We start from the raw sequence: 49761 nt of genomic DNA, 5'->3' as shown, positions 1-49761 counted from the left end.
CCGGATCCTGCGCTCCATGTCCGTCAACGGCTCCGCCCCGCGCTTCGCCTCCCGGATGAACAAAGCAGGCGTCCCCTACGGCGGCATCGCCATCACCGCCGGCGTCTCCCTCCTGGGCGTCCCGCTGAACTACCTCGTCCCCGCCGACGCGTTCGAAATCGTCCTCAACGTCGCCTCCGTCGGCATCATCATGACCTGGGCCACCATCGTCCTGTGCCAGATCCAACTCCACCGCTGGTCAAACAAAGGCTGGCTCAAACGCCCCTCCTTCCGCATGTTCGGCGCCCCCTACACCGGCTACCTCTCCCTCCTCTTCCTCCTCGGGGTCCTGATCATGGTCTTCATCGAATCGCCCCTGACCATGCTCGTCACCGCCATCGCCTCCATCCTCATGGTCTTCGGCTGGTACGCCTGCCGCAAACGCATCAACGACATCGCCGAAACCCGCGAAGGCTACACCGGCACCGCTCCCGTCATCGCCAACCGCACGCCCATCTCCTGAATCAACCGCATTCGTCTCCAGCCCGCCCTCAACAAAAGAAAGACCATGACACCTGAGCCCCAGTCCACCGTGACCACCTCCCCCACCCCGCCCGCCGCCGTCGTCCTCCATCAGGACGGCGCGCTGCAGGCGCGGCCCGACGTCCCCACGGCAACACTCAAATCCGCCGGCCACGTCATCGTCGATTCGCTCGCGGCCCACGGCGTGGAGCGCACATACGTGGTTCCGGGCGAAAGCTTCCTGGACGTCCTGGACGGCCTGCACCACTCGGATATCGAGACCGTCGTGTGCCGGCACGAGGGCGGTGCGGCCTACATGGCCGAGGCCGACGGCAAGATGAACCAGCGCCCCGGCGTCGCCATGGTGACCCGCGGACCGGGCGCGGCGAACGCCCATGTAGGGCTGCACACGGCGTGGCAGGACTCCACGCCCATGCTGCTCTTCGTAGGCCTCATCCCCTTCGCGCACCGGGACCGCGAGGCATTCCAGGAGTTCGATATCAAGGCCTGGTTCGATACCGGAGCCAAGCGCGTGATGGTCCTGGACCATGCCGAGCGGGCATCCGAAATCGTCGCCGAGGCGATGTTCGCTGCCATGAGCGGCCGGCCCGGTCCGGTGGTGGTTGGCCTGCCCGAGGACATCATCCGGCAACAGATTGACCCTGCCCTGCACCCCGCCATCCCGGTTGCCGCAGGCGGAATGAGCAGGACGGACGCCGCGGCGCTGGAAGCTGCACTGGCGGACTCGAAAAAACCGCTCTTCGTCACGGGCGGCAACGACTGGACGCAGGAAGCAGCCGACGAGCTCACTTCATGGCTGGAGCGGCACCACATCCCGGCAGCGGCGGAATGGCGCACCCAGGGAACAGTGTCATTCGATTCCCCCTCCTATGTGGGGCCCATCGGCTATGGCCGCCCCCGCCCCACCTATGACCTGCTGGAGGAAACGGACCTGCTCGTGTTCGTGGGCACGGTGCCCGGCGACGTTATCACGGACGGTTTTGTCTGCCGGCAGGACTGGAACAAGAAAAACTTCCTGGTCACCGTCGACCCGTCCCTTCGTGGCCGGTCCGGTCCAGTGTCACGGCAGATCCTGGCCAAGCCGGAAGCGTTTGTGCGTGAACTGGCGGACATCAGCCTCCCGGTGAAGGAGGAGTGGAAGGCCTGGACCCGCCGGATGCGCGCCGAGCAGGAGCAGTTCGCCGCGCTTCCCCCGGCGGCGCCTGCACCGGGCCAGGCACGGATGGACACGCTGATGGCGAACCTGGTGCCGCGGCTGCCCAAGGATGCGATGGTGACGTTCGGGGCGGGCGAGCACACCAACTGGGCCCACCGGTACTTCCCCACCCGCCGCTACGCGTCCATGATCAGCGCCCGCAACGGCTCCATGGGGTACTCCGTCCCGTCGGCCATCGCGGCATCCCTGGCTGAACCACGACGGCGGGTGGTTACCATCGCCGGGGACGGCGAGTTCCTGATGAACGGGCAGGAGCTGGCCACGGCGGCGCAGTACGGCGCCACTCCGCTGGTGATTGTGATGGACAACCAGGAATACGGCACCATCCGCACCCACCAGGAGCGGCACTACCCGGAACGGGTGTCCGGCACCCAGCTGAAGAACCCCGACTTTGGCCTCATGGCCCGGGCCTTCGGCGGTTTCGGCATCACGGTTACCGAGGACAAGGATGTTGCGACAGCGCTGGACGCGGCGCTGGCAGCCATCGACAGGGACGGCGTGTTCGCGCTCATCCACCTGGTGGTGGCGCAGCGGGTCAAGGCGTACTAGCCAGTCAAGGCGTACTAGCCAGTCAAGGCGTACTGGCCAGTCAAGGCGTACTGGCCAGTCAAGGCGATTGAGGAAACCGCACGCTGACGCGTGCCACAGGGAAAGCGGACGACGCCAGGAGGTCCCGGCGTCGTCCGCTGCCCTGCCGGCCGCCGGCTAAAGCCGGTCCGTCCTGTCGTCGCCGCCCTTGTGGCCTGCCCCGCGGAGGTTTTCCTGGACCTTGCCAAACAGGTCCTTGATGGTGGATTCGGCGTTTGTCATGACATCCACCTGCAGGTAGACGTCGTGCGTGAGGGGAAGATCGTACTCATCCTTCAGGTGCGTGCCGCCCGCCACCCCGTCCAGCGACAGGTAGACCATTGCCTCGGTCCGGGCGATCCCGGCGATCCTGCCGAAGACAACGGTGAACTCGTTCGGCTGAAAGCTGACGGTGTGGCCAATATGGGAACGGTCCAGCTCACCTGCGGGAACGGCCTTCTCTGACTGGCTTCCGGTGTAGTCCATGAACTTCTCCTTCAATCGCCTGGCACTTACGCAGGCAGTCTAGCGCCCCGCTCCTTTTGGCTGGCCCGGATGCGTGCTGGAGGCCTGCACAAACAGGCAGCGGAGGCCGTGGTCAGTCCTCCATTGAAGCAGCGGGCCCGGCACCTGTTTGATGGCAGGAAGCGGTGGTAAGGCCGCTGCCGTAAACCGAAGGAAAAAACTGTGACTTCAATGGCGAACCGCGTCACAAGCCCTGCCCGCTGGGACGATGTCGAAATTGGCGACAACGTCGAACTTCGACGGAATGATGCCCCCGTCTTCGCCGGGCTGGTGGATGCCCGCACGGAAGACGGCGACGTGGTGTGGGTTGTTGCCCTTGGCGGAGGACGCCGGCTGTTCCACATCGCCGACGGCTACCACCTGGCAGCGGCACCGGCGTGACGGAGAGCTGCCCGGAGGACTGCCACTACTGCCGAGGCCCGGAGACGGACTGAGGCTCTGATTGGCGGGGGCACTGACTGATGTGGATGCCGAATGACGCGGGTCCTGGCTGACTTGGGTGCCGCGGCCGGTCCTGCAAGACTGGCACCAGCCCAGCAGCCAACCGTCAGGAGACCCCCATGGCCCCGCACAGCAGCCCCGCCTTCGGCACCAACCGGTTCACGGATCTCCTGGGAATAGACGTTCCAGTGATCCTGGGCCCCTTTGGCGGTGCTTCCTCCGTCCAGCTCACCGCAGCAGTGAGCGACGGCGGCGGGCTGGGTTCCTACGGCCTGTACGGTTACGACGGCGAGGCGATCCAGCGGACCGCGGCGGACCTGCGCGCTGCCACGGCCAAACCCTTCGCGCTCAATCTATGGGTGCCCACCGGCAGTGAGGCCACGTCCGTGCCACAGGCTGACTTCGACCGCTACGTCGATGGCCTCAAACCTTACTTCGAGGAGCTCGGCATTCCGCTGCCGCAGATGCCGGCCCGGTACCTTGCCGACTACGGGGAGCAGGTGGAGGCCACGCTGGAAGCCCGGCCCGCCGTCGTCAGTTTTGTGTTCGGTGTCCCCGCTCCCGAGGTTGTGGAAGAAGCACACCGGCGCGGCATCAAGGTCCTCGGCACCGCCACCACCGTTGATGAGGCAGTCGCCCTTGAGGAAGGCGGCGTGGACGCCGTCGTCGCCAGCGGGATGGAGTCCGGAGGCCATCGCGTTTCCTTCCTGAAGCCTGCCGAAGAATCGCTGGTGGGAACCTTCGCCCTCATCCCCCAAGTGGCGGATGCCGTGGCAATTCCGGTTGTTGCGGCTGGTGGAATCGCCGACCGGCGCGGATATGCCGCCGCCCGTGCACTCGGCGCCGACGCCGTGCAGGTGGGCACGGCGTTCCTGGCAACTCGCGAATCGGCCGCCGTGCCCGCTTACCGCGCAGTACTCCGCAGCCCCGCCGCCGGCCACACTGTACTTACCCGTGCAATGAGCGGCAGGCTGGCCCGCGGCATCCCCAACCGTGTCATCACAGAACTGGCCGACTCCCCATTCGTCGCACCGTTCCCGGTCCAAAACTGGCTCACGGGCCGTTTCCGGCCCGAGGCCGCTGCGCAGGGAAAAACTGAGCTGATGTCCCTCTGGGCTGGCCAATCCGCACGCCTGATCCGGCATGACACTGCCGCGGACGTCCTGGCCGAACTGCTGGCCGCCGTCCCCGGCCAGTTATCCACGTAGACCCCATCCCGGCCGGTTTGTACGGCGAATCCCCGATAGTATCTGGTGGACCGAAAACATGGCCTGGACCGCAGTTCTGCCCCCGGCAGTTCCGCATCTGCCCGGAGAGGAGTAGCCGTGCCAACGCACCGCCCGCGGACTCCCTTCCACGTCTTCCGTTCCTCCGCGCTGGCAACCGGCATCCTCACTCTTGCGGCGGGGGCGCACCTTGCCGGGGGCGCCCAGCTGCCCGCCCCCGGGATCCTGCTGGCAGTCCTGGCACTGACCGCCCTCGTCAGCACCGCAGCCACACGGCTGCGGCTCGCCTTCCCCGCGATGGCAGCGCTCCTCGGTGCCGGCCAGCTTGTGCTGCACGAGATCTTCACCGCGTTCGGCCGCCCGGGTTTGGCGGCAGCACCGGGGTTTCCGCTGGACGGCCACCAGCACGCCGGGAGCCACGCAGCCTCAGCGCACGCAGCCTCAGCGGAACTGGCTGCCCTGGCCGCGCACCTGAACCCTGCAGACCCCGGCTCGGCGCCGCTGATGCTGGCAGCCCACGCAGTGGCAACCCTCGGCTGCGCGCTCCTGCTCGCCAGGGGTGAGGCGGCCCTCTGGGCCCTCGCCGCCTGGCTTCGTCCGCTGGCCGCCCTCCCCCAGGCCGTAACGCCGACCGCTGACAGCCCCGTTGCCGAAACTTTCCCGCCCGACGCCGCGCCCCGGCGTCCCTGGCGCAATCTCCGGCAGGACAACCGGCGCGGCCCGCCTTCCGCCGTCGTTCTCCCGTCCTAACCGCACCCGGACACCTGCCGGCCGCGGCCCCCATTTCCTGCACGCCCGGTTCCGGGCATGCATCCGAAAGGCAACCCCATGAACATCCGATCCCTTCGCCGTACCCAGATTCGCCGTTCCCTGAACCACCGTTTCCTGAATCACCGCTTCCTGATGCACCGTTCCTTGATGGACCGTTCCTTGATGCACCGTTCCCTGGCCGCTGCCGCTGCAACCGGCGGCGCCGCAGCCCTGCTGCTGGCAGCAGCGGGCGGGGCCGCGGCACACGTCGGCGTCACACCGGACAAGACCTCAGCCAACTCCTACGCCCTGTTGACCTTCGCGATTCCGCACGGCTGCGGGGAGTCCGGCACCACCAAGGTGGCCATCACCCTGCCATCGGAACTCAATGACGCCCAGCCCACGGTCAACCCCAACTGGACCGTCGAAAAAGTGACGGAGCAGCTTCCCGAGCCTCAAAAGCTCGCGGACGGCACCTCCGTCACCAAGCGGACCAGCCAGATCATCTACACCGCCAAGGCGCCCCTCCCCCACGAACTCCGGGACGCCCTGGTCCTGTCCGTCAAACTCCCCGAGTCAGCCGGGACAACCCTGCACTTCCCCACCCTCCAGACCTGCGAAGTGGGCCAGACGGACTGGTCGGAGATCGCGAAGGACGGCGCGGACCCGCACTCCCTCAAGGCCCCCGCCCCGACCATCACCATCACGGAGGCGGCTAACGCTGCCGGCCATGGCGAGGCCTCCGCCAGCCCGGCATCCCACTCCACCGAGCAGGCCGCGGCCGTCACGGACAGCGGAGCCGGGGCCCGCAGCTGGGCAGGACTCGCCGCCGGCATCGGCGGCCTGGCCCTGGGCGGGGCAGCCCTGCTGCGCAGCGGTGCCCGTAACAAGGCAACGGCCGGCGCCGCCGGAAAGTAAACCGCCCGCGCCGCGCAAGCCGGCACCACACTAATGGCCCGTTTGATGCCCGGATCATCACGATCCGGGCATCAAATGCCCGCCAGGCACACCGCATCGTTGACGCGGCCAGCGGCTGCCGCGAAGGTGGTGCCATGAGGTCTCAGAGAATTTTCCAGGGGATAGCCGTGTCGACGGCGGCAGCAGCTGCCGCCCTGATGCTTACAGCGTGCGGGCCCAGCAGCACGCCGCAGGCGCAAACCACCACGACGGCGCCGGGCACCGGCTCAGCCAGCCCGGAGGCACCGTCCGTGTCGCCGCCGTCGTCCGCAGCGCCGTCGTCCGCGCCGTCCAGCGCTGCACCGGCAACCTCCACCCCGGCGTCACCGGGCCTGTGCAAGGCGGCGGCACTGTCCGCCGCCACCGATGCATCAGGCGGGGGCGCTGCCGGCAGCGTCTACATGAAGCTCAACCTGACCAACACCGGCCCTGAATCCTGCATCCTCAAGGGCTTCCCCGGTGTATCCCTGGCCGCGGACAACGCCGGCGCTCCCATCGGTGCGCCTGCCACCCGCGACGAATCTGCCCCTGTTGTGGACGTCCTCCTGGCCCCGGGCCAGACGGGTTCCGCGGTGCTGCGCTATACCCAGGCCGGAAACTACACTGACTGCGCCATGGTGGACGCCGCGGGCTACCGGATCTACCCGCCGGAGGACACCGCGTCCCTGTTCCTGCCGCAGCCCACCAAGGCATGCAGCAACGCCGGCATCACGCTGCTGAGCATAGGCGCGTTCCAGCCGGCCTAGCGCCATTTCCTGTCCATACCCGCAAACGACTGCAGGCGGTCCGGCGTGTAGCCGGGCCGCCTGCAGTGCTATGTCCGCCCACCAGGCTGGCTGCCTGGTCCGATGGTCCTGGTTCTTGATTCCTCGTTGGATGATTCCTGGTGCGGCGCTTTTCTAGTGCGCCGTGGTGGTGCGGCCGGCACGTGCCGTGCCCCGGGACAGGGCGAGGCCCAGGCCCAGCATGCCGACACCCAGGATGAAGTGCAGCCAGTTGTCCGCCATGTTGACAGGGACGAAGTTGGCCGGGGTGTCCAGGCCGATCAGCAGGCCGTAAAGCCACAGCACCAGGTAGATGGCACCGCCAATGACCAGGTAGTTCCTGGACTGGGCGGCACTGCGGGCCATGGCGATACCGGCTGCGCCGAAGAGCAGGTGGACGATGTTGTGCAGCACGGACACCTGGAAGATGCCCAGCAGCAGGGCCCCGGATCCATGCCCCGCGAAGCTCATGGTCTCGTAGTTGGTGGTGATTCCGGGGATGAATCCCAGGATGCCTACCAGGAGGAAGACCCCTCCTACCGCGAGGGCTGCTTTTTGAATATTTGTCCGGCCTACGGTTCGACCGTCGGAACTCATGCTTGTCATGGTTTCTCCTGCTATTTGTCGAAAACGTTCACATCATGGCTGCCGGGCTGTGCCTGACCATAGACTTAAACCCCGACAAGGTAAGTATACTTATCAAGTGCGCCACGGATAGGTCAGGGTATATAACAGACCCATCACAAACTGGCCCCCCACCAGCGGATTTATTACCGGAGGCAGGTTGAGCTCATGACGTCGATTTGGTTGGACCGCATCGAAACGTTCACTTCTGATCCGTTTGAGCCCGACAGCAAGTACGACACCGTGGTGGCAGGGGCCGGGCTGACCGGCCTGGTCACCGCCTTGCTGTTGGCGCGCTCCGGACAGAAGGTACTGGTGATCGAGGCACGGTTCCCCGGAGCTGTGACCACCGGGAATACCACCGCCAAAGTGACCCTGCTGCAAGGCACCTTCCTGTCCCAGCTCGCCCGCCAGTACTCCGCCAAACAGGTCCAGGCGTATGTTGATGCGAACCGTGAAGGCCAGGCGTGGCTGCTGCGCTACCTGGACGAACACCAGGTGCCCTACCAGCGCCGGGACGCCTACACCTACGCCGCCACCCCGCAGGGCACCGAGAAACTGCGGGAGGAGGTCAGTGCCGGCACCACCGCCGGACTGGACATGGAGTACGTGCGCGACGCCGGCCTTCCCTTTGCCGTGCACGGCGCCGTCCGGCTCCCCGACCAGGCCCAGATCAACCCGATGCAGGTCCTGGACACACTGATGGCGGACATCCGGAGCCGCGGCGGCACCATCGTCAGCGGAGTGCGCCTGCGGGACGTCACCGGCGACATTCCCTCAGCCGTGAAGACGGACCGCGGCAGCGTGCGGGCGGACCGGGTGGTGCTCGCCACCGGCATCCCCGTCCTCGACCGGGGCCTGTACTTCGCCAAGCTGAAGCCGAGCCGTTCCTATGCCGCAGCACTTCAGCTGCAGGAAGGGCAGGAGCCGCCTCCGGGCATGTACATCTCCGTGGAGCAGCCCACCCACTCGCTCCGGGACTTCGAGCACAACGGCCGCAGGCTCCTGCTGGTGGGCGGCCACGGACACCACGTCGGACGTGCACAATCGGAAAAAGCCCATCTTGACGGGCTGCTCGACTGGTCCCGGCAGCATTACCCGGGTGCGGTCACCACGCATACGTGGTCCGCCCAGGATTACATGGCCACCAACCTGATGCCGTTCTTCGGCAAGCTCCCCCGGGGTAAAGGGCACGTCTATTTCGGCACGGGCTACAACAAATGGGGCATGACCAACGCCGTTGCGGCAGCGGTGGGAATTTCAGCGGATATCCTGGGCGGCCAAGTGCCGTGGGCGGATACCATCCATCACCGGGTCACGTCCCCCTCCGGTGCACTCTCCGCGGTAGCACTCAACGCCGGAGTTGCCGCCAAGCTTGCATCCGGCTGGGGGCAGCTGGCCGCGGAAGGGCTGAAAACCGAAGGTGCCAAGGCGCTGAAGAAGGGCAAGGAGCAACCTGCCCCGGCGGCGGCGCCGGTGGTGCCGGCCGAAGGTCAGGGCGAGGTTTACCGGGAGGGAACGCGGCCCGTAGCTGCCTCGACCGTGGACGGGACCACGTGCAAGCTGTCTGCTGTCTGCACCCACCTGGGCGGCATCGTGCACTGGAACGACAGTGAACTGACGTGGGACTGCCCCCTGCACGGTTCCCGGTTCAGCAGCGAGGGCAAGCTCCTGGAGGGCCCGGCCACCCGGGACCTCCCCCAGGCCGGAAAGGCTTGAGCGGGCGTTCCGGAGGCACCGGCATCCCTGTCGGTGCCTTGGGGCATGATGGAGGCATGAACCAGGAACAGCCTTCCGGCAGCGGCACGGACGCCGGTGCGGCCGCGCCCATGGGCCAGTTCAGCAGGCCCACCCGCGACTGGTTCCTGGGCGCCTTTTCCGAGCCCACCCCCGCGCAGGCAGGGGCATGGAACGCCATCTCCTCGGGCTCCCACGCGCTCGTGGTCGCCCCTACGGGTTCGGGCAAAACGCTTGCCGCTTTCCTCTGGGCCCTGGACCGGCTCCTCTCCTCTGCAGCAGCAAGCCCCGAACCCGAAGCTGCCGGTCCCGCGGTTTCTGCCGCCGGGTCAAAGGGAGCAGCAAAGGGCCGGCGCCCGCGGGCGCCCAAGCGGAAAACCCGGGTCCTCTACATTTCGCCGCTGAAGGCGCTGGGCGTGGACGTGGAACGGAACCTCCGCTCCCCGCTCATCGGCATCACGCAGACCGCCAAGCGGCTGGGACTGCCCGCGCCGTTGATCACCGTGGGAGTCCGGTCCGGGGACACCACCACGTCGGACCGGCGGGCGCTGCTCAGCAACCCGCCGGACATCCTGATCACCACGCCCGAGTCGCTGTTCCTGATGCTGACGTCCCGGGCCCGCGAGACCCTCACCGAGGTGGACACCATCATCGTTGACGAGGTCCACGCCGTGGCGGGAACCAAGCGCGGCGCGCATCTCGCCGTCTCCCTTGAACGGCTGGATGCCCTGCTGCCCAAACCCGCCCAGCGGATCGGGCTCTCCGCCACCGTGGAACCGCGGGAGCTCGTGGCCCAGTTCCTGGCGGGCACGGCGCCGGTGGAAATCGTTGCGCCGCCCGCGCAGAAGAACTGGGACCTCACGGTCTCGGTCCCTGTGGAGGACATGTCCGACCTCCAGGGCGCGGCCGGGGCCTTCGATTCGGGTCCTGCCTCCGGCCTCCAGCCCCAGGCGTCCATCTGGCCGCACGTGGAGGAGAAGATCGTTGACCTGGTGCTTGCCAACCAGTCAACCATCGTCTTCGCCAACTCCCGGCGGTTGTCCGAACGGCTGACTGCCCGCCTGAACGAGATCTACGCCGAACGCCAGCTGGTGGCCGTGGGCGGCGGCTGGGACGATCCCGGCGCGGAAGGGCTGGAAGCCAGCGATGCCTCCGCGCCTGGCGCCCCGCCGTCGGGCGTTCCAGCCTCCACCGCCACGCCGGCGCACATGATGGCCCAGGCGGGAAGCTCGGCGGGAGCGGATCCGGTGCTCGCCCGGGCCCACCACGGCTCGGTGTCCAAGGACCAGCGGGCGCTCATCGAGGATGACCTCAAATCCGGCCGGCTGCGGTGTGTGGTGGCCACGTCCTCGCTGGAACTCGGCATCGACATGGGCGCCGTGGACCTGGTGGTGCAGGTGGAATCCCCGCCGTCGGTGGCCAGCGGCCTGCAGCGGGTGGGCCGCGCCGGCCACCAGGTGGGGGAAGTTTCCCAGGGTGTGCTGTTCCCCAAGCACCGCGCGGACCTGGTCCACACCGCCATCACGGTGGAACGGATGCTCGGTGGCAAGATCGAGCGGCTCAGCATCCCCGCGAACCCGCTGGATATCCTGGCCCAGCAGACCGTCGCCGCCACCGCACTGGGCAGCATCGACGTCGAGGAATGGTTCAGTACGGTGCGCCGCTCGGCCCCCTTCGCGTCGCTCCCCCGCTCGGCGTTCGAGGCCACCCTTGATCTGCTGGCGGGCCGTTACCCGTCGGACGAATTCGCCGAGCTCCGCCCCCGGATCGTCTGGGACCGCAATGCCGGCACCATCGAAGGGCGGCCGGGTGCCCAGCGCCTGGCCGTCACGTCGGGCGGCACCATCCCGGACCGCGGACTGTTCGGTGTCTACATCATCGGGACCGAGGTTGAGGGCTCGGCGTCGCCGTCCGCCGACGGCAAGCCGGCCCCTGCCCCCAAGGGAGGCCGGCGCGTCGGCGAACTGGACGAGGAGATGGTCTACGAATCCCGGGTGGGGGACGTCTTTGCCCTGGGCGCCACCAGCTGGAAAATCGAGGACATCACGCACGACCGCGTGCTGGTGTCCCCCGCCTTCGGCCAGCCCGGGAAGCTGCCTTTCTGGAAGGGCGATTCTCTGGGCCGGCCCGTGGACCTGGGCCGCGCCCTCGGCGCGTTCGTCCGCGAACTCTCCGCGTCGGACGCCGGCCCTGCCACCGAGCGCTGCAAAGCGAGCGGCCTGGACGAGTTCGCTGCCAACAACCTGATCCAGTACCTGACGGAACAGAAGCAGGCCACCGAGGTGGTCCCCAGCGACACCACGCTGGTGGTGGAGCGGTTCCACGACGAGCTGGGCGACTGGCGCGTCATCCTGCACAGCCCGTTCGGCATGCCGGTGCACGCTCCCTGGGCCCTCGCCGTCGGCCAACGCCTGCACCAGCGGTACGGGCTGGACGGCTCGGCCATGGCGGCAGACGACGGCATCGTCCTGCGCGTTCCCATGATGGAGGACGAGCCGCCGGGCGCCGAGCTGTTCCTCTTTGATCCGGAGGAGCTGGAGCAGATTGTCACCGCGGAGGTAGGCGGCAGCGCACTCTTCGCCTCCCGGTTCCGGGAATGCGCCGCCCGGGCCCTGCTGCTCCCCCGCCAGACCCCGGGGAAGCGGCAGCCCCTCTGGCAGCAGCGGCAGCGCTCGGCGCAGTTGCTGGATGTGGCCCGGAAGTACCCCACGTTCCCCATCGTGCTGGAAACCGTCCGGGAATGCCTGCAGGATGTGTACGATCTCCCTGCGTTGAAGGACATCGCAGCCTCTGTGGAACGGCGGGAGCTGCGGATCGTGCAGACCACCACGTCGCAGCCGTCGCCGTTCGCCAAGTCCCTCCTGTTCGGTTACGTGGCCCAGTTCCTGTATGAGGGCGATTCCCCGCTGGCCGAGCGGCGGGCCGCGGCCCTGGCCCTGGATTCCACCCTCCTCAACGAACTCCTGGGACGCGTTGAACTGCGCGAACTCCTGGACGCCAAGGTCATCGAAGCCACCGAACGTGAGCTGCAGCGGCTGGTCCCGGACCGGCGGGCGCGGGGCCTCGAAGGCGTGGCCGACCTGCTGCGGCTGCTCGGTCCGCTGGCGCCGGAGGAGGCTGCAGCACGTCTCCAGGCGGAGGCAGACGCCGACGCGCCCGCCGACGCCGCGCTGGCCACTGCACACCTGCTCGCGCTGCAGCGCGCCAACCGCGCCATCAAGGTCAATATCGGCGGGGTGGAGCGCTTCGCTGCCGTCGAGGACGCCGCCCGGCTCCGGGATGCCCTCGGCGTCCCGCTGCCCATGGGTGTGCCGCTGGCCTTTATCGAGCCAGTAGCCGATCCACTGGGAGACCTCGTTTCCCGGTACGCCCGGACCCACGGGCCCTTCACCTCAGCTGAGGCGGCAGCGCGGCTGGGACTCGGCGTGGCGGTGGTGGGTACGGCCCTGAAACGGCTCGCCGCGGACGGCCGGGTGGTGGAGGGTGAGTTCCGCCCGCACGCAACGGAGCCGGAAGACACCTCCAACCCTGTTGAAGCGGAGGCCCCGGAAGATCCTGAAACGGCGCTGGATGTCGAAGCGGGGCCGGAAGAAAGTCTCCTGTCGCCGGCACCACAGGCCGTTCCCCACACTGCTGTCAGCGAATGGTGTGATGCCGAGGTGCTGCGCAAGCTCCGGCGCCGTTCGCTGGCTGCCCTGCGTGCCGAAGTTGAGCCGGTGGACGCCGCCGCCTACGGGCGTTTCCTGCCTGCCTGGCAGCACGTCAGGGTTCCCGGAACCGGCCGGGGGCAGCCGTCGCTGCGCGGCCTCGACGGCATCGTCACCGCCATCGACCAGCTCTCCGGGGTACCGGTGCCGGCGTCCGCCTGGGAACCGCTCATCCTGGCCAGCCGGGTGTCCAACTACCAGCCGGCCATGCTGGATGAGCTGATGGCTGCCGGGGAAGTTTTGTGGTCCGGCGCCGGGGCTTTGCCGGGAAACGACGGCTGGGTCAGCCTGCACCTGGCGGATTCGGCGGAACTGACCCTGAACCCGGCGCCGGAGTACGAGCCGGGTGATGCCGGGCAGCGCCTCCTGGACCATCTGCGGAACAACGGCGGCGGCTACTTTTTCCGCCAGCTGACGGACGTCGCCGGCGGCATGGACACCGTACTCAGCGACCAGGAGGTGGTGACGGCGCTGTGGGAGCTGGCGTGGGCCGGGCGCATCACCGGGGACACCTTCGCTCCCGTCCGGGCCCTCATTGCGGGCGGCCACACGGCGCACCGCCAGGTGGCCCGTGCACCACGGGCACGGGCACCGCGGCTGAGCAGGCTGGGCCGTTCACACGGCACCGGGCTCATGGGCTCTCCGGGCCTGGCCGGCGGCCGCTACGGCACCTCAGGTGCTGCCGCCACTCCGCCCATGGCCGCCGGCCGCTGGTCTGCGCTTCCTGAACCGGAACTGGACGCCACCATCCATGCCCGCGCCACCGCCGAACTCCTGCTGGACCGGTACGGGGTGGTCACCCGGGGTTCGGTCATGGCCGAGCAGATCCTGGGCGGCTTCGGCCTGATGTACAAGGTACTGGCCCGGCTTGAAGAAGCAGGGCGCTGCCGCCGCGGCTACTTCATCGAACACCTCGGGGCTGCCCAGTTCGCTGTTCCGGCCACGGTGGACCGGCTCCGCTCCTACGCGGAGGACACCCAGCTCGCCAAGCCCGATCCCGTCGCTCTGGCGCTTGCGGCCACCGACCCCGCCAATCCCTACGGCGCCGCCCTGCCCTGGCCAGCCCTGCAGGACGAGGCCGGAACCGGGCACCGCCCTGGACGCAAGGCCGGGGCCCTTGTTGTCCTGGTGGACGGGGCGCTGGTCCTTTATGTGGAACGCGGCGGGAAGACGCTTTTGGCTTTCAATGATGACGAAGGCGTCCTGGCCGCCGCGGGCGCGGCGCTGGTGGGCGTTGTGGCGCGGGGCGCGGTGGACAAGCTGATCATGGAGAAAGTGAACGGGCACGGCATTCTGGACACCCCCGTGGCGGCCGCCCTCAGCTTCGCCGGGGCCTACTCCACGCCGAAGGGATTGCGGATCCGTGCCTGAGGGTGATTCCGTCTGGCGTGCCGCCAACCAGCTGCACCAGGCCCTGGCCGGGCAGACCCTGCTGGCCTCCGATTTCCGCGTCCCACGGTTCGCCACCCTTAACCTGGCCGGTTGGACGGTGGCCGAGGTGGTGCCCCGCGGAAAACACCTCCTGATGCGGGTGGTAAGCCCTGATGACAAGAAGCTCACCATCCATTCGCACCTGAAGATGGAGGGAACCTGGCAGGTCTATCCACCCGGCGGCAGGTGGCGCAAACCCGGCTTCACCGCACGGTGCGTCCTGCGCACTAAAGCGGCGGACGCCGTCGGATTTTCCCTGGGCCTGCTGGAAGTTGTGGCCACCGACAAAGAAGACTCCGTTGTGGGGTTCCTCGGCCCGGACCTCCTGGGCCCGGACTGGGACCTGAATGAGGCCGAACGCCGGGTCCGCGCCGCGCCGGACGTTCCCGTGGGAGTGGCCCTCCTGGACCAGCGGAACCTTGCCGGAATCGGCAACATCTACCGGTGCGAGGCCTGCTTCCTCTCCGGTGTGCATCCCGCCACTCCTGTCTCCGGGGTCGAAGATGTGCGGACTATGATGACGGACGCCAAACAGTTGCTGGAGGTCAACCTCGGCCCCGGGCGCCGAGTCACCATCCTCAATGCCCGCGGGTTGCCGGTGGGCAGGATGGCGGGACGTCCCGGGTACTGGGTCTACCGGCGCGAGCACCAGCCGTGCCTGAAATGCGGGACGCCCATCCGCCGCGGCCTGCTGGGCAAACCCAACGGCGATGAAGAGCGCGACATCTACTTCTGCCCCCGGTGCCAGCCGGCTCCGGCGTAGGCCTGTCCTCGTACGCCGGTCCGCGGACGCCGGGTCCTGGGCTGGGGCGTTCTGCGGACACCGTTCAAAGGTTGGCGCTCGGTGAGCCGCCTTCAGTGGCCGGCGCTCAGCGGACGGGCCATCAGCGGACCGGCCATCAGCGGACCGGCGCGGGAGCCTCGCCGGCAGTCTCCGGCACGGCGGCGGGAACCATGAACAGCGGCAGCAGCAGCTGGACCAGTGGTCCGATGGCGAGCGCGTAGACCACCGTTCCCACACCCACCGAACCTCCCAGCAGCCAGCCGATGGCCAGGACCGTAATCTCGATGAGGGTGCGGGAAAGGCGGACCGACCACCCGGTACGGCGCGCGAGTCCGGTCATCAGGCCGTCGCGCGCTCCGGGGCCGAAACGGGCACCGATGTAGCAGGCTGAGGCCACGCCGTTCAGCAGGACGGCTCCCGCCAGCATCCCGATCTGGCCGCCCAGGTGGGACATGGCGGGGATCACGGCCAGGCCGATGTCCGCGAACACACCTACCAGAACGGCGTTGCACAGCGTGCCGAAACCGGGCCGTTGCCGCAGCGGGATCCACAGGAGCAGGACCAGGAAACTCACGATGATCACCACCAGCCCGATGCTCAGGCCGGTCCGGTTGGCCGTGCCTTGGTGGAAGACATCCCACGGATCCAGTCCCAGGCCGGCCCTGATGAACATGGCAAGGGAAATGCCGTACATAGCAAGGCCGGTGAAGAGCTGGATCAGTCTGCGGGTCATCATGCACATACCTTCCCATGCAACTGGCATTGAATTGCATAGCCAGTTTGAGATACTGGCCCTATGGCGCCTTCCGTTACCGCAGCATCACTGTCCCGCCTCCTCGGGACGTGGAACAACGGGACGGTTCCTGCCTACCGCAGTTTGGCGGACGTGGTGCGCCTCCTCATCCTGGATGGCAGACTGCCGCTGGACACGGCATTGCCCAGCGAGCGTGCGCTCTCTGAAGCCCTGGGCGTCAGCCGGACCACCGTGACCGCCGCTTATGCCAGCCTCCGCGACCAGGGTTTCCTGAGCAGCGGGCAGGGCAGCCGCGGCAGGACGCGCATCCCCCAACTCACCCCGTTCGGGCCGGCGCTTGTGGGCCCGCCACAGTCCAGCCCCCACCCGGCCCTGGCCGCTCCCGGGCTCGCTGCTCCGGACGGCCTGATCGACCTCGCGTACTCGGCCCTGCCGGCCAGCGGCGAGGTGGTGCACCGCGCATTCGCCGCGGCACTGACGGAACTTCCGGCGCTGCTGCCGGGCTTCGGGTACGACGCCATCGGACTGCTGCCCCTGCGCCAGGCGATCGCGGACCGGTATACGGCAGCAGGAGTACCGACCCACGCCGGCCAGATCATGGTTACCTCCGGCGCCCAACATGCGCTGACCATCGTTATCCGTACCCTGGCGGACCGGCAGGACCGGGTTCTCGTGGAGCACCCCAGCTACCCCAACGCGCTGGACGCCATCCGGGCAGCCAGGTGCCGCCCGGTTCCGGTGGCCTTCGCGCCAGGCGGCTGGGACCTGCCGGCCCTGGAATCAACCCTCTCCCGGCAACGCCCTAAAGTCGCCTACGTTGTGCCGGACTTCCACAATCCCACAGGCCTCGTCATGCCTGACTCCCAGCGCCGCAGGCTGGCCCGGGCCGCGTCCGCGGCCGGAACCGTCCTGGTGGTGGATGAGACCCTTCGTGAACTGAACCTCGACGGCGTCTCCACCACTCCGGTGGCAGGCTTCAGTTCCGCCGTTGTCACCATCGGCTCGCTCAGCAAATCGCACTGGGCCGGCCTCCGGACCGGCTGGATCCGGGCGTCCGAACCCATGATCCAGCGGTTCGCCGCTGCCCGCACCACCCTTGACCTGGGCGGTCCGGCCATGGAACAGCTTGCAGCCGCCCATTTGGTCCGGGCACTTGATGAGCCGCTGCCGGCCCGACTGCGGGCACTTCGCGACAACCGGGAAGCACTGCTTGAGCTGCTCGGGGAACACCTCCCGGAGTGGCAAACGATGCAGCCTGCCGGCGGCCTGTCCGTCTGGTGCCGGCTGCCCGAGCCATCCAGCACGGCCCTGGCCGTCATTGCCCCGGACTTCGGCATCCGGCTGGCGGCCGGACCGCGATTCGGAATCGGCGGCGCCTTCGAACGCAACCTGCGCGTGCCGTTCACGCTGCCGCCCGACCGGCTCGAGACTGCGGTACTGGCACTTCGCGCCGCGCAGGACAGGCTCGACGCCGCCCCCCAGCTCCGGCGGACCCTCAAGAAAGCACCGGCGGCTGCCATCGCCTGAGGAGTTTGCGCTCCCCTAGGAAGCCTGGCCCGCCCCGGCCGTTTTCGCACCGTTACCCCGCGCACGGGAATGTCCCAGACGCTGCTTTGCGGTATTGGTGCCGCGTCCGATGGGTATCTGCGCTGTGGCTTTCGCCAGCCCGAACAACGGCATTCCGCTGTACACGGTCTCGATTCCCGCCGCGGGCACCTGGTAGGTCTCGTGCCAGATGCCGACGTCCCCCGTTCCGGAAAGCTCCTTCATGAAGCGCCGCCATGGTTCAAGGTGGGGCGCCTCCCGGTCGGCCGCGAACTTTCGCAGGTGCTCGGGACTCTCCCAGTAGCTCACCAGCATGGTGGTGCGCCCGAACCACTGTTCGAAGCCCAGCATCCCGGATGCGGGATCGTTGGCAAGATGCCGGAGGATCCGCGGCATGGCGACGGCCACCTGTGCCACCTTGCCCACTTTCCACCACCGATTGGCCCGCATTCCAATCAGGAACACCGTTACGGACTCCCGCCCGGGATCTGCGGTGTAGCGGCCCGGAAATACCTGTTGCTCCATGAGAACTCCTCGATGAAAGGTCATAACATTGTTTCATAACAACGTTACGAAACAAGGTTATGAAACAATGGGATCCATGGCAAGACCTGTGGTGCACACCAGTTCCCTGCGTGAAGAGCTTTTGGCCGTCACGGCAGACCTTGTGGACCGCCAGGGGCCGGCACGGGTAACCCTCAGGGACGTTGCCGCAGCAGCCGGAACCTCCACGTCCGCGGTCTACTCGCTCTTCGGCGGAAAATCCCAGCTCCTCACCGCGGTGGTTGACAGCGGATTTCAGTCCTTCCATGAGTCGCAGGCCGCCGCAGCCCCGGGCGGCCTTCAGGGACTGGGCGTGGCCTACCGGACCTGGGCACTGGAACACCAGGCGCTGTACCGGCTGATGTTCGGCGGCGCACTGGCCGCGTACGTCGACTGCCAGCCCAGCCCGGAGGTCGCCGCCGAGGCCATGGTGCCCCTGATCAGCGCGGTTGCCGCAGCACAAAAGGCCGGCAGGCTGTTAGAGGCCCCGGTGGAGATGGTGGCGGTTGCCATCTGGGGCCAGGTCCACGGGCTGGTCAGCCTGGAACTGGCGCAGGTTGGTCCGCCGGACGCCGACTGGGCCGCGGCGTACGACTCCGCGCTGGACGCTATCGCACGCGGCTGGGCCGCCTGACTCCCCTGCATCACAGGCGTCCGGACACGTTCCCGTGGCGCCAATTCCGTCCCGACGCGCACATTGGCCAGCGCGGACCGTATGTCACGTGCGCCAGGCAATGTGCGGGTCGGCAGCTCAAGTGCGCGTCGCCGTCGGCGCAGGTCCGCGACGCGGCAAGGCTCCCACAGCGCCCCCGGTAGAATAGGCCGGTGATGCAATCCCCCCTTCCCGTGCGCGACGGCGTCAACGCCACGCGCCTGCGCCTCCCCGGGGAGGGCCCGTGGGACACCGCGATGGACTACATGATGCACCGCTGGGGGCACATCGACCCGCAGGGCATCGAGGACAGGTTCGACGCCGGCGAGATCGTCGGCGAGGGCGGCATTCCGCTGGACCGCGGCACGCCCCTCCGGGACCACACCTTCATCTGGTACTACCGCACGCTCCCTCCGGAGGAGCGGATTCCCGTGGAGATCACCATCCTCCACCAGGACGAGCACCTGCTGGTGGTGGACAAGCCCCACTTCCTGCCCACCACTCCGGGCGGCACGTACATCCAGGAGTCCGCCCTGGTCCGGCTGCGGAACCAGCTTGGCCTGCCGGACCTCATCCCCATGCACCGGCTGGACCGCATGACCGCCGGGGTGCTCCTGTTCTCCACCAATCCGCAGACGCGCGGCAAGTACCAGGTGCTCTTCGAAAAGCGGCAGGTCCAGAAGGAATACGAGTGCGTGTCCGCCGCAGAGCCGGCCCCGGGGCATCCCGCCGTCGAGTTCCCGGTGGTGGTCCGCAACAGGATGACCAAGTCCCGCAGCTATCTGCTGGCGGAAGTGATTGAGGGCGAGCCGAACGCCGAAACCAGGATCGAGCGGCTGGAAACGTTCGACGGCGGCCCTGCGATGAGTGCCCCGGGCACCGCCGCCGGTGGCCGCCTCGCCCGGTACCGCCTTGAGCCGCACAGTGGCAAGACACACCAGCTCCGGGTGCACATGGCGTCTTTGGGGCTCGGAATCCTCCATGACGCCTTCTACCCTGATCTGCTGGACAAAGCACCGGACGATTACGCCAAACCCCTGCAGCTCCTCGCCCGCGGCATCCGGTTCGTGGATCCCATCTCCGGGCAGCCGGTGGAGTACCGCAGCGGCCTGGAACTCAGCGAGGCCGCGCGGGCCCGTCGCTGAAGACGGGGCTCCTCACAGTCCCCGCATCACCGCGGCAGAGGCACGCAGCCAGGCCTCGCGGGTAGCAGGCTGCAGCGCCTGGTAGTTCAACCGTGCACCGGAGACGAGGGACCGGTCGTAGGGAACGTCCAGCACCTCCCTCGTCAGGCTCGCGAAATGCCTGCGCGCCCGGGCATGGAGCTGCACGTCGGTTTGCCGGGACGGTGCGGCGAGCAAGGTCACTGCATTGCTGACCTTGGCCTGGAAGCCGCGCTCGCGCAGTCCGTCGATGAGCCAGACGGCGCTGGCCACCGTGTCTTCCCGCAGCGTGGAGATGATCACCAGTTCGTCGGCAGCAGCCACGGCCGCCTGCCAGTTCGAGGACCGCATGTTGTTCCCGGTGTCCACCACGATGATCCGGTAGAAACGGCGCAGGGCGGTGTGCAGCCGGTCGAACTCGCGGCTGCCGATGGTGGCAGCGCCCGCAGCGTCCTCGTCCGAAGCCAGCACGTCGAACTGCGTTGAACCCTGGTAGCGCACGTAGCGGTCCAGGTCCCCGATCCGCCCCAGGACCGGGCTTTCGAAGCGGTCCACCTCCTGCAGCAGGTCCACGGCCGTGCGCGGGTGTACCGCCAGCGGCGCCCGCCACCCCAACGTGCCGCGGGTTTCATTGTTGTCCCAGGCGAGCGTGTAGCCACCGCGCTCGATGCCCATCGTGGCTGCGAGGAGCAGGGTGGCGGTGGTTTTGTGGGCGCCACCCTTGGGGTTGACGACGACGACCGTCCTGGGTCCGTCCAAACGGCGCTGCACGTCTTCCCTGGCATCCAGGTGGGCGCGTTCGCGGCGGCCGGGGGCAGGGTTGACGGCGTTGCCGCTGAGCCGGCGGACGGCACCCTGCCAGCCCGCTTCTGCCAGTATCGCCGGCGGTGTGGGCCGTTCGGCGAGGAAATCCTGGAGGGTGGGGACGGCGTCGCGCGTGGCTGCGGACGGGACTTCGATAGCCATGGCCGGCCTTCCTTTCTGTAGCGGCTTCCCTGCCGGGGCCGGTCGTGGTGCTGCCTTGTGCCCGGTCAGTGTGCTCCATGTGCCCCTGGCCAGCTGGCGAAGCAGGGTGAGGAGGACCAGCAGCAGCCGGTACAGCAGGATGGCGAGGCCGATCACTGGCAGGGACAGCATGAGGATGGACAAGATGGAGAGCGAGGCAGCCGCAGGGTCGCCCGCCCCGATGGCGCCGACGGCGGTCCCTGCGTGCTGCCGGACGGCGCCGGCAGTCTGCGCCAGGATGGCGGGCAGGCTCAGCAGCATCCAGCCGAGCGCCAGGAACAGGAGCGGCACTACCGTGACAACCCAGGCGGTGACGATGCGGCGGGCGAAAGGGCGGAGCTCCATGACGCGCGGATCCATCGGGCGCCCCGGCAGGAGGCTGAGCAGAACCGGACGGATCCGGGTGAACAGGTCGGGGACACCGGCAATGTCGGCAAGGACGAAGTAGCCGTCGAAGCGCAGCGTGGGCACCAGCTGCTGGAGCATCTCGAGATGCATCAAAGCGGCCGCGAGCAGGAAGAACCCCTGTCCGGTCAACAGGTACGCGCCGCCCAGCCCGATGAGGCACAGGCAGTTGAAGTACAGGCCTCCCAGGTCTGTACGGATCCTGCCCGCCCGGCCCAGCCGGTAGGAATCGGTGACGTCGGTGAAGAAGGCGGGAAAGACCAGGTAGACGCCGGCGCCGATGACCCCGGGCCGGGCCCCGCCGTACCGGCAGGCCGTGGCGTGCCCCAGTTCGTGGATCACGGCTCCTGCCGTCAGCAGGGCAACGATGCCAAGAAGCAGCGCCGGGGTGAGCAGCACCTGCTGCAGCGACGCCATCAGATCCCCCCGGGCGATGACCAGGACGTCGACGGCGGCCAACGCCAGCAGGACGGCAGCCACCACCGGCGGCCAATACAGCGGGGCCAGGACCGTGGCCAGCGCGTTCACGGCTTTTTCGGGCAGCAGGGTTCCCCGCAGGCGCAGGGCCAACAGCGGGTTGGCCTTCGGCAACGGTTGGGGCTTTGACGCGGCGGGCTGATCGGAGCCGCGGCCAGCGGTGTTGTGGACCAGGCCCATCGGTGCCAGCCTGGTGTCAATCAGGTGGAGCAGCCCGCTTACACCGAGTTCCCGCCCGTAGGCCTCGCTGACTTCCCGCGCCACGTCATCCGGGGACTTCGCCGGCGAAAGGGAAGCGAGCACCAGGTGGAGCAGCTCCGAGAGCTGGACGATCTGACCGTCGCTGCGCCGGACCAGGTAACTGCGGTCCTTGAGGCCTGATCCCTCAACCGGGCCGAGGAACACCAGCCCGGGTGCAGGGGACCAGCGCTGGTCGAACGCGGCATCCGGTGCTGTTGTCACTGTTCCCCGCCCATAGGTTGAGCCACACTAAGCGCGGTGGGCATGCCCCGGCATTGGAGCACGCCCACCGGATAAGGGTTACTGCAGGCCTACTGTTGCAGGACCAGCAGCTCCTGCACGGCAGCCGAGTTCGCCACTGAACCGATCGTTGCCGCATTGATGGCGAACGACATGTTCACAGCGATGACGGGGGCGACGTTGACGTTGAAGCACAGCGTTTCCCTCGCAGGAAGCAGTTCCAGGACTTCGGCGTCGAGTTCCCCGGGTAATAGCTCGGTTGAAGTGGTCATTGCATGTCATCCCTCTCCCCCGGGCATTACCCGGGTCCAGGTATTCGGACGGTAAGGACTACTGCTGAACAACAGTGATGCCCTGCAGCGCGGTGCTGTGTGCATTCGACCACAGCGAAGCCGCGTTCAGCGCTACAGACGTATTGGTCGCGTCAATAGCGGCCAAATTAAAGCTGTAGTCGGTTCCGAAGTACAGGGTCTCCCGCGAAGGCAACAGCTCTGCCTGCTGGCCTTCCAGTTCCTGGAAAGTGAGTTCCTTCATGTCAATCACCCCCTTTCGAAGTCTCCCGATCAGTCAACGCGGCGGCCCGTGGCGGTTACATTACTGGGCTGTTATTTTTGCGTTGTTTTTGCAATTGGGACGTGACAGCAAAGGGCGCAGAAGCAAAATTGCGCGCATTTAGGAGGTAATACCCGGCGGTTATATATTTGTGGAAGATTACAAAGCGCACACAAGGGAAAGCAGGCGCCCGCTTATGGCGGACAACGAAGGCACGATGGTAATACGCGCTTGGGTAGAGCCGGCCCAAAAGCATGCACTGCGGGCCCGCTTGATTTCCAGCCAGCCGGGCCAGGACAAGGAAGTGGTCGAGGCGGCCGGCGACAAGGAAGAAATCCTCCTGGCCGTGCGGCGGTGGCTTGACCTGCTGCAGAGGGACCCAAACCTTACCGGCTGACATGGGATGAATGCCTGCCCGGCCCACGAAAGAATGTGCGCCGGCGGTACCTGACAGTCGACTATCCCTTGCAAAACCCCCTGCCCCCTCTGTTACTAAAGCGTCTTGACATGACGGGCCCAAGTGTCACGATGGTGAGGGGGTCAAGTGTTGCCGCGTAAAGGGGAATGGCATGACGGGGGCTCTCGCGCAGGAATGGCACTTGAGCCTGCTGGGCGCCTGGCGGTTGCAACGGGGCAACACCACCATGGCGGTAGCCAGCAGGGAGCAGCGGCTGATTGCCTGTGTGGGGCTCCTGGGCTGCCGCCACCGCAGTTTCCTTGCCGGCCTGCTCTGGCCGAAAAGCAGCGAAACACAGGCTGCCGGGAACCTGCGCACCACGGTCTGGTGCATCACCCATGCGTTTCCGCAGCTGCTCCGGGCAGGCGCCGCCACCCTTGAGCTTGACGAGTCGGTCAGGGTGGACGTGGCCGCCCTGCAGCGGCATGTGGCAACGCTGCAGGAACAGCCAGGGATTCAGGCCCCGGAGAGCTACCTGGACCACCTGACCCGGGCCGAGCTGCTGCCCGGCTGGTACGACGACTGGGTGGTCTTTGAGCAGGAACGGCTGCGGCAGCTGCGCCTCAGCGCCCTGGAGCACATGGCGCGGCAGTACCTGGCGGGAAACGAGCCAGGCAAGGCTGTCATCGCCGCGTTATCCGCGGTGAGCATCGAGCCGCTTCGGGAATCAGCGCATCTCCTCCTGGTCCAGGCCCACTTGGCGGGCGGAAACAGGGCCGCTGCAGTCAGGGCCTACACCATGTTCGCCAGCCGGTTGCAGGGCGAGCTCGGCGTTCTGCCCTCGAACCAACTGACCGATCTGGTGTCCGAGTTCCATCCGCGCTGAGGCTGCGGCCTTGCAAGTCCACCCCGCCGGGCGTGCGGAAAAAACCCGCCCGTCCAGGAGCTAAAAAAGTGCGGTAATTTGTGGCAATGGACTTCGGCAGCGCTGACAGCTGGGGGGCGGCCATCTACTTCTGGATCATCCCCGTGGTCCTCGGCGATGCCATCTTCCCGCCCATCCCGTCCGAGATGGTGGTGATCACCAGCGGGGCATTGTCCGCCGATGGCAGGACCAATGTGTTCCTGGTGGTGGCCCTGTCTGCGGTGGCGTCCTGGGTGGGCGACATGGTGGTCTTCCAGCTCTTCCGGAAACGGCTGAGCCATGTCCTGGACCGCTGGAGGTGGGGACGGCGGGTCCACCAAGGCATTCATGATGCGATCGCCAAAGCGGGCCGGTCATCCACGTACGGCACCATCATCGGCGCCAGGTTCATCCCCGGCGGCCGGCTTGCCACGTCAGCGGCAGCCGGCATCGCCAACGTGTCCGTCCGGGGCTTCAGCCTGTGCGCCGGCCTGGGCGCCTTGCTCTGGGCCTGCTGGCTGGTGGGCCTGGGCTACTTCACGGGTTCAGCCACCGGGCTGCCGTTCTGGGCCAGCTCGCTCATTGGGGTGGGACTCGGGCTGGTGGTCGGCGCCGTCGTCGGAATCATTGTCACCCGGCGCCGCGGCAACCGGTCTCCCGTGGAGGAGCCAGGGCCGCTGGCCTGACGTGCCCTAGACAGGTGCCCAGCGGCCGCGGCTGCGCCGGAGCACGCTGAGGGAACCGGTCAGGGCAACGCGTTCGACGGCGTCGCGCATCATCGCTGCCGATTCCCGCGCCTGGCGGTTCTCGCCGCTGTATTCCGTTGCCTCCACGAGGAAGCGCAGGTTCAGCTGCGGCACCCCGCCGGAGAGCTGCAGCTGGTGCGACTCAACGTGATGGCGCGTCCCCAGCGCCTCGACGGCGGCATCCATGACCGACTCCGGCGGGTTGCCCGGCCGGAGCCCGGTGATCTTCAGGCGGGTCTGGAACGAAGGCATGCCCTCCACCCTATCCAAACCGGCGTTGCGCCATCACTTTTGGTCCTTATCCCGCCCGGTTAGGGACCAAGAGTGATAGCGCAACGGATGGTCGGAGCTGTTAGCCGGTGTTGCGCAGGCCTGCTGCCACGCCGTTGACGGTGATCAGCATGGCCCGCTGGAGCCGTTCGTCGATTTCCGCCCCGCTGATGGTTCCGCTTTCGGCCCGGACGCGGCGCAGGAGTTCCACCTGCAGGTAGCTGATGGGGTCCAGGTACTGGTCGCGGACTTCCAGGGAACGCTTGAGGGTGGGCTGGGCGTCCAGGAGCACGTGCTCGCCGGTGAGGTTCTGGATCTCCGTGACGGTGAGCTCGTATTCCTCGCGGATGGTCCGGAAGATGTGGTGCAGGTCCTTCGGCACCAGGGTGTCCACGTAGTATCCGGCGATGTCCAGGTCCGTTTTGGCGAGGGTCATCTCCACGTTGGACAGCACCGAGCGGAAGAAGTGCCAGTGCTCCATCATTTCCACAAGCTGCGCCGAGTTGCCGGCCTCGCGGGCGGCCTTGAGGCCGGAGCCGACGCCGAACCATCCGGGCACGATCTGGCGGGACTGGGTCCAGCCGAATACCCACGGGATGGCGCGGAGGCCTTCCAGCCCTGCACCGGAGTCGGGGCGCTTGGACGGGCGGGAACCGATGTTCAGGGAACCAAGCTGCTCCACCGGGGTGGACGCCATGAAGTATGCCGGCAGGTCGGGGTGGTCCACCAGTTTCCGGTAGCGGTCAAAGGCGGCGTCGGAGATGGTCTCCATGACGTGCCCGTACCGTTCCCGCTGGTCTTCGGAGGTGCGGGGGTCGCGGTGCAGGGCGGAACCCTGCAGCACGGCGGCCAGGGACAGCTCGAGGTTTTCCCGTGCCAGCTCCGGCAGGGAGTACTTGTCCGAGATGACCTCGCCCTGCTCGGTGAACTTGATTTCACCTTCCAGGACGCCGTTGGGCTGGGCCAAAATGGCATCGTAGGTGGGCCCGCCGCCGCGGCCCACGGACCCGCCGCGGCCGTGGAACAGGCGGACCCGCACGCCGTGCTTGGCCGCCACATCGCGGAGCTTGCGCTGGGTCTTGTGGATCTCCCACTGGCTGGTCATCACCCCGGATTCCTTGTTGGAGTCCGAGTAACCCAGCATCACTTCCTGTACGTCCCCGCGCAGCCGCACCAGCTCCCGGTAGGACGGATTGGAGAGCAGCTGGTCGATGATCTCGGCCGAGGCGCGCAGCTCCTCCACGGTTTCCAGCAGCGGGGCAAACCCGAGCTTGGCGTAGGGCTTCTCGCCAAAGAGGTTCACCAGGCCGGCCTCGCGGGCCAGCACGGCGGCGGCCAGGACATCGTCCGCGCCGCGCGTCATGGAGATGATGTAGGTCTCGATAACGTCCGGGCCGTACGTGCGCAGGGCACGCCGGATCTCGCGGAAGACGTCATACGTGCCGTCAGCGGCGCCGTCGAGCTTGATGGGGTGGCCGGACAGCGGGCGGCGTGAAGCGAGCTCGGAGCCCAGCACCTCGAAGCGCTCCTCGCGGCTCAGCTCGGCGTACCGCAGGCCCGGTCCGCCGATGCGGTCCATCAGCTGGCCCACGGCGTCGTGGTGGTGGTCGGCGTGTTCGCGGATGTCCAGGGTGGCCAGGTGCAGGCCGAAGGATGCCACGGCGCGGCGGACACGGGCCAGGGCACCGTCCGCAGCGAGCGACGCCGAGTGGTTGCGGAGCGAGAGCTCCAGCAGCTCAAGGTCCGCCAACAGTTCGTCGGTCCCGCTGTAGTCCCGGCCGTGCTCGTGGTTGGAGTTGGCAGCCACCCGCTTGCCGGTGTTGATGAGCTTGGCCTTGATGCAGGTCAGTTTCAGCCGGTAGGGCTCCTGCGCGTTCAGTTCCAGGACCCGCTTGTCCAGGCCCGGCAGCTTCTTCAGGTCCTCGTCGATGGATTCCAGCAGCTCCCGGTCCGCACCGGCGAGCGCGGTGGAGTTGGACAGGATGGAGATGAGTTCGTCGATCATGCCGATGCTGATGCGCACGGCGTGCTGGTTTTGGATCTGCAGGATTTCGCGGGTGACGGCCGCGGTGACGTTGGGGTTGCCGTCGCGGTCCCCGCCGATCCAGGAACCGAACCGGATGGGGGCGTCCTGGGAGGCGAGGCTGACGCCGTGCTCACCCAGCAACTCGGACAGTTCGGTCAGCATCTCCGGCATGGCGTCGGTGAGGATGCCGCCCAGGTAGTAGATCGCGTTGCGGGCCTCATCCACGGGGGTGGGCCGGACCTGGCGCAGTTCATCGGTCTGCCACATCTGGTCAATGATCTCGGCGAGCTGCCGGTCCTGCCGGCGGCGGGCCGTGGTGCCCTCGGCTGTGGGCTGGGCGAGCACGTCGGAGAGCTTGCGGATCTTGTCGAGAACCGAACGGCGGGAAGCTTCGGTGGGGTGGGCGGTGAAGATGGGCCGCACGTCCAGGCCGTTCACCACGTCCTGCAGCACCGCGGGCCCGGCCTGGCTTGCAATGTCGGCCACGGTCTTGGCCAGCCAGCCGTCCTTCTCCGCCCGGGTCCGCAGACCACGGACGCGGTGGACCTGTTCGGCGGCGTTGGCGAGGTGGAAGTAGAACGCGAAGGCACGCACCAGGTCCGTGGCCTGCTCGATGGGCAGGGAGCCGAGGAGCTCGCGGACCTGGGCGACGACGTCGTGCGCGCTCCAGGGACCTGTGGCGTCGGCGCCGCCGCGGGCGGCCTCCTTGGACTCCTTCGTGAGGAGGCGGACCTGTTCCACGAGGTCCAGGAGTTCCGGCCCGTGCTGGCGGACCAGGGATTCGCCCAGCAGGGTGGAAACGCGCCGGACGTCTGCCCTCAGTTCGGAGGCGAGGTCTGTTTCGGGGTGTGCTGCAGTGTGAGCCATGGAAGCAATCTTTCGAGGGTTTCGGACTTGGCTCGTACACTGCGCTGGATACTGTGAGCCACGTTACTAGCTAAAGATGCTACCCGCAGGGCGGGGGCAAGGGTCAATCCGTCTCAGATAATGTCGTGCTCCGGGTACCCGACATGGCGCTTCACCAGCTCAAGCTCCGCCCGGAGACGCGCCACCTCCGTCACCTGTGCCGCCGACTCCGCAGCACGCCGGCGGTCCCGCACCGTGTTGGTGGCGAATGCCGCCACCCCCAGCGGCACCATCAGGGCCAGCGCCCAACCGGCCGCCGCAAAGTAGTCCAGCGCCACGGGCAGGGCCGCACGGAAGTCGACGAAGTCGTTGACGCCGTCGGCCATCCCGTTCATCACCCCGTCCAGGGGCCGCAGGGCCTCCCCCACCAGGGGCGTTTCAGCGAACGACGGCGGGTCCAGCCTTGCTTCCTTGTCGCCGCCCCAGCGCCCATCGCCCAGGTGGTTCAGGACATAGATGCCGGCGCCGACGCTGGCGGCCATGTAGGCGATGACGGCGGCGAGCGCGGCGAGGTCCGGACGGCGGGGCCGCCAGAAGAGCAGTGCCGCGGCACAGGCCAGCGCCGCGATCCATGTCAACGCTTTGAGCCACTCGCTGCTGATTCCTGCCAGGATGTCCACGCCACCTATTCAACCGCGCGGACCACCTTGATGTTAAAGTCCAGCGTGCCCAGGGCGCCGTAAAGCCGCAGCCACAAGGGAAGCACCATTTCGGCTCCCCTGGCCGTGGTGATGTCGCCCAGGTCGATGATGTCCCGGTGCCCCAGCGATTCCAGCAACTCCTTCACGACGGCTTTGGCGGAGGGATCGTCGCCGGAGACAAACACCGAGTGGTCCCCACCGGCAAGCCGCTCCGGGTCCACCATCAACCTCGCGTTCATCGTGTTGAGGGTTTTCACCACCCGGGCGTCCGGGAACGCCCGCTGGATCCTCTCACCCAGGCTGTCCGTATTGACCGGGTTCAGGACCGGCGGCATCCCCTGCGAAAAGTCCAGCGCATTCGCGACGTCCATGATGACTTTTCCGCGCAGCCGGGCCGCCCCTGCCGCGCCCAGCGCCGCAAGGGTACCGGCGCCGGTGGTGGCGTTCACCACCACTTCGCCGTTGCCGGCGGCTTCCGCGAAGGTGCCCAGGGTGACGTCCCGGTGGCCCGCATGCCACTCGCTGAAAGTCGGCCCGCCTGTCCGGCCGGGTACGCTCCGGGCGGCGGTACTTTCAGGGTCCCGCGTGCCCAGCGTTACCTCGTGCCCCAGTTTGACCAGCGCAGCGCTGAGTGTGCGTCCCACTGTTCCGGTTCCCAGGACGGCAATCTTCATGGCATCTCCCGTTGACGGGCAGCGGGCCGTCTGATGGTTTGACCCGGACCTGCTGTTCCGAGGGTACTCTGCGGTCCGTGGCAGGCAAGGTTCGGGATAAGGAATGAAGACGCCGTGGCGGCAGTTGTAGCGTGGGCACAGCCAACCGGAAGGAATCATGTCCATCACCCCAGACGCCAAGGTGGAGCGCTGGCAGCGCTTCCGCTCCAACCGGGACAAAGCGCTTGCCGCTCCCCACGGCTGGCTCACCCTGACCTCCTTCCAGTGGCTGGACGCCTCCCCCGCCGCCGTCGACCTGGCTCCCGGCCTGTGGTCCACGGACGGTACGACGGCGGCACTCACCGCGGTCCCGGAGGACGGGCTGACGCTGGTGGAGACAGGGGAAGCAGTGGACGGCACCATCACGGCCGTGCTCGCCGACGAGGAGTCGCTGATGTGGGTGCAGTTCGGCGGGGCGGACGGCGCCGGGGTGGTCGTCGAGCTCGCCATGCGGGGCGGGCGTTACGCGATCCGCACCAGGGACTCCAGTTCGCCCCTGTTCACGGAGTTCGACGGCGTGCCCACCTACGGCTACAACCCGGACTGGGAAGTCACTGCACGCTTCGAGCCGTACCCCGAGCCGGTGGAGGTGCCCATCGCCACGGCCAACCCGCTGGTGGACGGCGTCCACAGGACCGTGGGCGAGGTGGTGTTCCGCCTGCCCGGCAGCCCACACGAATTCCGGCTCCAGGCGGAGGAGGAAAAGCTCGGCGCCCTCACGGTCACCTTCCACGATGAGACCAACGGGGACACCACGGACGACTGGCGGAAGCTCTCGGCGCCCCGGCCCCGGCCCGGCGTGGATGGAAGTGCCACGGTGGTGCTCGACTTCAACCGGGCCATCAACTACCCCAGCGCCTTCACGCCGTACGGCACCTGCCCCATGCCCGTGAAGAACAACAGCCTGGACATCCGGGTGGAAGCCGGTGAAAAGCTGCCGTTCCCGAACGGGTGAGCCTGTCGGCAGCCCGTGATTGAGCCTGTCGAAATCCGGTTTCGACAGGCTCAACCACCGGCAGTCAGGCGATGGCCGACACGCCCGTGACGGCACGGCCAACGATCAGGGTGTTGATCTCGAAGGACCCCTCGTACGTGTAGATCGCCTCGGCATCGGAGAAGATCCTGGCCATCCGGTAGTCGGTGAGGATCCCGTTGCCACCCAGGATGGATCGGCCCAGCGCCACGGTCTCGCGCATCCGGGCGCTGAGGTAGGACTTCGCCAGGGCCACCGGCGGCATGTCCGCGGCGCCTTCGTCCTGCAGCCGCGCCAGGCCCGCCATCATCGCCATGCTTGCCACCGCGTTGCCCAGCATGGTCACCAGCTGCTGCTGGATCAGCTGGAACTGCGCCAGCGGACGGCCGAACTGATGGCGTTCGACGGCGTACTGCCGGGCGACGTCGAACGCCGCCAGCTGCTGGCCCACCGTCTGCCACGCCACCATGATCCGGGAGCCGCGCAGGAGTTCCTTGGTGTCCTCGAAGCTGCTGATCGCGGCGAAGCGGTCGGCTTCCGCCACCCGGACATCCTCGAACACAATGTCCGCGTTCTGCACTGTCCGCAGGGCGATCTTGTTCTCGATCCGGGTCCGGCTGACGCCCGGAAGGGTGGCATCCACGATGAAGCCGCGGACCGCCCCGTCAGCTTCGTCCCGCGCCCACACCAGCATGTAGTCGCAGAACGTCCCGTTGCCGATCCAGCGCTTGGCGCCGTTCAGCACCCAGGTGTCCCCGCCGCCGTCGGGCCGGCCTGTTGCTGAGGAGATCCGCCTGGCGCGGGTTTCCATCCCGCCCGCCACGTCCGAGCCATGGTTCGGCTCGGTGAGGGCGAACGCGCCGGTAATCCGCAGGCTGGAGGCGTCCGCCAGCAGCCGCTGCTGCTGTTCGGGGCTGCCGAAGGCGTAGAGGGACTCAACGAAAAGGTCGTGGTGGACCAGGAAGAAGGTGGCGATGGACGTGTCCACGCGGGTCATTTCGGCAATGACCAGCCCGGCGAACAAGTGGCTGTAGCCGCGCTGCGCCGGGGTGCTCAGTTCCAGGGCGGCCAGCTTCGGCAGGATGTGGGCGGGGAACTCGGCCTTGTTCCACCACTCCCCCGCGTAGGGTGCGATTTCGGTGGCCAGGAAGACCCTGAGTTCGGCCAGTTTGTCGCGTTCCGGCTGGCTCAGCAGGGATTCGTAGGCGAAGAAGTCCGCGGTGGGCAGGTCCACGAGATTGCCGGCGGCGGGGCTCATTTCGGCCCCATCCGGATGGCGCCGTCCAGTCTGATAACTTCCCCGTTCAGCATGGCGTTCTCCACAATGTGTGCCACCAGCCTTGCGTATTCCAGCGGTTTCCCCAGCCGCGACGGGTGCGGAACCTGGGCACCCAGCGAGTCCTGTGCGTCCTGCGGCAGGCCCGCCATCATGGGAGTTTCGAAGATTCCCGGCGCGATGGTCACCACCCGCACCAGCGAGCGCGCCAGTTCCCGGGCGATAGGCAGGGTCATGGCTGCCACGGCGCCCTTGGAGGCCGCGTAGGCAGGTTGCCCGATCTGGCCTTCGAATGCCGCCACGGAAGCGGTATTGATGATGACGCCGCGTTCCGGGCCGCCCAGTTCGGTGACGGCAGGTTCGGTGGCCACCATTGCCGCTGCCGCCAGGCGCAGCACGTTGAACGTTCCGAGGAGGTTGACCTGGACCACCCGGTTGAAGGCCTCCAGGGGCAGCACACCCTCGCGCCCCAGCACCTTCCCGGGTGTGGCGATGCCCGCGCAGTTCACCACGATCCGCAGTGGTCCCAGCCCAACAGCGGTGTCGACGGCGGCCTGCACCTGCGCCTCGCTGGTCACGTCAGCGGGGGCAAAGACGGCCGTCCTTCCGTCCGCTGAACGGTTGAGCTCGTCGGCGAGGTCCGCCCCGCCGGACGTGGGGAGGTCCAGGAGCACCACGGAGGCTCCGGCGTCGAACAGGGTCCGGGCGGTGGCGGCACCCAGGCCGGACGCACCTCCGGTGATGAGAGCGACGCTGCCTGTGATGTCCATCCATCCTCCTTGATGTGGCCCCGCACCGCGGCAGGCCGCGGAGTAACAGTTAGTGAATGTTAACTGAAATGCCCGCCGCCTGCACCATCCGCCGTTCCGGGCGGGCGGCGGGATGCCCGTTATGGTGGAAACCATGACCTCCAGTTCCGCCACTGATCCGGCCTGGCAGGGCCGGGCAGACCATGCCGCACACTCCGTTACCGCGCTGTTTGGCCGGAAACTGCTGTTCCTGCCGGGCACGCACCTGGCCGCCGTGACATGGCACCTCGGGCAGCCTGCGGGGACGTGGCAGGCAGCCCTGCAGCGGCTGGGCTCACTCGCAGGCCTGCAGTTTCCCTGGCACTACTGGTGGCAGGCCCACTACGTTGACTGCCTGGTGGATGCGGGCAGGCGCGCTCCCGCCAGCCCCCTCGCGGGCAGTTTGGCGTCCCGGCTGCTCACGGGGATGTGGCTGCGCAACGCGTTCACGTTCGTCAACAACTACTACGACGACATGGCCTGGCTCGCCCTGGCCACCCTCCGCCTGGATGCTTTGACCGGAGAGACGGGGGGATCTGGACGCCGCCGCAACGCAGCCGTCCGCGAAAGGCTGAAGCTCGAGTTCGATGCAGCCAGCACTGACCATATGGGCGGCGGTGTGTTTTGGAGCAAGAAGCGGGATTTCAAAAACACGCCCGCCACCGCTCCGGTTGCGCTCTTCTATGCCCGGACAGGTCAGCAGGCGAAGGCCCAGGCGCTGGTTGACTGGCTGGACAGGACCCTGTTCGATCCAGCCCAAGGCCTGTACCTGGACGGCGCACGGCTGAACGCCGCCGGTGACGTCCAGGTGGACCGGGCCGTCTACACCTACAACCAGGGTCCGGTCTTGGGAGCCCTCCTGGAGCTGGGCGGGGAGGCCAACCTCGCCCGCGTCGCCGAGGTGGTGGAGGCCGTAAACCGGCAACTGACCGTTCCCGGCGGCGGTACGGTTCTGCGCTGCGACGGAACGGGCGACGGCGGCCTGTTCACGGGGATCCTGTGCCGCTACCTGGCGCTCGCCGCTACGGATATCCGGCTTCCGGAACGGACCCGCGCCACTGCCGCGCGGCTGGTGACCGGTACCGCGGAGGCGTTCTGGAGCGGAAAGCGCAGCCTGGGCGCCGCCGAGCCTGGGGGAAATCACCCTGGCGGGAGCATCTTTTCGGTGCATGCCGCACGGCCGGCGGAGGAGACGTATCCCCGGGGAGCCGCCGTCGAACTTTCCACCCAGCTGCAGGCATGGATGGTGCTGGAGGCCGCGGCGGCCATCAGCTCCGGCAACCCCCGGGGACGTTCACTGGCGGATGGCGGCGAGAGGCGTGACGGCAGCACCCTTGAGTGACACCGGCCCGCCCTCCGCCGCCAGCCGGGCTTCCTTCTTGCCTGCCGGCGGAAACACCAGCGAGGTCAGCGTCTGGCGGCCGCCGTCCACGAACACCTCGAGGGAGGACCGGTCCACGTAGACCGTGAGATTCACCGTGCCGCCGCCGGACTTCGCCTCCACGGCACGCGCCTGCCGGTACTCGTCCGTGGCGGTCCGGGCTCCCGAGCCGGCCGCCCGGTCCGGCGCCCCTGCAACTACATCGCCGTCCCGGACCACGAAGGCCTTGCCGGTTTCAAAGTCATAGCCCACCGTGGCGTACGTCCTGCCTCCGCTCTGCAGCAGCAGCCGCGCTTCCCCTGCTGCTGAAGCCGGCTTTTCCAGCTCGATGTCAGCCTTGAACGCACCACTCTCCGGCAACCCCGGCAGGGGGATGTCACCCAAGGTGGCGCCCGGCACCTGGACGGGCTCGCCCTCCAGTGACTGCAGCGCGGGCGTCGGCGTGGATACCAGGGCCGGGCGGCCGCCGTCGGACTCCAGCCGAATGTCCCGCACCACGGAAGCCTCGCCAAACCAACCGTCGGTGGGGAGCTCGCGGGCGTAGGCCCAGTTGTTCATCCAGCCGATGGCGTGGCGGGACGCCTTGCGCTGGCCGTCCGTCAGGCGGGGGTCATCCCAGGTGGCGGCGGCGTAAAAGTCCGAACCGGCGTCGAGCCACTGGTGGCCGCCCTCCGGGGAGAATCCCTTGCCGTCCCAGGCGCCGGTCCAGTACGCCAGGCCGGTGGTGCGGCCCTCCTCCGCACCGTTGGCGCTGGCCGCCAGCACCCAGGTGCGCTTGGCGGGATCGCCGTCCACGTCCATCTGGAAGAAATCGGGACACTCCAGGATGCCCAGCCCGTCCCGCTCGAAAGCGGAGACGTAGGTCCACTGCTTGAGGTCCGGGGAGGTGTAGAAACCGATCTTGTGGCCCTCGGCCAGCAACATCAGCCACTGGTTGTTGGCCTCGTCCCGCACGATCCGCGGATCGCGCCAGTGCTCCGCGCCAGGGTTGTCCATCACCGGGTTCTGGTCGTAGTTTCGGAAGCTGTACCCGTTGTCCGTGGAGTAGAACAGGGACTGGCGCTGGACGCCGTCGTGCTGCTGGGTGAGGACGGCGATCACGGCCCCCTTGCCGAAGCCGGCGGTCCCTTCCGTGTCCACCACCGCGGAGCCGGTTTCGATGTCGCCCAGGCCGTTGCGGAACTTTTCGATGGCGACGCCCTCGTTTTTCCAGTGCACCAGGTCCGTGCTGGTGGCGTGGAACCACTCCGTGCCGTTCCCCTCCGGGTAATGGGCGTTGTAGAGGTAGTAGTAGTGCCACAGCCCGTCCAGGAAGAACGGCCGCTGCGGATCATTCATCCAGCGCTGCTCCGGCGTGAGGTGGTAGGCCGGGCGGTAGCCGGGGTTCTCTTCCGGTGGAGCCAGACGCGCCGCATCCGGCGCGGGCCATGACTGCTGAACGCCCAAGTCACTCAACAGGGCGTCCCGGGCTTCGGGGCTGACGCAGTCCGGAAGCTCCACTTTTGCAGGGTCTTCTTCCACCGTGCCGGCCATGCTGCTGCGAAGATAGACTTTCCCGTCCGTCCGCACACCGGCCAGCCAGCCCGTGCCGCACTCGATGCTGCGGATGTCTTCCGCTCCCTCCGCAGGGACGTCGCCGCCGCGTTCAACCAGGGTGGAATCGTTGCCTTTGAGCCAGAGGGAGGCGTAGCCGCCGCTCCGGTCCTTGGCTGCAGCCTGCGCAGCGGCTACCTCTCCCAGCACACGTTCGGCGGCAGCTGCTGCGCCCGGCCGGGCATTTCCGCCGCCGAGCACCAGGGAGACTGCCAGGACCAGGACAGCCGACGCGGCCACCGCCCACACGAGGGGGCGCCGGCTGGGGGCCAAGCTCTTGAGTGCGGGGAGTACGGTTCCGAGGATATTTCGGGGCATGGTTTCAATCCGTCGCTGAACGCACAAGTGCCGTCCCCCGGGTCGGGGAACGGCACCAGCGCAAGTGAACCGTCAATTTTACCGGCCCGGGGCACGGAACCTAATTACGTCCGGCGCGGGAGGTCACAAACCCGGTGGTGACAGGGCGTCGCCCGGACGCTTTTTCTGCGGATAAGGAGCCTCACCGCGGGCCAGCATCTCGACGAATCCGGCGATCCTGCGCTCCCGGGTGGCGGCCTGCTTTGCCGAATTGGTCCGGACGATGAGGGCGAAACGGTTGGCCCTGGTGAGGACATCGAACATCGCCTGGGCCGCCGGTACCGCGGCGATGGCGGCTGCCAGGTCGGGCGGCATTTCCGCCGTTGCCTGGCCGGCATAAGCGGCATCCCAGCGGCCGTCAGCCTTGGCGGCCTCCACGGCGGCCCAGCCGGCGTCGGCCATCTTTCCTTCCTCCTCCAGCCGCGCCACATAGGTGACGTTCCTGGCCGACCACACACTGCGGCGCCCCCGGGGCGTCATCCGCTGGAAGGAGCTTTCGTCATCCCGGCGCCTGGCCTGGCCGTCGATCCAGCCGAAGCACAGCGCCTCGTCCAGTGCGGCAGCGTAGTCCAGCTCCGTGACCTGCCCGCCTTTTTTGTGCAGGACCAGCCATACGCCGGGACTGCTCTGGTGGTTCGCCTCCAGCCAGCTCCGCCAGGCGGCAGCGTCCGGCACCAGCAGTTCCTCGAGTTCAATGGCCATGCGCCTATTCTGCTCCTGAAGTGCTGCGGAACAAGCGGTGCCCTTGCGGCGCCGCCCGTGGCATTATGGCCGTAAACGTCACCGCCGACACGAAGGACAGCCCATGCTCCGCGTCCGTCCCCTGCATTTCACGTCCGCCATCGACTCCTGGGAGCGGCTCCTCACGGCCCTGGGCCTGGTCCTCACCGAGGGCGACGGCGGGTTCCGCATCTTTGACGCCGGAGGGGGTCGCCTGGCCCTGCACGACGTCCCGGAAGGGGACGCGAGTGACGGAACCACGGCGTTCGCTGTCGAAGTGGGCGACCTCGCGGAATTCGCCCGCCGCACCAACCTCGCTGCCCAGGACGACGACGCCACGCCCGCGGAGCCGGCCACCGCCGAACTGGTCACCGCCGACCACGGCGAGGCGTGCAGGATTACTGCACCTGACGGGTTCAGCTTCCTGGCGGACCAGGCCGGCACCGATGTGCCCTCACCGGACGCGGACCCGGCCCTGGCCGTCGTCGGGGTCTGGTTCACACCGGACACGGACGCCGCTGCCCGCACCCTGCGGCACGTCGGTGCCCGGCCCCGCCCGGTGCCGGACAACGACGAGACAGCGGACTTCACGGCAAAGAACGGTGGAATCCTCATCGTGCGGCCGGCGTCGGGGCCGCCGCGGTCCGGCCTGGGCTTTGAGTACGACGGCGCACTGGAACCTTTGCGGGACCGCCTCGCCTCCGCCGGGTTCGACGTCAGCCTCACCGAGGAGGCGTTCGGAAGCACCCTTCACGTCGCCAACCCGGACTCGGCCCGGGACGGCGCGCCCTCCGTGCCCGCAACGGTCTGGATCTCGCAGCACCGTCCCATGGGGTAGAACTTAACCATGAACGTGCGCACACCTGACCCGAACCCCGGCTGGCTTTCCGAAGAAGACCTCTTTGAGGCGCGCGGGCGGCTGCCCATGGTCTACGTGGAGGCAGTACCGGTCAGGCTGGACCCCTTGGGTTACGTGAACGAAGTGGGCACGCTGCTGCAGGCCGACGAGGACGGGACGATGGTCCGGTCCCTGGTGTCCGGCCGCGTCATCTACCGCGAAACCATCCGCGCCGCCCTGCTCCGGCACATGGAAAAGGACCTGGGACCGCTGGCGTTCCCGCAGCTGCCCATCAGCCCGGTTCCCTTCACGGTGGCCGAATACTTCCCGGCGCCGTCCCAGACCGGTTTCACCGACGAGCGGCAACACGCCGTGTCCCTGGCGTATGTCATCCCGGTGACGGGCGAGTGCGAGCCCCGCCAGGACGCCCTGGAACTGACGTGGATGACCCCTGAGGAAGTCCTCAGCCCCGGCGTCCAGATGGAGTTTTCCGGCGGCCGCGGCGGGCTGATCCGGCAGGCGCTGGCCTTTGCAGGCGTGGGCTCCTAACGCCCTCGCCGGAACCTGGGGGTCCCCGATATTAGGTGCCCGCCTTTGTAGACTGTAGGGCGGACCGCAAGAGAACTTAAGGACTCCCATGACCGAAACACCAGCCGCCCGGCACCTTCGTGAACAGCAGGCTGGATCCCTGACCACCGGCAACCTCATCCTCCTGCCGGACGGTGAACGGACGGCCGAGATCCACCAGGTGGAGCTTGAGCGGGACGATTTCGGCGCGCCGGCACTGGTGCTCGCCAGCCTGACGGGCGGCGGGACGCTGCGCATCGCCGTCGGCTCCTCGGTAACGGTTGTTGAGGAGCAGTCCGACGACGTCACGCACCTTGCGCTGGCAACCTCCCCTTCCCAGGACGTAGGGCAGTCCCTTGAACCAGGGCACCCGGAGGAACCTGCCGAGGCCGGGCAGCCTGCCGAATCACCCCAGGAGCAGCCCGGCGAAAAGCCGGCGCCCGTCGCGTCGGTGCCCGCCGTCGTCGTACCTCCCCTTCCTCCTGTGCCGCCGGCCGCGAACGGTCCCAGCGAGGAGGAACTGGCCCTGATCCCGGCTCCTGCCGGCACCCCGGAATCCGTGGTGGAGGCCGCAGCGGAGGCGCATCCGGACGCGATGGGAGTCCTGCTGCTGACCGACCGGCTGGCCAAGGGCGTCAACTTCAAGTCCGGAAGCTGCCTCAAGGACCTCAGCGACCTCGCGCACGAGCTGTTCATCACCCTCAAGGACGCCGAAAGCTCGCTGGCTGTGGCCGACCTCCTCACGGTCCTCCCCTACGACGGAAACCCCGGGCGCTGGGCGTCGGTGGAGGCCTCCCTGGCGCTGGCCAGCTACATCTGCCGGCAGGACGGCCAGAATGAACGGGCAGCCGTTTACGAGAAACTGATTCGGACCCCGGAGAACCAGGAAACGGACCCGTTCAAGGCGCGGATGGCTGCCAAGGTCCGGCAGCGCTCGCTCAACGAGCCCAACCTGTACGACAAGGAAATTTTCCGCTCCATCGATAATTCCAACCACGACGCCGAGCGCGAATGGCGGCTGCTGCGGCTGGAATCCCTGCTGTTCCTGCGCGCGCACGGCGGGTCGGAAACCATCGGCATGGGCGAATTGGAGCGCCGCATCAGCAACGAGCTTGAGGCCGTCCGCGCATAACAAATAGCCCCTACCCGGGGCCGGGCCTTAGTTGTACATTCGGGGCTATGACGAACAATCTCAGCGTAGTGATCAACGCCGATGCTCCGCAGGTCTGGACCATGCTGCGTGAACCGTCCAAGGTGGCCCAATGGCATGGCTGGCAGGCCGAGGACCTGGACGCCGAAATCAAGGAGATCTACTTTTCCGGCGATGTGGAGGAGGCTCCGGACCACACCAGCCTCACCGTCCATGGCGGGGACACCTTCGAACTCCAGCCCGTGGCGGACGGAACGCGCGTGAGCGTGACACGCGGGGCCCTGGACCACAACTCGGAGTGGGCCGCCTGGGACGAGGACATTACCCAGGGCTGGCTGACCTTCCTCCAGCAGCTCCGCTTCGCGCTGGAACGCCACCCGCACGGCAAACGCCACACCCTCTTCCTGCACCTCACCGAGGGGCAGGGCTCGGCGATCGAGAAGCTCGGGCTGGACTCGGTTCCGGCTCCCGGCGAGCCCTATCAGCTGACGTTGGGCACCGGTGAGGAAATCTCCGGCAAGGTCTGGTACCGGACCAGCCATCAGGTAGGGCTCACGGTCCACGGCTACGCGGAGCACGGCGAGGGGCTCCTGGTGGTGGCCGACCACCCTGCCATCAAGGATGTGCGCGAGGAGGGTGAGGGCTCCCTGGTCATCGCCTCCACGTACGACCTCGGCGCTGCCAAACTGGACGCCATCCGTTCGTCCTGGGACTCCTGGCGGTCTGAGAACTACCCCTCGTCGGAACCGGTGAGCTGACGGGCTTGGCCGGTTTGCCGGCGCCCCACTGATTGCCGGGGGTGTGCTGATTGCTGGCACACTGGTACGGTGCCAGCCAACCCTGCCTCCGCCCCGTCGCCTGCTTCCGCACTCCCCGCCCGCCAGTCAGAATTCTCCTTTAGGGTGGGCACCCGCCTGGCGGAATCGTGCCCGCCTTCGGCTGTGCAGGTGGACGCGAACGGCGGGGAGTTCCTCGGCCGGACCGGAACCATCACCACGCCGCACGGTGACATCCAGACGCCGGCGTTCATCGCCGTCGGGACGAAGGCGACGGTCAAGTCGGTGCTGCCGGAGTCCATGGCTGAGCTGGGAGCGCAGGCACTCCTGGCCAACGCGTACCACCTGTACCTTCAGCCGGGCGCGGACATCCTGGATGAGGCCGGCGGGCTGGGGGCTTTCATGAACTGGCCCGGGCCCACCTTCACGGATTCCGGCGGATTCCAGGTGATGAGCCTGGGCTCGGGGTTCAAGAAGGTCATCGACATGAAATCGGTGGACGCATCCGGGCCGGACGACGCCGTGGCGCCCGGCAAGGAGCGGCTGGCCCATATCGACGACGACGGTGTCTGGTTCAAATCGCACCTCAACGGTGACCGCCACCGGTTCTCCCCCGAGATCTCCATGCAGGTCCAGCACCAGATCGGCGCGGACATTATGTTCGCCTTTGATGAGCTGACCACCCTGCAGAACTCCCGCGGCTACCAGGAGGAATCGCTGGAGCGGACACGGCTGTGGGCGCTGCGCTGCATCGAGGAGCATTTCCGGCTGACCGATTCGCGGGTGGGGAAGCCGTACCAGGCCCTGTTCGGCGTGATCCAGGGTGCGCAGTATGAAGACCTGCGCCGCAAGGCCTGCCGGGACCTTGGTGCCATGCCCTTTGACGGGTTCGGCATCGGCGGGGCGCTGGAAAAGGAAAACCTCGGCATGATTGTCCGCTGGTGCAACGAGGAGCTGCCGGAAAACAAGCCCCGCCACCTGCTGGGCATCTCGGAACCGGACGACATCTTCACCGCAATCGAAAACGGGGCCGACACGTTCGACTGCGTCTCGCCCACCCGCGTTGCCCGCAACTCCGCGTTCTACACGCCGTCCGGGCGGTTCAACCTGTCCGGCGCCAAGTACAAGCGGGACTTCGGGCCGCTGCAGGAGGGGTGCGACTGCTACGCGTGCACGCACTACTCCCGGGCCTACATCCACCACCTGTTCAAGGCCAAGGAGATGCTGTCCGCCACGCTGATCTCCATCCACAACGAGCGGTTCGTGGTGAAGATGGTGGACGACGCCCGGCTGGCCATCGAGTCCGGCACGTTCTTCGACTTCAAGGCCGAAACCCTGGGGCAGTACTACTCCTGACCCTGGCCGCTGCTAGGGCTCACCCCCGCCCCCTCACTGCCTGCCGCCGTCGAAATCGCCGAAACGGTGCAGGTAAGCCGGAACGTTCCAGCGTCCCCGCACCGTTCCGGCGTTTAGGCATTGTGCACATAACGACGGCGGAGCGTGGCGGGGCTGTGGGGCGTGCCGGAAGGTGGGTGGATGACACAGCCTCAAGCACAAAGTTCCCGGCTTCCGGAGACAGGAAACCTGTGGCGAACGGACCAACTTCGTGCCAAGGGACTGCAGGCGCGGGACATCCGCCGGCTCATAAAGCATGGTGAGCTGGTCCGCCTGCGGTGGGGCTGCTACATCCGCGCTGCGTTGTGGGAGAAACAGCCGGCCACTGTCCGCAGCGTGCAGCTGATCCACACGCACGCCCACGGGACATTGACGACGTCGACGGGAGGCTATGTCTACAGCCACACCTCGGCTGCACGTCTTCACGGCCTCTTCCTCTGGAACGTGGATGACCTGATCCATATCCTGCTCCGGGTATCACCGTCAGGCGAACGCCTCGGGAAAGACGTACGCGGTCACACCCGGCCCTACACGGATAAGGACGTGACAACGATTGGCAGGCTGAGGGTCACAGCGCTTGAACGGACGGTAGTGGACTGCGTCACGGCGCTTGATTACCGCCAGGGGCTGATCCTCACGGACCATGCACTGCGGCTCGGCGCTGACTTGGGCCAGATGCAGGCCATGGCCGCGGGGCCTTCGGGACACCGCGGTGTACGGAACCTGCGGATGGCGTTGGCCAATGCAGATGCCCGAGCCGAATCGGCCGGAGAAACACTGACCAGGGAACTCCTGGCCCGGCTGAGGCTTCCCATGCCGGACGCACAGGTTGACGTCCGGACCCGGTTGGGATGGCACAGGCTGGACTTCGCCTGGCGGGACAAGAAGGTTGCCCTTGAATTCGACGGCAAGGTCAAGTACTTCGACTACAAGCCAACCTCCGAAGTCCTGTTCCAGGAGCGGCGCCGGGAAAAGGCGCTCACCGAGGCCGGCTGGTTCTTCCTCCGGGTGGAATGGCGGGACCTCTTCCGGGAGCAGGAGTTCAAGAACCGGGTCCTGGACGCGCTCAGGCGCCAGCCCGCGCCCGAGGCACCCGCCGCCGTCGAAATCGCCGGAACGGATCCAGGACGCTGAAACGTTCCGGCGAAACCGCACCGTTCCGGCGTCCTCGGCGTGGGCGAGGGTCCTGGCGTTGCGGGCGGGTCAGGGGTCAGGCGGCCGCGGCGGGTACGGTGCCGTAGCTTGGTTCCCGCTTCTTGATCCAGCCGATCACCAGGGACGTGACGGGGACCATGATGAATTCAACCAAGGTCTTGTACACGAAGCCGACCACCACGTAGTTCACGAACGTCCCGAAGTCCGTGATCCCGATGACGGACGCCGCAATGCTGCAGAAGATCAGCGTGTCCACGAACTCGCCGGCGCCGGAGGACCCCATCAGCCGGGCCCACAGGGACTTTTCTCCGGAACGGGCCTTCATCCGGACCAGGATCCAGGAGTTGATGGTTTGCCCCGCCAGGAACGCCAGCAGTGAGGCCAGCACGATCTGCGGCACCGGGCCCAGGGCGCCCTCGAGGGCCGCCTGCTTGGACGTTCCGAATTCGTCGTCGAATCCCGGCAGGGCAATGATCACCCAGTAGCAGAGCGAGGCGAAGACGGACAGCGCGAAGGTGGTGAGGATGGCCTTGCGCGCCACCTTGAAGCCGTACACCTCGCTGATGACGTCACCCAGGATGTACGCCAGCGGGAAGAGGAAGAAGCCGCCGTCGGTGACGATGGGCCCGATGGCAACGCCCTTGGACGCCCCGATGTTGGACAGGATCAGCACCACCGCCATGAAGGCCAGCATGATCCCGAAGTACGGGGACCCGATGGATGCGAACCTGGCCGCGGGTCCGGAGGGAGTTGTTTCAGGCAGGGCGTCCTGGCCGGAGGGAGAAGACATGAGGGAGTCCGTTCAAAGTGGTTCGCTCGGCACCCGGATTGCTGGAAGGAGGCCGGCTGTATTAGCACTGTCGGCCTATTCTCCCACCCGCGCCGCTGAAGGCACTATCAGTGAAGGCCGGGTTCAAACTGAACATGTTCAAACACATGTCATAATATTCTTGAACACGTTCAAAATGGGGGCAAGGATGACGGCCAAAAGCGGGCAGACCAGACAACTGGTGGCCGATGTGGCGCTGCGGATGTTCCGCGAGGTTGGTTTCGCCAAGACCACCATGCGCGCCATCGCGGCAGAGGCGGGCGTCTCCGTGGGCAACGCCTACTACTACTTCGCGTCAAAGGACGACCTGGTCCAGGAGCTGTACCTGCAGGTGCAGCAGGAGCATGCGGCACGCGCGCTGTCCGCCATGGAAAACGCCACCGACCTCAGCAGCCGGCTCCGCGCCACCCTTCATGCAGGCCTCGATTCCATGGCCCCGTACCACCGCTTCGGTGCCGACTTCCTCACCACCGCCATCCGGCCCACGTCGCCAGTGAACCCCTTCGCGGCAGGTTCCGCCGCAGCCCGGGAAGCCTCCCTGTCGATCTTCCGGTCGGCGGTGGAGGGCGCGCGGCCGGCAGTTCCCAAGAAGCTTCGCGCCGATCTTCCGGAACTCCTGTGGCTCGGCTACATGGGCGTCACGCTGTTCTGGGTCTACGACACCTCCGAGGGGCAGCAGCGCACCAGGAAGCTGGTGGACGGCGGCGTCCCGCTGATCGCCAGGGTGCTCTCACTGGCGCGCGTCCCGGGCGTCAGCAAGCTCCTGGACGATATCCTCAGCCTCAGCCGGAGCGTCCGTGCATAGCCGCAAGCCAGCAAAACAATATCGGGGGAAAAGCATGACCAGGACAAAGACCGTGGTGCTCGCCGGCGCCTCGGGCTTCATTGGAAAGTACCTGCGCGCCCGCTTCGAGCAGGACGGCTGGACGGTGAAAACGGTAGGAAGGGCGCGGACCGGAGGGCGGCGGCGCACTCCCGCGCGGCCGGGCGCTAACGGCGGCACCACCGGCCGGAAAATAACGCACGCATCCTGGGACGACGACGGCGCCATCACCGAGGTGATTAACGGCGCCGACCTGGTCATCAACCTCGCCGGACGGTCCGTGTCGTGCCGCTACAACGCGCGGAACAAGGCGGCGATCCTGGGTTCCCGGATCTCCACCACCGCGGCACTCGGCCGTGCCATCGCCCAATGCCAGCGCCCGCCCTCGACCTGGCTGAATGCCAGCACCGGCACCATCTACCGCGACGCCCGCGACCGCCCGCAGACGGAATCCGACGGCGAACTGGGGACGGGCTTTTCGGTGGAGGTGGCCCGGGCCTGGGAGGCGGAGCTCGAGGCCGCCGTCACGCCGGTGACCCGGAAGATTCCGCTCCGCATTGCCATCGTGCTGGGTGCCGGAGGCGGTGCCCTGCGTCCGTTCGCCAACCTCGCGCGGCTGGGACTGGGCGGGCACATGGGCAACGGGACGCAGAAGTTCAGCTGGGTGCACGTGGAAGACCTCTACCGGTGCGCCCGTTTCCTGCACGCCCGGACGGACATCACCGGCCCCGTCAACGTGGCCTCGCCGGATGTGGTGAGCAACCGGGAGCTGATGCAGCTGGTGCGACGCGCGTATGGAGCACGATTCGGCGTTCCCACCCCTGCCTGGCTGCTCCGCGCGGGCGCCGTCCTGATCCGCACGGAAACGGAGCTGGTGCTCAAGAGCCGCTGGGTACAGCCGCAGAAGCTGCTGGATTCGGGGTTCGTCTACAGCCAGCCGGAGCTGGGCAGGGCACTGCTTCAGGTCGCCAAGGGAACAGCGTGAGCCGGCCGCGGCGAGTCGTCGTAGGCACGGGCGCGCTGGCGCTGGCGACGTTCGTCAGCCTGGTGTGCTGCGCCACGGTGCTCGCCTTTCTGGTCGGCAGTTGGATCCCGTGGTGGCAGGCCCTCATGATGACGGTGATCTGGGGAGTGCTGCCGTCCATCGCCTTGGCCTTCTGCCTGGGCGTACCCCTGGCCATGCTGCTCCAGCCGGTCCGGAACCAGTGGCTGCACGTTGCCGCCTTTGCAGGACTGGGAGTGGTGCTGGGGATCGTCTTCGCGCTGCTGGCCTCCGGCCCCGCGCCCCGGACGGACTACGTGCTGACCTTCGCCGCCACCGCCGCGCTCACGTTTGGCGGCGCCCTCGCCGTCGGCCGGCTGTCCATCTGGCGGCTGGTCCGCCTCGACCAGGATGGGACAGCCCGGGATGGCACAGCCCGGGACGCTACCGCCCATGATGGCGCATCACCGGATGGCGCGGACCAGGACAGCGCCAGCCAGGACGCGGGCAACCAGCAGGGCAAGGTACCCCAGGACAGCACCAGCCAGGACGAGCCCAGCCTTGATCTGCACACCAACCAGGACCGCGGGCAGAACTAAACCCTTGTGGCCCTGAACACCCCTCGCCGGCACCGGCTGTACGGCCACACAAGGAAAATGTCCGACGGCGGATGGCAGGATGGGGGCATGACTTCCGTTTCCGCTGATGCAACGCAGACCGTCACCAGCCCGGCCGTGGTCCTCACCATCGCCGGCTCCGAAGCCACCGGCGGCGCCGGTGCCCAGGCCGACCTGAAGACCTTCCAGGAGCTCGGCGTCTTCGGCATCGCCAACCTGACCTGCATCGTCTCGTTCAACCCGAACGACAGCTGGAACCACCGCTTCGTGCCGGTGGACCAGCAGGTGATTGCCCACCAGCTGGAGGCAACGACGGCGGCGTATGGTCCGTCGTCGGGCGCTCCGTCAGTGCTGGACACCGTGAAGATCGGCATGCTGGGCAGCCCGGCCACCATCGCCACCGTTGCCGGCGCCCTGAGGGACAACCGGTTTTCCAACGTGGTCCTGGATCCGGTGCTGATCTGCAAAGGCCAGGAGCCCGGCCACGCGCTGGACACGGACCAGGCCCTCAAGGCGCAGATCCTGCCGCTGGCCACCTTCGTGACGCCCAACCATTTCGAGGCGGAGTCGCTGTCCGGGCTCGAGATCACCGACGTCGAATCCCTCAAGGCAGCCGCCGTCCGCATCCACGAACTCAGCGGCGCAGCAGTCCTGGCGAAGGGCGGGGTCCGGCTGGAAGGCCCGGACGCCGTCGACGTCTTCTACGACGGCCAGACGCTGGAGGTCCTGAGCGCCCCGAAGGTGGGCGAGGTGGCCGTGTCCGGAGCAGGTTGCTCGCTGGCCGCCGCCGTCACTGCGGAACTGGCCAAGGGTGCTTCCCCCCTGGAAGCGGCCCGGACGGCCAAGGATTTCGTCACCGCGGGGATCCGCAACCGGGTAGCGTCATGCGCGCCCTTCGATGCACTGTGGCAGGGCGGGGCCCGCTAGAGGAATCGCTGGCCGCAGCAGAACGGCAGCCGGCATCAGGAGCGCGGGTCCGCCACCTTGCCCATAAAGAGCGGCAGCCCCGTCTCCGTGTGGATGATCTGGTAGTGGAAGGGCCGGTCAAAGACGATCGACACGTCCGGCTGAAGCGTGCCGCTGACGGCCTCCGCGTTGATCTGGGTGACCGCAGCGGCCACGGTCCCCTTCTCGGCAACCGTGATGTTGGCTGCCTGGGCGGCCTGCGTGATCTTCATCCCGGACTGGATAGCGTCAAAGTCTTCGGCGGTGTTGAGGGTGTTGTGCAGGCCCATGGCTCCCAGGACTTCCCGCAGGTCGAAGCTCGTTTTGTGGTCCCAGCGGGGCAGGGTGATGTGCACGGGCTGGATGGCCGCCGCATCCAGCGCCGCCGACAGCCGGGAGATCTGTTCCGCCGTCACCGCACTGCCGGCGGGGGGACCGGGGGCAGTGTCCGCCGGCAGGACAAGGCGCATCACGGCCCCTTCCGCATAGGGAAGGTCCACCGCCTGCCACCCCTCCCCCTCGGCGTACTTCATGTCCACGGTCTGCCCCATGGTGGGCACGTCGACCACTTCCCCGGTTCCCGTCGTGAAGGGCCGGTCAAGCGTCCGGGAGGGGTCGAAGGGGGTGTTCCAGGCGGCAGCGAAGTAGATGGCGTTGAGGATGCTGAAGGTGTTCTTCGGATCAAAAGCAGCAGGCGCCTTCTTGATGCGGCCACCGGTGTTCCGGTCCACCCAGGCGTCGATGGCGGGTTCCGTGGTGTCCCGGTCGCGGAAATCCACTTTGTGGACACCGGTGCCGTAATGACGGGCCAGGGTGTCCAGGTAGTCCGGTCCCGTGGGGGTGTTGATGTCCAGGAAGAGTCCGTTCGCCGAGTGGATGACGGGCTTCCGCGGCGGGTTGTCCTCATCAACGGCACCGGGATCGCCGTCGTAGCGTTCGACGGCGGCCAGCATGGCATTGGCGGCTTCGTCCCGGTTGGTGGGCGGCAGGGCCAGGATGCGGTCCAGTTCCGCGGCGGTTTCACCGGCCGCTCCGGCCCGGAGCATCACCAGGGCGGTGAGCAGGCTGCCCGGTGAGGCGACCACGTTCCCGGCGGTGCCGTCCCCGCCGTCGGACAGGAGCGCCTCCCCCAGCGCGTAGGCCGAGGAGCGCAGGGAATCAAGCTCCCGCGGGTAGGCTGCAGTGGCCACGGAGGCCCGCTCGACCCCCGGCGCGGTCACCATCTCGGGCGGGGATGCCGAACACGCGGTGAGCGCAACCACAACGCCGAGCACCGCCAAGCCGGCCCGCCGCGGCACCTTTGCGTGTTTGGCGGGAGCAAAGTTTCCCAGGACTTCCAGCCGCTGCATGAGTCCAGTGAAGCAGCCGGACCGGAAGGTAGCGATGCCGGCCGGGTCACGGTTTGCCGTCGTTTCGGTCACGCCCAGTCAGGACCCGACTGGATGCGGAGACCCTGGCCGCGGGACCACACGACGGCGGGACGGCACGACGGCGAAAAGCGGCGCCCGCCCTGCCTTGCCGGCCAGGCGGGCGCCGTCGTCGGGCTAAGTCAGCGCTTGGCACCCACCACCGTGTCGCCGTCGTCGGGCTAAGTCAGCGCTTGGCACCCACCACCGTGTCGCCGTCGTCCGTCTTGGCCGCAGCCCAGGCATCGCCCTGTTCCTTGTCCAGGTGCGTGGCCTTCTTGTTCTTGAGCGCGAAGATGTAGACCACCAGCGAAACGGCGATGGCCACGGTGACGTAGGTGAAGAACAGGTCCACCTGGCCGGCCTTCTGCAGCGCCGCGCCGATCAGCGGAACCGTGCCGCCGAACAGCGAGTTGGCGATCGCATAGCCCAGCCCGACCCCAAGAGCCCGGATGGACGCGGGAAAGAGCTCGGCCTTCACCAGCGCGTTGATGGAGGTGTAGCCGCCCACCACCAGCAGGCCGCCCATCATGAGCAGGAACGCCGTAAACGGATCCTTGGTGCCGGACAGCGTGGAGAGCAGCGGCCAGGTGAACAGCACGCCGGTGATGCCGAACCAGAGGAGCAACGGCTTGCGGCCCACCTTGTCCGAGATGATGCCGTAGACGGGCTGCAGCAGCATGAAGATGAACAATGCCCAGAAGTTGATGACGGAGGTATCGGTCTTGGCGATGCCGGACGTATCGTTCATAAACTTCAGGATGAAGTTGGTGTAGGTGTAGAAGGCAACGGTTCCGCCCAGGGTGACGCCGATGCAGATCAGCAGCGGACGCCAGTGGCTTGTGAAGAGCAGCTTGAGGGTGCCGGGTTGCGCCTCACCCGCAACCTGGACGTGTGCGGCGCGGATCTGGTCTGCGGAGACGGTCTCCTCCATGGAGCGGCGCAGCCAGAGCACCACCAGGGCCGCGACGCCGCCCAGCGCGAACGGAATACGCCAGCCCCATTCGGTGAGGGCATCGTTGCCGATGCTGTTCTGCAGGATCACCAGGACCAGCAGGGCCAGCATCTGCCCGCCCACCAGGGTCACGTACTGGAAACTGGAGAAGAAGCCGCGCCGCCTGGACGTTGCCGCTTCGGACATGTAGGTGGCGCTGGTGCCGTACTCGCCGCCCACGGAGAAGCCCTGCAGCAGGCGGACCAGCACCAGCAGGACCATGGCCCAGATGCCGATGACGTCCTGGGTGGGCAGCACCGCGATGGCAAAGGAGCCGGCGGACATCAGCGTCACGCTGAGGGTCAGGGCGGCCTTGCGGCCGTTGCGGTCCGCGTACCTGCCAAAGAACCAGGCGCCGATGGGGCGCATGAGGAACGACGTCGAGAAGACGGCCATTGCCTCAAGTCCAGCCTGCAGGTCGTCAGTGGAGCTGAAGAAGTGGGCCTGGAAGTAGGCCGCGAAGACGGTGTAGACGTAGAGGTCGTACCACTCTACGAGGTTGCCGGCGGAACCTTTGAGGATATTTCCCACGGCCCTGCGGGTCTGTGCTGCCTCCGTCGGGGCTGCCTCGCTAAGAGGCGCTGCTTGTTGGGTGCTCATCGATGAACCTTCCTTGGCGTGAACAGTCTCCCGAAAGCGCGGAGGACCCCCACCAAAATATGGGTGATCCAGGGCACAACCAACGTGGAAGCGGCTTTCCTAACACTTCCTTAGGTTTTGGTCCGAAAACCCGTGCCCGTCCCGCCCGGCTTCCGCCCGGCCGGGC

General features: G+C 67.5%; 45 protein-coding genes and 1 pseudogene. 28 read left to right on the top strand and 18 right to left on the bottom strand.

Going from position 1 to position 49761, the window contains the following annotated elements; translation table 11 throughout:
* Nucleotides 1-502, top strand: a pseudogene (locus DXK94_RS19720) (amino acid permease); the annotation flags it as partial.
* A gap of 45 nt (nt 503-547) precedes the next feature.
* Nucleotides 548-2287: a thiamine pyrophosphate-dependent enzyme gene (locus DXK94_RS19715; RefSeq protein WP_115526208.1), complete on the top strand. Its 1740-nt coding sequence runs from the start codon at nt 548-550 to the stop codon at nt 2285-2287.
* Between the two features lie 156 nt (nt 2288-2443).
* Here DXK94_RS19715 and DXK94_RS19710 read toward each other — a convergent pair whose 3' ends face one another.
* Nucleotides 2444-2791 carry a hypothetical protein gene (locus tag DXK94_RS19710; protein WP_115526207.1) on the bottom strand — a complete coding sequence of 116 codons (348 nt, stop codon included), beginning with the start codon at nt 2789-2791 and terminating at the stop codon, nt 2444-2446.
* A 210-nt stretch (nt 2792-3001) separates the two neighbouring features.
* Between DXK94_RS19710 and DXK94_RS19705 the strand changes: the two genes are divergently transcribed.
* From DXK94_RS19705 to DXK94_RS21485, 5 genes are all read left to right on the top strand, one after another.
* Nucleotides 3002-3211, top strand: a complete 210-nt coding sequence (locus DXK94_RS19705) for a hypothetical protein (RefSeq protein WP_079598092.1) — start codon at nt 3002-3004, stop codon at nt 3209-3211.
* Nucleotides 3212-3390: 179 nt separating this feature from the next.
* Complete coding sequence (locus DXK94_RS19700; RefSeq protein ID WP_115526206.1) at nt 3391-4479, top strand: nitronate monooxygenase family protein; 1089 nt, start codon at nt 3391-3393, stop codon at nt 4477-4479.
* A gap of 117 nt (nt 4480-4596) precedes the next feature.
* Nucleotides 4597-5247 (top strand): hypothetical protein, encoded by a 651-nt coding sequence (locus DXK94_RS19695; RefSeq protein ID WP_115526205.1) that lies wholly within the window; start codon nt 4597-4599, stop codon nt 5245-5247.
* Between the two features lie 168 nt (nt 5248-5415).
* Nucleotides 5416-6165, top strand: a complete 750-nt coding sequence (locus tag DXK94_RS19690; RefSeq protein WP_115526234.1) for a YcnI family protein — start codon at nt 5416-5418, stop codon at nt 6163-6165.
* A 134-nt stretch (nt 6166-6299) separates the two neighbouring features.
* Nucleotides 6300-6950, top strand: a complete 651-nt coding sequence (locus DXK94_RS21485; protein WP_181884883.1) for a DUF4232 domain-containing protein — start codon at nt 6300-6302, stop codon at nt 6948-6950.
* A 153-nt stretch (nt 6951-7103) separates the two neighbouring features.
* Here the strand turns inward: DXK94_RS21485 and DXK94_RS19675 are convergent, their stop codons facing one another.
* The gene (locus tag DXK94_RS19675; RefSeq protein WP_115526232.1) at nt 7104-7565 is read right to left on the bottom strand and encodes a DUF4383 domain-containing protein; all 462 of its coding nucleotides are present in this window, start codon (nt 7563-7565) and stop codon (nt 7104-7106) included.
* A gap of 195 nt (nt 7566-7760) precedes the next feature.
* Between DXK94_RS19675 and DXK94_RS19670 the strand changes: the two genes are divergently transcribed.
* The 3 genes from DXK94_RS19670 to DXK94_RS19660 are packed head-to-tail and all read left to right on the top strand — an operon-like array spanning nt 7761 to nt 15230.
* Entirely contained in the window at nt 7761-9311 is a 1551-nt protein-coding gene (locus DXK94_RS19670; RefSeq protein WP_115526203.1) for an FAD-dependent oxidoreductase, read from the top strand.
* Nucleotides 9312-9367: 56 nt separating this feature from the next.
* Complete coding sequence (locus DXK94_RS19665; protein WP_115526202.1) at nt 9368-14407, top strand: ATP-dependent helicase; 5040 nt, start codon at nt 9368-9370, stop codon at nt 14405-14407.
* Entirely contained in the window at nt 14400-15230 is an 831-nt protein-coding gene (locus DXK94_RS19660) for an Fpg/Nei family DNA glycosylase (RefSeq protein WP_115526201.1), read from the top strand. The genes DXK94_RS19665 and DXK94_RS19660 overlap by 8 nt, the downstream gene beginning before the upstream one ends.
* A 136-nt stretch (nt 15231-15366) precedes the next feature.
* On the opposite strand, the gene DXK94_RS19655 is transcribed toward DXK94_RS19660, so the two are convergent.
* On the bottom strand, nt 15367-15987 hold the full coding sequence (locus tag DXK94_RS19655; protein ID WP_115526200.1) for a YitT family protein: 621 nt from the start codon (nt 15985-15987) through the stop codon (nt 15367-15369).
* Nucleotides 15988-16047: 60 nt separating this feature from the next.
* On the opposite strand from DXK94_RS19655, the gene DXK94_RS19650 reads away from it, so the two are divergent.
* Nucleotides 16048-17532 (top strand): PLP-dependent aminotransferase family protein, encoded by a 1485-nt coding sequence (locus DXK94_RS19650; protein ID WP_115526199.1) that lies wholly within the window; start codon nt 16048-16050, stop codon nt 17530-17532.
* Between the two features lie 15 nt (nt 17533-17547).
* On the opposite strand, the gene DXK94_RS19645 is transcribed toward DXK94_RS19650, so the two are convergent.
* Nucleotides 17548-18075, bottom strand: a complete 528-nt coding sequence (locus DXK94_RS19645) for a DUF4188 domain-containing protein (RefSeq protein WP_115526198.1) — start codon at nt 18073-18075, stop codon at nt 17548-17550.
* A gap of 76 nt (nt 18076-18151) precedes the next feature.
* Between DXK94_RS19645 and DXK94_RS19640 the strand changes: the two genes are divergently transcribed.
* Nucleotides 18152-18727 (top strand): TetR-like C-terminal domain-containing protein, encoded by a 576-nt coding sequence (locus DXK94_RS19640; protein WP_258868630.1) that lies wholly within the window; start codon nt 18152-18154, stop codon nt 18725-18727.
* A gap of 194 nt (nt 18728-18921) precedes the next feature.
* Nucleotides 18922-19890, top strand: a complete 969-nt coding sequence (locus DXK94_RS19635) for an RluA family pseudouridine synthase (RefSeq protein ID WP_115526197.1) — start codon at nt 18922-18924, stop codon at nt 19888-19890.
* Nucleotides 19891-19902: 12 nt separating this feature from the next.
* On the opposite strand, the gene DXK94_RS19630 is transcribed toward DXK94_RS19635, so the two are convergent.
* The 3 genes from DXK94_RS19630 to DXK94_RS19620 form a co-directional block, all read right to left on the bottom strand.
* On the bottom strand, nt 19903-22257 hold the full coding sequence (locus DXK94_RS19630; protein ID WP_115526196.1) for a hypothetical protein: 2355 nt from the start codon (nt 22255-22257) through the stop codon (nt 19903-19905).
* A gap of 89 nt (nt 22258-22346) precedes the next feature.
* Nucleotides 22347-22547: a hypothetical protein gene (locus DXK94_RS19625; RefSeq protein WP_115526195.1), complete on the bottom strand. Its 201-nt coding sequence runs from the start codon at nt 22545-22547 to the stop codon at nt 22347-22349.
* Nucleotides 22548-22605: 58 nt separating this feature from the next.
* The gene (locus tag DXK94_RS19620) at nt 22606-22809 is read right to left on the bottom strand and encodes a hypothetical protein (protein WP_115526194.1); all 204 of its coding nucleotides are present in this window, start codon (nt 22807-22809) and stop codon (nt 22606-22608) included.
* A gap of 214 nt (nt 22810-23023) precedes the next feature.
* Between DXK94_RS19620 and DXK94_RS19615 the strand changes: the two genes are divergently transcribed.
* The 3 genes from DXK94_RS19615 to DXK94_RS19605 all read left to right on the top strand — a co-directional run bounded on the left by DXK94_RS19615 (nt 23024) and on the right by DXK94_RS19605 (nt 24814).
* Nucleotides 23024-23224 carry a hypothetical protein gene (locus DXK94_RS19615; protein WP_115526193.1) on the top strand — a complete coding sequence of 67 codons (201 nt, stop codon included), beginning with the start codon at nt 23024-23026 and terminating at the stop codon, nt 23222-23224.
* Nucleotides 23225-23396: 172 nt separating this feature from the next.
* Nucleotides 23397-24110, top strand: a complete 714-nt coding sequence (locus DXK94_RS19610; protein WP_115526192.1) for a BTAD domain-containing putative transcriptional regulator — start codon at nt 23397-23399, stop codon at nt 24108-24110.
* A gap of 86 nt (nt 24111-24196) precedes the next feature.
* Nucleotides 24197-24814, top strand: coding sequence for a DedA family protein (locus tag DXK94_RS19605; RefSeq protein WP_079598102.1), 618 nt, complete (start codon nt 24197-24199; stop codon nt 24812-24814).
* A gap of 6 nt (nt 24815-24820) precedes the next feature.
* On the opposite strand, the gene DXK94_RS19600 is transcribed toward DXK94_RS19605, so the two are convergent.
* The 4 genes from DXK94_RS19600 to DXK94_RS19585 form a co-directional block, all read right to left on the bottom strand.
* Nucleotides 24821-25126 (bottom strand): hypothetical protein, encoded by a 306-nt coding sequence (locus DXK94_RS19600; protein WP_115526230.1) that lies wholly within the window; start codon nt 25124-25126, stop codon nt 24821-24823.
* A 100-nt stretch (nt 25127-25226) separates the two neighbouring features.
* Nucleotides 25227-28037, bottom strand: coding sequence for a phosphoenolpyruvate carboxylase (gene ppc / locus DXK94_RS19595; RefSeq protein WP_079598104.1), 2811 nt, complete (start codon nt 28035-28037; stop codon nt 25227-25229).
* Nucleotides 28038-28150: 113 nt separating this feature from the next.
* Entirely contained in the window at nt 28151-28696 is a 546-nt protein-coding gene (locus DXK94_RS19590; protein WP_115526191.1) for a hypothetical protein, read from the bottom strand.
* A gap of 5 nt (nt 28697-28701) precedes the next feature.
* Entirely contained in the window at nt 28702-29391 is a 690-nt protein-coding gene (locus tag DXK94_RS19585) for an NADPH-dependent F420 reductase (protein WP_115526190.1), read from the bottom strand.
* Nucleotides 29392-29548: 157 nt separating this feature from the next.
* On the opposite strand from DXK94_RS19585, the gene DXK94_RS19580 reads away from it, so the two are divergent.
* Nucleotides 29549-30385: a DUF1684 domain-containing protein gene (locus DXK94_RS19580; RefSeq protein WP_115526189.1), complete on the top strand. Its 837-nt coding sequence runs from the start codon at nt 29549-29551 to the stop codon at nt 30383-30385.
* 64 nt (nt 30386-30449) lie between these two features.
* On the opposite strand, the gene DXK94_RS19575 is transcribed toward DXK94_RS19580, so the two are convergent.
* Complete coding sequence (locus DXK94_RS19575; RefSeq protein ID WP_115526188.1) at nt 30450-31661, bottom strand: acyl-CoA dehydrogenase family protein; 1212 nt, start codon at nt 31659-31661, stop codon at nt 30450-30452.
* Complete coding sequence (locus DXK94_RS19570; protein WP_115526187.1) at nt 31658-32449, bottom strand: SDR family NAD(P)-dependent oxidoreductase; 792 nt, start codon at nt 32447-32449, stop codon at nt 31658-31660. The genes DXK94_RS19575 and DXK94_RS19570 overlap by 4 nt, the downstream gene beginning before the upstream one ends.
* Nucleotides 32450-32582: 133 nt before the next feature.
* Between DXK94_RS19570 and DXK94_RS19565 the strand changes: the two genes are divergently transcribed.
* Nucleotides 32583-33809, top strand: coding sequence for a glycoside hydrolase family 76 protein (locus DXK94_RS19565; RefSeq protein WP_115526229.1), 1227 nt, complete (start codon nt 32583-32585; stop codon nt 33807-33809).
* Here DXK94_RS19565 and DXK94_RS19560 read toward each other — a convergent pair.
* Both DXK94_RS19560 and DXK94_RS19555 read right to left on the bottom strand, forming a co-directional pair.
* Nucleotides 33762-35759 (bottom strand): glycoside hydrolase family 32 protein, encoded by a 1998-nt coding sequence (locus DXK94_RS19560; protein ID WP_115526186.1) that lies wholly within the window; start codon nt 35757-35759, stop codon nt 33762-33764. The genes DXK94_RS19565 and DXK94_RS19560 overlap by 48 nt on opposite strands.
* 123 nt (nt 35760-35882) lie before the next feature.
* Nucleotides 35883-36500, bottom strand: coding sequence for a YdeI family protein (locus DXK94_RS19555; RefSeq protein ID WP_115526185.1), 618 nt, complete (start codon nt 36498-36500; stop codon nt 35883-35885).
* A gap of 103 nt (nt 36501-36603) precedes the next feature.
* On the opposite strand from DXK94_RS19555, the gene DXK94_RS19550 reads away from it, so the two are divergent.
* The 6 genes from DXK94_RS19550 to DXK94_RS19525 all read left to right on the top strand — a co-directional run bounded on the left by DXK94_RS19550 (nt 36604) and on the right by DXK94_RS19525 (nt 42378).
* Nucleotides 36604-37356 carry a VOC family protein gene (locus DXK94_RS19550; protein ID WP_115526184.1) on the top strand — a complete coding sequence of 251 codons (753 nt, stop codon included), beginning with the start codon at nt 36604-36606 and terminating at the stop codon, nt 37354-37356.
* Between the two features lie 9 nt (nt 37357-37365).
* Nucleotides 37366-37905 (top strand): NUDIX hydrolase family protein, encoded by a 540-nt coding sequence (locus DXK94_RS19545; RefSeq protein WP_079598113.1) that lies wholly within the window; start codon nt 37366-37368, stop codon nt 37903-37905.
* 88 nt (nt 37906-37993) lie between these two features.
* A complete protein-coding gene (locus tag DXK94_RS19540; protein WP_115526183.1) occupies nt 37994-39055 on the top strand; it encodes a DUF6707 family protein in 1062 nt (353 codons plus the stop codon).
* A gap of 47 nt (nt 39056-39102) precedes the next feature.
* The gene (locus DXK94_RS19535; protein ID WP_115526182.1) at nt 39103-39831 is read left to right on the top strand and encodes an SRPBCC domain-containing protein; all 729 of its coding nucleotides are present in this window, start codon (nt 39103-39105) and stop codon (nt 39829-39831) included.
* 69 nt (nt 39832-39900) lie between these two features.
* Complete coding sequence (gene tgt / locus DXK94_RS19530; protein ID WP_115526181.1) at nt 39901-41205, top strand: tRNA guanosine(34) transglycosylase Tgt; 1305 nt, start codon at nt 39901-39903, stop codon at nt 41203-41205.
* 180 nt (nt 41206-41385) lie between these two features.
* Nucleotides 41386-42378, top strand: a complete 993-nt coding sequence (locus DXK94_RS19525) for a type IV toxin-antitoxin system AbiEi family antitoxin domain-containing protein (protein ID WP_115526180.1) — start codon at nt 41386-41388, stop codon at nt 42376-42378.
* Nucleotides 42379-42454: 76 nt separating this feature from the next.
* Here DXK94_RS19525 and DXK94_RS19520 read toward each other — a convergent pair whose 3' ends face one another.
* Nucleotides 42455-43189: a queuosine precursor transporter gene (locus DXK94_RS19520; RefSeq protein ID WP_115526179.1), complete on the bottom strand. Its 735-nt coding sequence runs from the start codon at nt 43187-43189 to the stop codon at nt 42455-42457.
* Nucleotides 43190-43376: 187 nt separating this feature from the next.
* Here DXK94_RS19520 and DXK94_RS19515 point away from each other — a divergent pair, with 187 nt between their 5' ends.
* The 4 genes from DXK94_RS19515 to DXK94_RS19500 all read left to right on the top strand — a co-directional run bounded on the left by DXK94_RS19515 (nt 43377) and on the right by DXK94_RS19500 (nt 46577).
* Nucleotides 43377-44033, top strand: coding sequence for a TetR/AcrR family transcriptional regulator (locus DXK94_RS19515; protein ID WP_115526178.1), 657 nt, complete (start codon nt 43377-43379; stop codon nt 44031-44033).
* Nucleotides 44034-44067: 34 nt separating this feature from the next.
* Nucleotides 44068-45036 carry a TIGR01777 family oxidoreductase gene (locus DXK94_RS19510; protein WP_115526177.1) on the top strand — a complete coding sequence of 323 codons (969 nt, stop codon included), beginning with the start codon at nt 44068-44070 and terminating at the stop codon, nt 45034-45036.
* The gene (locus DXK94_RS19505) at nt 45033-45632 is read left to right on the top strand and encodes a hypothetical protein (protein WP_115526176.1); all 600 of its coding nucleotides are present in this window, start codon (nt 45033-45035) and stop codon (nt 45630-45632) included. Before DXK94_RS19510 ends, DXK94_RS19505 begins: the two co-directional genes overlap by 4 nt.
* Nucleotides 45633-45719: 87 nt before the next feature.
* A complete protein-coding gene (locus DXK94_RS19500) occupies nt 45720-46577 on the top strand; it encodes a hydroxymethylpyrimidine/phosphomethylpyrimidine kinase (protein ID WP_115526228.1) in 858 nt (285 codons plus the stop codon).
* A gap of 35 nt (nt 46578-46612) precedes the next feature.
* Here DXK94_RS19500 and DXK94_RS19495 read toward each other — a convergent pair whose 3' ends face one another.
* Both DXK94_RS19495 and DXK94_RS19490 read right to left on the bottom strand, forming a co-directional pair.
* A complete protein-coding gene (locus DXK94_RS19495) occupies nt 46613-48016 on the bottom strand; it encodes a serpin family protein (RefSeq protein WP_258868629.1) in 1404 nt (467 codons plus the stop codon).
* Nucleotides 48017-48188: 172 nt separating this feature from the next.
* Nucleotides 48189-49595 carry an MFS transporter gene (locus DXK94_RS19490; protein ID WP_115526175.1) on the bottom strand — a complete coding sequence of 469 codons (1407 nt, stop codon included), beginning with the start codon at nt 49593-49595 and terminating at the stop codon, nt 48189-48191.
* Nucleotides 49596-49761 lie beyond the last annotated feature (166 nt).

The sequence above is a fragment of the Arthrobacter sp. RT-1 genome (assembly GCF_003367205.1).
GTDB lineage: Bacteria > Actinomycetota > Actinomycetes > Actinomycetales > Micrococcaceae > Arthrobacter.
The sequence above is the reverse complement of the archived record's forward strand: the minus strand, read 5'-3'. Positions and strand labels throughout refer to the sequence as shown.

Excerpts from the sequence above, each read along its gene's own strand:
- DXK94_RS19490 (WP_115526175.1), bottom strand. The coding sequence starts at position 49,595 with ATGAGCACCCAACAAGCAGCGCCTCTTAGCGAGGCAGCCCCGACGGAG.
- DXK94_RS19510 (WP_115526177.1), top strand. The coding sequence starts at position 44,068 with ATGACCAGGACAAAGACCGTGGTGCTCGCCGGCGCCTCGGGCTTCATT.
- DXK94_RS19615 (WP_115526193.1), top strand. The coding sequence starts at position 23,024 with ATGGCGGACAACGAAGGCACGATGGTAATACGCGCTTGGGTAGAGCCG.
- DXK94_RS19655 (WP_115526200.1), bottom strand. The coding sequence starts at position 15,987 with ATGATGACCCGCAGACTGATCCAGCTCTTCACCGGCCTTGCTATGTAC.
- DXK94_RS19665 (WP_115526202.1), top strand. The coding sequence starts at position 9,368 with ATGAACCAGGAACAGCCTTCCGGCAGCGGCACGGACGCCGGTGCGGCC.
- ppc (WP_079598104.1), bottom strand. The coding sequence starts at position 28,037 with ATGGCTCACACTGCAGCACACCCCGAAACAGACCTCGCCTCCGAACTG.
- DXK94_RS19710 (WP_115526207.1), bottom strand. The coding sequence starts at position 2,791 with ATGGACTACACCGGAAGCCAGTCAGAGAAGGCCGTTCCCGCAGGTGAG.
- DXK94_RS19645 (WP_115526198.1), bottom strand. The coding sequence starts at position 18,075 with ATGGAGCAACAGGTATTTCCGGGCCGCTACACCGCAGATCCCGGGCGG.
- DXK94_RS19670 (WP_115526203.1), top strand. The coding sequence starts at position 7,761 with ATGACGTCGATTTGGTTGGACCGCATCGAAACGTTCACTTCTGATCCG.
- DXK94_RS19635 (WP_115526197.1), top strand. The coding sequence starts at position 18,922 with ATGCAATCCCCCCTTCCCGTGCGCGACGGCGTCAACGCCACGCGCCTG.
- DXK94_RS19715 (WP_115526208.1), top strand. The coding sequence starts at position 548 with ATGACACCTGAGCCCCAGTCCACCGTGACCACCTCCCCCACCCCGCCC.
- DXK94_RS19535 (WP_115526182.1), top strand. The coding sequence starts at position 39,103 with ATGACGAACAATCTCAGCGTAGTGATCAACGCCGATGCTCCGCAGGTC.
- DXK94_RS19610 (WP_115526192.1), top strand. The coding sequence starts at position 23,397 with ATGACGGGGGCTCTCGCGCAGGAATGGCACTTGAGCCTGCTGGGCGCC.
- DXK94_RS19525 (WP_115526180.1), top strand. The coding sequence starts at position 41,386 with ATGACACAGCCTCAAGCACAAAGTTCCCGGCTTCCGGAGACAGGAAAC.
- DXK94_RS19600 (WP_115526230.1), bottom strand. The coding sequence starts at position 25,126 with ATGCCTTCGTTCCAGACCCGCCTGAAGATCACCGGGCTCCGGCCGGGC.
- DXK94_RS19640 (WP_258868630.1), top strand. The coding sequence starts at position 18,152 with ATGGCAAGACCTGTGGTGCACACCAGTTCCCTGCGTGAAGAGCTTTTG.
- DXK94_RS19705 (WP_079598092.1), top strand. The coding sequence starts at position 3,002 with ATGGCGAACCGCGTCACAAGCCCTGCCCGCTGGGACGATGTCGAAATT.
- DXK94_RS19560 (WP_115526186.1), bottom strand. The coding sequence starts at position 35,759 with ATGCCCCGAAATATCCTCGGAACCGTACTCCCCGCACTCAAGAGCTTG.
- DXK94_RS19625 (WP_115526195.1), bottom strand. The coding sequence starts at position 22,547 with ATGACCACTTCAACCGAGCTATTACCCGGGGAACTCGACGCCGAAGTC.
- DXK94_RS19555 (WP_115526185.1), bottom strand. The coding sequence starts at position 36,500 with ATGGCCATTGAACTCGAGGAACTGCTGGTGCCGGACGCTGCCGCCTGG.
- DXK94_RS19575 (WP_115526188.1), bottom strand. The coding sequence starts at position 31,661 with ATGAGCCCCGCCGCCGGCAATCTCGTGGACCTGCCCACCGCGGACTTC.
- DXK94_RS19520 (WP_115526179.1), bottom strand. The coding sequence starts at position 43,189 with ATGTCTTCTCCCTCCGGCCAGGACGCCCTGCCTGAAACAACTCCCTCC.
- DXK94_RS19690 (WP_115526234.1), top strand. The coding sequence starts at position 5,416 with ATGGACCGTTCCTTGATGCACCGTTCCCTGGCCGCTGCCGCTGCAACC.
- DXK94_RS19605 (WP_079598102.1), top strand. The coding sequence starts at position 24,197 with ATGGACTTCGGCAGCGCTGACAGCTGGGGGGCGGCCATCTACTTCTGG.
- DXK94_RS19580 (WP_115526189.1), top strand. The coding sequence starts at position 29,549 with ATGTCCATCACCCCAGACGCCAAGGTGGAGCGCTGGCAGCGCTTCCGC.
- DXK94_RS19570 (WP_115526187.1), bottom strand. The coding sequence starts at position 32,449 with ATGGACATCACAGGCAGCGTCGCTCTCATCACCGGAGGTGCGTCCGGC.
- DXK94_RS19650 (WP_115526199.1), top strand. The coding sequence starts at position 16,048 with ATGGCGCCTTCCGTTACCGCAGCATCACTGTCCCGCCTCCTCGGGACG.
- DXK94_RS19620 (WP_115526194.1), bottom strand. The coding sequence starts at position 22,809 with ATGAAGGAACTCACTTTCCAGGAACTGGAAGGCCAGCAGGCAGAGCTG.
- DXK94_RS19515 (WP_115526178.1), top strand. The coding sequence starts at position 43,377 with ATGACGGCCAAAAGCGGGCAGACCAGACAACTGGTGGCCGATGTGGCG.
- DXK94_RS19565 (WP_115526229.1), top strand. The coding sequence starts at position 32,583 with ATGACCTCCAGTTCCGCCACTGATCCGGCCTGGCAGGGCCGGGCAGAC.
- DXK94_RS19540 (WP_115526183.1), top strand. The coding sequence starts at position 37,994 with ATGACCGAAACACCAGCCGCCCGGCACCTTCGTGAACAGCAGGCTGGA.
- DXK94_RS19500 (WP_115526228.1), top strand. The coding sequence starts at position 45,720 with ATGACTTCCGTTTCCGCTGATGCAACGCAGACCGTCACCAGCCCGGCC.
- DXK94_RS19545 (WP_079598113.1), top strand. The coding sequence starts at position 37,366 with ATGAACGTGCGCACACCTGACCCGAACCCCGGCTGGCTTTCCGAAGAA.
- DXK94_RS21485 (WP_181884883.1), top strand. The coding sequence starts at position 6,300 with ATGAGGTCTCAGAGAATTTTCCAGGGGATAGCCGTGTCGACGGCGGCA.
- DXK94_RS19700 (WP_115526206.1), top strand. The coding sequence starts at position 3,391 with ATGGCCCCGCACAGCAGCCCCGCCTTCGGCACCAACCGGTTCACGGAT.
- DXK94_RS19675 (WP_115526232.1), bottom strand. The coding sequence starts at position 7,565 with ATGAGTTCCGACGGTCGAACCGTAGGCCGGACAAATATTCAAAAAGCA.
- DXK94_RS19550 (WP_115526184.1), top strand. The coding sequence starts at position 36,604 with ATGCTCCGCGTCCGTCCCCTGCATTTCACGTCCGCCATCGACTCCTGG.
- DXK94_RS19585 (WP_115526190.1), bottom strand. The coding sequence starts at position 29,391 with ATGAAGATTGCCGTCCTGGGAACCGGAACAGTGGGACGCACACTCAGC.